Source organism: Rhodopseudomonas sp. BR0M22, from assembly GCF_010907035.1.
In the GTDB taxonomy this organism is placed as follows: Bacteria; Pseudomonadota; Alphaproteobacteria; order Rhizobiales; family Xanthobacteraceae; genus Rhodopseudomonas.
The window spans coordinates 56370-104753 of the sequence record NZ_QUMK01000005.1 but is presented as its reverse complement, the minus strand read 5'-3'; the positions used below and the strand labels follow the sequence as shown (position 1 = coordinate 104753).

At 64.4% G+C, this 48384-nt stretch carries 44 protein-coding genes (1 of these 44 cut by a window edge); 22 read left to right on the top strand and 22 right to left on the bottom strand.

Features of this window, described 5'->3' with window-relative positions; all coding sequences use genetic code 11:
• Nucleotides 1–253 precede the first annotated feature (253 nt).
• On the bottom strand, nucleotides 254–802 hold the full coding sequence (locus DY468_RS02935; RefSeq protein WP_205511845.1) for a CreA family protein: 549 nt from the start codon (nucleotides 800–802) through the stop codon (nucleotides 254–256).
• A 210-nt stretch (nucleotides 803–1012) separates the two neighbouring features.
• On the opposite strand from DY468_RS02935, the gene DY468_RS02930 reads away from it, so the two are divergent.
• The 3 genes from DY468_RS02930 to DY468_RS02920 all read left to right on the top strand — a co-directional run bounded on the left by DY468_RS02930 (nucleotide 1013) and on the right by DY468_RS02920 (nucleotide 4358).
• Nucleotides 1013–2662: a L,D-transpeptidase gene (locus DY468_RS02930; RefSeq protein WP_164602217.1), complete on the top strand. Its 1650-nt coding sequence runs from the start codon at nucleotides 1013–1015 to the stop codon at nucleotides 2660–2662.
• 161 nt (nucleotides 2663–2823) lie between these two features.
• Nucleotides 2824–3762: a polysaccharide deacetylase family protein gene (locus tag DY468_RS02925; RefSeq protein ID WP_164602215.1), complete on the top strand. Its 939-nt coding sequence runs from the start codon at nucleotides 2824–2826 to the stop codon at nucleotides 3760–3762.
• A gap of 32 nt (nucleotides 3763–3794) precedes the next feature.
• Nucleotides 3795–4358 (top strand): dihydrofolate reductase family protein, encoded by a 564-nt coding sequence (locus tag DY468_RS02920; RefSeq protein WP_164602213.1) that lies wholly within the window; start codon nucleotides 3795–3797, stop codon nucleotides 4356–4358.
• Between the two features lie 6 nt (nucleotides 4359–4364).
• On the opposite strand, the gene DY468_RS02915 is transcribed toward DY468_RS02920, so the two are convergent.
• The 3 genes from DY468_RS02915 to aspS form a co-directional block, all read right to left on the bottom strand.
• Nucleotides 4365–4802 (bottom strand): DoxX family protein, encoded by a 438-nt coding sequence (locus DY468_RS02915; RefSeq protein WP_164602211.1) that lies wholly within the window; start codon nucleotides 4800–4802, stop codon nucleotides 4365–4367.
• A gap of 104 nt (nucleotides 4803–4906) precedes the next feature.
• Nucleotides 4907–7216 carry an NADP-dependent malic enzyme gene (locus tag DY468_RS02910; RefSeq protein ID WP_164602209.1) on the bottom strand — a complete coding sequence of 770 codons (2310 nt, stop codon included), beginning with the start codon at nucleotides 7214–7216 and terminating at the stop codon, nucleotides 4907–4909.
• A 45-nt stretch (nucleotides 7217–7261) separates the two neighbouring features.
• Nucleotides 7262–9109, bottom strand: a complete 1848-nt coding sequence (gene aspS / locus DY468_RS02905; protein ID WP_164602207.1) for an aspartate--tRNA ligase — start codon at nucleotides 9107–9109, stop codon at nucleotides 7262–7264.
• Between the two features lie 259 nt (nucleotides 9110–9368).
• On the opposite strand from aspS, the gene DY468_RS02900 reads away from it, so the two are divergent.
• From DY468_RS02900 to DY468_RS02890, 3 genes are all read left to right on the top strand, one after another.
• Nucleotides 9369–10847: a protein adenylyltransferase SelO gene (locus tag DY468_RS02900; protein WP_164602205.1), complete on the top strand. Its 1479-nt coding sequence runs from the start codon at nucleotides 9369–9371 to the stop codon at nucleotides 10845–10847.
• Nucleotides 10848–10949: 102 nt separating this feature from the next.
• Nucleotides 10950–12113 carry a ribonuclease D gene (gene rnd, locus DY468_RS02895; RefSeq protein WP_164602203.1) on the top strand — a complete coding sequence of 388 codons (1164 nt, stop codon included), beginning with the start codon at nucleotides 10950–10952 and terminating at the stop codon, nucleotides 12111–12113.
• Between the two features lie 11 nt (nucleotides 12114–12124).
• Nucleotides 12125–13048: a bestrophin family protein gene (locus tag DY468_RS02890; RefSeq protein ID WP_164602201.1), complete on the top strand. Its 924-nt coding sequence runs from the start codon at nucleotides 12125–12127 to the stop codon at nucleotides 13046–13048.
• 21 nt (nucleotides 13049–13069) lie between these two features.
• Here DY468_RS02890 and ppx read toward each other — a convergent pair whose 3' ends face one another.
• The 4 genes from ppx to DY468_RS02870 form a co-directional block, all read right to left on the bottom strand.
• A complete protein-coding gene (ppx, locus tag DY468_RS02885; protein ID WP_164602200.1) occupies nucleotides 13070–14575 on the bottom strand; it encodes an exopolyphosphatase in 1506 nt (501 codons plus the stop codon).
• A 12-nt stretch (nucleotides 14576–14587) separates the two neighbouring features.
• The gene (locus DY468_RS02880) at nucleotides 14588–16798 is read right to left on the bottom strand and encodes an RNA degradosome polyphosphate kinase (protein ID WP_164602198.1); all 2211 of its coding nucleotides are present in this window, start codon (nucleotides 16796–16798) and stop codon (nucleotides 14588–14590) included.
• Nucleotides 16799–16948: 150 nt separating this feature from the next.
• Nucleotides 16949–17626: a P-loop NTPase family protein gene (locus DY468_RS02875; RefSeq protein WP_164602196.1), complete on the bottom strand. Its 678-nt coding sequence runs from the start codon at nucleotides 17624–17626 to the stop codon at nucleotides 16949–16951.
• Between the two features lie 44 nt (nucleotides 17627–17670).
• On the bottom strand, nucleotides 17671–18216 hold the full coding sequence (locus DY468_RS02870) for a CDP-alcohol phosphatidyltransferase family protein (RefSeq protein ID WP_164602229.1): 546 nt from the start codon (nucleotides 18214–18216) through the stop codon (nucleotides 17671–17673).
• A gap of 266 nt (nucleotides 18217–18482) precedes the next feature.
• Between DY468_RS02870 and purM the strand changes: the two genes are divergently transcribed.
• Both purM and purN read left to right on the top strand, forming a co-directional pair.
• On the top strand, nucleotides 18483–19556 hold the full coding sequence (gene purM, locus DY468_RS02865) for a phosphoribosylformylglycinamidine cyclo-ligase (protein WP_164602194.1): 1074 nt from the start codon (nucleotides 18483–18485) through the stop codon (nucleotides 19554–19556).
• A gap of 8 nt (nucleotides 19557–19564) precedes the next feature.
• Nucleotides 19565–20218 (top strand): phosphoribosylglycinamide formyltransferase, encoded by a 654-nt coding sequence (gene purN, locus DY468_RS02860; protein ID WP_164602192.1) that lies wholly within the window; start codon nucleotides 19565–19567, stop codon nucleotides 20216–20218.
• A 64-nt stretch (nucleotides 20219–20282) separates the two neighbouring features.
• Here purN and DY468_RS02855 read toward each other — a convergent pair whose 3' ends face one another.
• On the bottom strand, nucleotides 20283–20486 hold the full coding sequence (locus tag DY468_RS02855) for a cold-shock protein (protein ID WP_164602190.1): 204 nt from the start codon (nucleotides 20484–20486) through the stop codon (nucleotides 20283–20285).
• A 500-nt stretch (nucleotides 20487–20986) separates the two neighbouring features.
• Between DY468_RS02855 and DY468_RS02850 the strand changes: the two genes are divergently transcribed.
• Nucleotides 20987–21757 (top strand): Crp/Fnr family transcriptional regulator, encoded by a 771-nt coding sequence (locus DY468_RS02850; RefSeq protein WP_164602188.1) that lies wholly within the window; start codon nucleotides 20987–20989, stop codon nucleotides 21755–21757.
• 79 nt (nucleotides 21758–21836) lie between these two features.
• On the opposite strand, the gene DY468_RS02845 is transcribed toward DY468_RS02850, so the two are convergent.
• Both DY468_RS02845 and ndk read right to left on the bottom strand, forming a co-directional pair.
• Complete coding sequence (locus tag DY468_RS02845; RefSeq protein WP_164602186.1) at nucleotides 21837–22661, bottom strand: TerC family protein; 825 nt, start codon at nucleotides 22659–22661, stop codon at nucleotides 21837–21839.
• A gap of 73 nt (nucleotides 22662–22734) precedes the next feature.
• Nucleotides 22735–23157: a nucleoside-diphosphate kinase gene (ndk, locus tag DY468_RS02840; protein WP_164602184.1), complete on the bottom strand. Its 423-nt coding sequence runs from the start codon at nucleotides 23155–23157 to the stop codon at nucleotides 22735–22737.
• A gap of 146 nt (nucleotides 23158–23303) precedes the next feature.
• Here ndk and DY468_RS02835 point away from each other — a divergent pair, with 146 nt between their 5' ends.
• Nucleotides 23304–25181, top strand: a complete 1878-nt coding sequence (locus DY468_RS02835; RefSeq protein ID WP_164602183.1) for an ABC-F family ATP-binding cassette domain-containing protein — start codon at nucleotides 23304–23306, stop codon at nucleotides 25179–25181.
• Between the two features lie 6 nt (nucleotides 25182–25187).
• On the opposite strand, the gene DY468_RS02830 is transcribed toward DY468_RS02835, so the two are convergent.
• The 3 genes from DY468_RS02830 to DY468_RS02820 all read right to left on the bottom strand — a co-directional run bounded on the left by DY468_RS02830 (nucleotide 25188) and on the right by DY468_RS02820 (nucleotide 27801).
• Nucleotides 25188–25745, bottom strand: a complete 558-nt coding sequence (locus DY468_RS02830; RefSeq protein WP_205511840.1) for a hypothetical protein — start codon at nucleotides 25743–25745, stop codon at nucleotides 25188–25190.
• 90 nt (nucleotides 25746–25835) lie between these two features.
• A complete protein-coding gene (locus DY468_RS02825; RefSeq protein ID WP_164602181.1) occupies nucleotides 25836–26288 on the bottom strand; it encodes a DNA polymerase III subunit chi in 453 nt (150 codons plus the stop codon).
• 10 nt (nucleotides 26289–26298) lie between these two features.
• The gene (locus DY468_RS02820) at nucleotides 26299–27801 is read right to left on the bottom strand and encodes a leucyl aminopeptidase (RefSeq protein ID WP_164602179.1); all 1503 of its coding nucleotides are present in this window, start codon (nucleotides 27799–27801) and stop codon (nucleotides 26299–26301) included.
• Nucleotides 27802–28214: 413 nt separating this feature from the next.
• On the opposite strand from DY468_RS02820, the gene lptF reads away from it, so the two are divergent.
• The 7 genes from lptF (at nucleotide 28215) to DY468_RS02785 (ending at nucleotide 36998) form a co-directional block, all read left to right on the top strand.
• Complete coding sequence (lptF, locus tag DY468_RS02815; RefSeq protein ID WP_164602177.1) at nucleotides 28215–29381, top strand: LPS export ABC transporter permease LptF; 1167 nt, start codon at nucleotides 28215–28217, stop codon at nucleotides 29379–29381.
• A 13-nt stretch (nucleotides 29382–29394) separates the two neighbouring features.
• Nucleotides 29395–30480, top strand: a complete 1086-nt coding sequence (gene lptG, locus DY468_RS02810) for an LPS export ABC transporter permease LptG (RefSeq protein WP_164602175.1) — start codon at nucleotides 29395–29397, stop codon at nucleotides 30478–30480.
• 8 nt (nucleotides 30481–30488) lie between these two features.
• Nucleotides 30489–32987, top strand: coding sequence for an LPS-assembly protein LptD (locus DY468_RS02805; RefSeq protein ID WP_164602173.1), 2499 nt, complete (start codon nucleotides 30489–30491; stop codon nucleotides 32985–32987).
• A gap of 78 nt (nucleotides 32988–33065) precedes the next feature.
• Nucleotides 33066–33986, top strand: a complete 921-nt coding sequence (locus DY468_RS02800) for a peptidylprolyl isomerase (RefSeq protein WP_164602171.1) — start codon at nucleotides 33066–33068, stop codon at nucleotides 33984–33986.
• A 60-nt stretch (nucleotides 33987–34046) separates the two neighbouring features.
• Nucleotides 34047–35063, top strand: coding sequence for a 4-hydroxythreonine-4-phosphate dehydrogenase PdxA (gene pdxA / locus DY468_RS02795; RefSeq protein ID WP_164602170.1), 1017 nt, complete (start codon nucleotides 34047–34049; stop codon nucleotides 35061–35063).
• Nucleotides 35060–35923, top strand: a complete 864-nt coding sequence (rsmA, locus tag DY468_RS02790) for a 16S rRNA (adenine(1518)-N(6)/adenine(1519)-N(6))-dimethyltransferase RsmA (RefSeq protein WP_164602168.1) — start codon at nucleotides 35060–35062, stop codon at nucleotides 35921–35923. The genes pdxA and rsmA overlap by 4 nt, the downstream gene beginning before the upstream one ends.
• 16 nt (nucleotides 35924–35939) lie before the next feature.
• On the top strand, nucleotides 35940–36998 hold the full coding sequence (locus DY468_RS02785; RefSeq protein WP_164602166.1) for an alcohol dehydrogenase: 1059 nt from the start codon (nucleotides 35940–35942) through the stop codon (nucleotides 36996–36998).
• 318 nt (nucleotides 36999–37316) lie between these two features.
• On the opposite strand, the gene DY468_RS24725 is transcribed toward DY468_RS02785, so the two are convergent.
• On the bottom strand, nucleotides 37317–37820 hold the full coding sequence (locus DY468_RS24725; protein WP_246700865.1) for a hypothetical protein: 504 nt from the start codon (nucleotides 37818–37820) through the stop codon (nucleotides 37317–37319).
• Between DY468_RS24725 and DY468_RS24720 the strand changes: the two genes are divergently transcribed.
• Nucleotides 37807–38307: a hypothetical protein gene (locus DY468_RS24720; RefSeq protein ID WP_246700864.1), complete on the top strand. Its 501-nt coding sequence runs from the start codon at nucleotides 37807–37809 to the stop codon at nucleotides 38305–38307. The genes DY468_RS24725 and DY468_RS24720 overlap by 14 nt on opposite strands.
• 3 nt (nucleotides 38308–38310) lie before the next feature.
• Here the strand turns inward: DY468_RS24720 and gmk are convergent, their stop codons facing one another.
• The 7 genes from gmk to fabD all read right to left on the bottom strand — a co-directional run bounded on the left by gmk (nucleotide 38311) and on the right by fabD (nucleotide 45040).
• Nucleotides 38311–38973 carry a guanylate kinase gene (gene gmk, locus DY468_RS02775; protein WP_164602162.1) on the bottom strand — a complete coding sequence of 221 codons (663 nt, stop codon included), beginning with the start codon at nucleotides 38971–38973 and terminating at the stop codon, nucleotides 38311–38313.
• 2 nt (nucleotides 38974–38975) lie between these two features.
• Nucleotides 38976–39863: a YicC/YloC family endoribonuclease gene (locus DY468_RS02770; protein WP_164602160.1), complete on the bottom strand. Its 888-nt coding sequence runs from the start codon at nucleotides 39861–39863 to the stop codon at nucleotides 38976–38978.
• 101 nt (nucleotides 39864–39964) lie between these two features.
• Nucleotides 39965–41212 carry an endolytic transglycosylase MltG gene (mltG, locus tag DY468_RS02765; RefSeq protein WP_164602158.1) on the bottom strand — a complete coding sequence of 416 codons (1248 nt, stop codon included), beginning with the start codon at nucleotides 41210–41212 and terminating at the stop codon, nucleotides 39965–39967.
• A gap of 206 nt (nucleotides 41213–41418) precedes the next feature.
• Complete coding sequence (gene fabF / locus DY468_RS02760; RefSeq protein ID WP_164602156.1) at nucleotides 41419–42684, bottom strand: beta-ketoacyl-ACP synthase II; 1266 nt, start codon at nucleotides 42682–42684, stop codon at nucleotides 41419–41421.
• Nucleotides 42685–42780: 96 nt separating this feature from the next.
• The gene (locus tag DY468_RS02755) at nucleotides 42781–43020 is read right to left on the bottom strand and encodes an acyl carrier protein (RefSeq protein ID WP_009799564.1); all 240 of its coding nucleotides are present in this window, start codon (nucleotides 43018–43020) and stop codon (nucleotides 42781–42783) included.
• Between the two features lie 303 nt (nucleotides 43021–43323).
• Entirely contained in the window at nucleotides 43324–44061 is a 738-nt protein-coding gene (gene fabG / locus DY468_RS02750; RefSeq protein WP_164602155.1) for a 3-oxoacyl-[acyl-carrier-protein] reductase, read from the bottom strand.
• A gap of 19 nt (nucleotides 44062–44080) precedes the next feature.
• The gene (gene fabD / locus DY468_RS02745; RefSeq protein WP_164602153.1) at nucleotides 44081–45040 is read right to left on the bottom strand and encodes an ACP S-malonyltransferase; all 960 of its coding nucleotides are present in this window, start codon (nucleotides 45038–45040) and stop codon (nucleotides 44081–44083) included.
• Nucleotides 45041–45306: 266 nt separating this feature from the next.
• Between fabD and DY468_RS02740 the strand changes: the two genes are divergently transcribed.
• The 4 genes from DY468_RS02740 to DY468_RS02725 all read left to right on the top strand — a co-directional run.
• Nucleotides 45307–46593, top strand: coding sequence for a GGDEF domain-containing protein (locus DY468_RS02740; protein WP_164602151.1), 1287 nt, complete (start codon nucleotides 45307–45309; stop codon nucleotides 46591–46593).
• 307 nt (nucleotides 46594–46900) lie between these two features.
• Nucleotides 46901–47377: a 30S ribosomal protein S6 gene (gene rpsF, locus DY468_RS02735; protein WP_164602150.1), complete on the top strand. Its 477-nt coding sequence runs from the start codon at nucleotides 46901–46903 to the stop codon at nucleotides 47375–47377.
• Nucleotides 47378–47382: 5 nt separating this feature from the next.
• Nucleotides 47383–47622, top strand: coding sequence for a 30S ribosomal protein S18 (gene rpsR / locus DY468_RS02730; protein WP_011158623.1), 240 nt, complete (start codon nucleotides 47383–47385; stop codon nucleotides 47620–47622).
• Between the two features lie 126 nt (nucleotides 47623–47748).
• On the top strand, nucleotides 47749–48384 hold the 5' portion of the coding sequence (locus DY468_RS02725; protein WP_164602148.1) for a hypothetical protein. 315 nt of this gene lie beyond the right edge of the window; the window shows 636 of its 951 coding nt (coding positions 1–636); it begins with the start codon at nucleotides 47749–47751; its stop codon lies off the right edge, out of view.

The following is a 48384-nucleotide window of genomic DNA, read 5'->3' as shown; positions in this document are numbered from 1 at the left end:
GGTCACAGAAGCGCCGCGACGTCCGGAGAGATGGCCCTGCAGGGGCCGTTCGGGCATGCCGCCACACAGTGCATACCGCAGCGCCTGGTCCGTCTGGTCGGCTACCGCGCACCGGCGCGCGCCACGACTTTGCAACAGATGGCGAACGAGCGAGAGTCGGCCTGAAGCCGGATCGCTGCGGTTGCGACATCGGCGTTCGACTGCCGACCGCAGCCGAAGCGCCGACGCTCCCGATGGCTATTTGAAATGAAGGCTATTTGAAGAAGTCCCCGCATTTCTCGACTGTGGCATCCCCGCCCCAAGGCATCACCGGCACCGACGAGGTCGAATTCTTCGGCGAGCCCTCGATGAGCTTGTCCGAGTACACCATGTAGACCAGCACGTTCCGCTTCGGATCGCAGCCGCGCACGATCTGCATTTTCTTGAAGAACACCGACCGGCGCTTGCTGAACATGTCCTCGCCCTGATCCAGCTTGGCCTTGAAGTGGATCGGACCGATCTGACGGCACGCCAGCGAGATGTCCGAAACCTCCTCGGCGAGGCCCAGCCAGCCCTTGAAGCCACCGCGCTCCGGCACGGTGAAGTGGCAGGCGACACCCTGCACCTCCGGATCGTCGACGCCGTACACCGCCAGCTTGTCGTTGGGGCTGAGCAGCTTGAACACGGTCGAGCGCCGGAAGATCAGGTCCGGATCATCCGACGCGACGGCCGCAGTGGATGCGCCCGCCACGGTCAACGCCAACAGCGCAAGGACACCTGATTTGAAGCGGGAGAGACGAAACTGAGAGGCACGCCGGTTCATCGAATTCTCCATAGAAGCGGTTCTGTGCATTTGGTGAGCAGGGCACAGGTTTGGAAGGTGCAACTCCCGCCTGCCCACGCGTTTAACCTTCGGTGAAGCTTTTTTGTTACGGTCGGTCAGATTGCGCGGCGGTTCGCCACGAACGTGAACGTGTCTCGCGCGCGAATGACTAATCTACAATCCTGGTGGCAAGATTCGGGGAAGACCTGCGTGCGCGTATTTCACTGCGAAGCTGATTTCACCGACGAACGTTACCTGCGCACCGGCAAGCCCACGACGTCCGGGCGCTTGACGATATCTCAGGCGTCCTTCGCGGCCGGGATCATGGCCACCGCGATCGTCGCGGCACCGGTCGCACAAGCATCGCCGGCTTGGTTCTGGGCGGACGACGTGCCGGTCTACGACGCTCCCCTTTACGACGCGCCGCCGCCTGCGCCCAAGCGCCATCACCAACATCAGCGCAAGCGACTTCAGCTCGACCAAGAGGCCGAAAAGCAGATCCAGAAGCAGACCACCAAGCCGCAGGGCCCGGTGGTGATCGCCGTCTCGATCGAACAACAGAAACTTCGCGTGTACGACGCCAACGGCCTGTTCGCCGAAGCGCCGGTGTCGACGGGCATGCGCGGCCATTCGACGCCGATGGGCGTGTTCAGCGTCATCCAGAAGAGCAAGTATCACCGCTCCAACATCTACAGCGGCGCGCCGATGCCCTACATGCAGCGCATCACCTGGTCGGGCATCGCACTCCATGCTGGAGCCCTGCCCGGTTACCCGGCGTCGCACGGCTGCATCCGGATGCCGATGGCGTTCGCGGTCAAGATGTGGGGCTGGACCCGGATGGGCGCCCGCGTGATCGTTGCACCCGGCGAGATAACGCCGGCAAGCTTCACCCATCCATTGCTCGCCGCGAAGAAGCTCGTGCCGGATCCCGAGCCGATGGTGTCGGATTCGCCCAAGCCCGCGACCACGACCAAATCCGACAAGGCGGCCGACAACGGCAAACCGGCAGAGTCTGCGCTGCCGACCGATGAGCTGCGGCGCGGCATTGCATTGGGCAGCGACAAGCCGGCGACCGCTCCGGTCCGCACCGCGGATGCGGCAGCCGCGGCCGTGACGCTGACCGACGCCTCATCCAGCAAAGCCGACCAAGCCAGCGACACCGCTGGTCCGGCAACCACGGCGGCTGTCGGCGCAACCAAGGCGCAGGACAAGACCACCGAGCGCAAGCCGACCGACGGCAAGCCTGTGGACGACAAAGCCTCCACGACCGCCGACACCGCGCCGGCCGCAGAGCAGCCCAAAACCACCGCTGCGACAACGGACGATAAGGGGCTCTCGGGTTCCGAAAACAAGGACCAGTCGCACGCGCCGACTGCCGGTGATCAGACCGCCTCTGCCCCGGCTCTGCCATCTCCGAATCCGAAGCAGCAGATCGCCGCCTTCATCAGTGGCAAGGACGGCAGGCTGTACGTGCGGCAGAATCAGACGCCGCTGTTCGATGTACCCGTGACCATCGCGGCCAGCGACCGGCCGTTGGGCACGCACATCTTCACTGCCGAGCTCGACAAGGACCTGAGCGTGCGCTGGTCGGTCGTGTCGCTGCCGACGAAGCTGGCTAAAGCCGAACCTGAAGTGCAACGTAAATCCCGTCGCCATACCAGCAGCTTGGCCGAAGACTCCAAGACCTCGCATGAGACCAACAGCCCGGCAGAGGCGCTCGACCGGCTGACGATACCGCCGGAAGCAATGCAGCGGATTGCCGAGGCCATGACGAACGGCAGTTCCCTGATTGTGTCCGACCAGGGCATTGCGACCGGCGAGACTGGGAAAGGTACGGACTTCATCATTCCGCTGCGCTGACCTTCGCCTCCGCCGTCCTTCTAATCTGCGGGCAACTCCGCCGCCGTGGCAAAAAGCCGTTGGCACCTCTGGGTGCGAGCCTCTACCTTGGCGTAGCGATGCGCGCCGGCCCGACTCGGGCCGTGCTCGCTCGGACGACCAAACGGCGGAAGGACTTCGGCATGCGGATAGCAGCAGCTTTGATCGTTGCGGGTGTGGTGTCTGTCGGGACGACCGCGGCCTTCGCGCAGGCGCCGAAAGCTCCCGCTCCGGCGGCTGCTCAGGCCGCCCCTGCTCCAGCGCCCGCCCCGCAGCCGGCGGCTGCGGCCAAGCCGGTCTGTGCCAACCCGGATGCGCTGGGCGTCGGCCGCATCGTCGAGATCGATACCACCGGAGGCCCCGGCTTCGGCTTTGAGCACTTCAAACAGCTCGACTTCCTGCGCGACAAAGAGGTGGTGCTGACCTTCGACGATGGTCCCTGGCCGCACAACACCCCGGCGGTGTTGAAGGCTCTGGCTGACCAGTGCACCAAGGGGATCTTCTTCCCGATCGGCAAGCACGCCACCTATCATCCGGAGATCCTGAAGCAGGTCGTGGCCGCCGGTCACACCGTCGGCTCGCACACCTGGTCGCACGCCAATCTCGCCAACAAGAAGTTGACCGAGCAGCAGGCCAAGGACGAAATCGAAAAGGGTTTCGCCGCGGTGAAATGGGCGATCGGCACCGCACCGTCGCCGTTCTTCCGCTTCCCGGCGCTGCAGCACCCGCCGGCGCTGGTGACCTATCTCGGCACCCGCAACGTCGCGATGTTCTCCTGCGACATCGACTCATTCGACTTCAAGGCGCGCAAGCCGCAGCAGGTCGTCGACAACGTGATGAACAAGCTCGACAAGCTCGGCAAGGGCATCATCCTGATGCACGACTTCCAGAAGAGCACTGCCGAAGCTTTGCCGGAGCTGCTGCGGCGGCTGAAGGCCGGCGGCTACAAGGTGGTGCAGATGCGCGCCAAGGCGCCCGTGCAGACGATGCCGCAGTACGACGAGGAGCTCGCCAAGAGCAATCCGCTGCCGACCGTGAGCACGCGGCCGGTCAGCGCCGTCGTGCAAACGATCTCTGAATAAACCGCCTTGCTGATGCGGATCGCGAAGCGCCAATGACGGCGACGCCGGCGTTGACGATCGAGGGCTACGTCATCGTGTCGGCCGAGGGCAACCTCGCCGACGCCAACCGGCTGATGCCGGACGCCCTGAAGTACAAAGGTGATCAGGCATTCTTCGCCGCGGCGCTGGACCGGGCCGACCTGATCGTTCACGGCCGCAATTCGTTCGAGGATCAACCGAACTCGCCGCTGCGTCGCCGGCTGATCGTGACCCGGCAAGTTGCCGGGCTCGCACCCGACCCGTCGAACCCAAAAGCGCTGTTGTGGAATCCGGCAGGCGCTTCGTTCGCGGAGGCCTGCGCCCGCACCGGCGTGACCGCCGGCACGGCGGCAATCATCGGCGGGCCCGAGGTGTTCGCGCTCTTCTTCGATCGCTACGACACGTTCCATCTGTCGCAGGCGCCGCAGGCCCGGCTGCCCGGCGGCGAACCGTGTTTCCCCGGCGTGCCCGAGCGGACACCGGAGCAGATCCTGTCGGCGCATGGCCTGCACCCGGCCGACCGGCAGATCCTCGATGCCGACCACGACGTCAGCGTCACCGCCTGGCGCCGCCGCTGACGTCGATCACGCGGTGCCGGACGCCGCGCCGCCCCTGCCGATCCCGGCAATGATCAGCAATCCGCCGACCAGCGACAGGTTCTTCAGCGCGACCTGCAGATTGGCCTGCGCGTCTGGGCCGGTCTGGTTCCAGAAGTCGTGGAAGTAGTACGTCCCGACCGCGACGAACACGATCAGCACCAGCGCGCAGAACCGCGCGCCGAAGTTCAGGGCGATCAGCAGGCCGCACAACAGCTCGATCCCGCCGGCCGCGAGCGCCAGCATCTGGGCGAACGGCATTCCGGCAGCCTGCTCGAGCTGCGCCGTGTAGGTGGCCATCATCTCGGGGACGACGAACTTGCCGACCGCCTGGGTGGTCGCAGGCAGATCGAGCAGCTTGGATGCGCCGGAGTAGACGAACAGGATGGAGAACAGAAAGCGCCCGAGTACAATCAAGGCCGGCATGTGCATCCCCATGGACAGCGGCGAACGTGCCGCACCGCACCCTCAGTATGGCGCGGCGCCGGGGCTTTTCAAACGACCAAAAAATGACAGGTCTGGAGCGCGCCTCAGGCGAACAGCGTGCCCTGATGCCGCCCGGCCCGCTCCTGCGCCTCGACCACCGCCACCGCAGTCATGTTGAGGATGCCGCGCGCCGTCGCTGACGGCGTCAGGATGTGCGCCGGCAGCGCCGGGCCGATCAGGATCGGGCCGACCGGCAGCGCCTCGCCCACCACTTTGATCATCTGATAAGCGACATTGGCGGTGTCGAGATTGGGCATGATCAGCACGTTGGCGACGCCGGTCAGCCGCGAATGCGGCAGGATCATCTGCCGCGACGTCTCCGACAACGCGCTGTCGCCCTGCATCTCGCCGTCGGCTTCAATTTCCGGATGCTTCTCGGCGAGGATCGCGGTGGCGCGGCGCATCTTCAGCGACGAGTCGGTCGGGAAGCTGCCGAAGTCCGAATGCGATAGGAACGCGATCTTCGGCTTGATGTTGAAGCGCTGGACGTGGACTGCGGCGAGCGCCGCCAGTTCCGCCAGCTCTTCGGCGGTCGGATTGGGCCGCACCTGGGTGTCGGCGATGAAGATCGGGCCCTTCTTGGTGATCAGCAGCGCCAGCGCAGCATAGTCCGACACGCCTTGGCGACGACCGATCACATCACGGACATGACGCAGGTGGTTCATGTAGCGGCCGTCGAGGCCGCAGATCATCGCGTCCGCCTCGCCGCGCGCCACCGCGAGCGCTGCGATCACCGTCGAGTTGGTGCGCACCACCGTGCGCGCCGCAGCGGGCGTCACGCCGGCACGGCCGGCGATGTCGATGTAAGATTGGACGTAGGAGCGGTAGCGAGGATCGTCCTGCGGGTTGATGAGGTCGAAATCCTCGCCGGGACGGATCGACAGGCCGGAGCGCTTGATCCGCGCCTCGACCACCGAGGGACGCCCGACCAGGATCGGTCGCGCCAGCTTCTCCTCGAGAATGGTCTGCACCGCGTGCAGCACTTTCTCGTCTTCGCCTTCGGCATAGATGACGCGGACGGGCTGGCCCTTCGCCTTGGCGAACACCGGTTTCATCACGAGGCCCGAGCGGAACGCGAAGCGCTCGAGCTGTGCGTAGTAATCGTCGAACGAGGTGATCGGACGAGTTGCGACGCCGGAGTCCATCGCGGCCATCGCCACTGCAGGCGCGATCCGCAGGATCAGGCGCGGATCGAACGGACTCGGGATCAGCGAGCCCGGACCGAATCCGAATGCTTCGTCATTATCGAGACCGACCGACACCGGGTCCGCCGGCGCCTCGCGCGCGAGCTGCGCGATCGCATCGACGGCGGCGTGCTTCATCGCCTCGTTGATCGCGGTGGCTCCGACATCGAGCGCGCCGCGGAAAATGTAGGGGAAGCACAGGACGTTGTTGACCTGGTTCGGGAAGTCGGACCGCCCGGTGCAGATCATCGCGTCGGGCCGCACCTTGCGCACGTCCTCCGGCATGATCTCGGGAGTCGGGTTGGCGAGCGCCATCACCAGCGGCCGCTCCGCCATCTCCTTGACCATGTCCTGCGACAGCACGTTCGGCCCGGACAGGCCCAGGAAGATGTCGGCGCCGGGGATCACTTCAGCCAGCGTCCGCTTGTCGGTTTTCTGCGCGTAGACCTCTTTCCAGCGGTCCATCAGCACGTTGCGGCCTTCGTACACCAGGCCTTCGAGGTCACAGACGAAGATGTTCTTGCGCTGAGCGCCGAGCGACACCAGCAGATTGAGGCAGGCGAGCGCCGCCGCGCCTGCGCCGGCCGCGACGATCTTGACCTTCGAGATATCCTTGCCGGTCAGCGCCAGCGCATTCTTCACAGCCGCGCCGACGATGATCGCGGTGCCGTGCTGATCGTCGTGAAACACCGGGATCTTCATCCGGTCCTTCAGCATCGCCTCGATCTCGAAGCACTCCGGCCCCTTGATGTCTTCGAGGTTGATGCCGCCGAAGGTCGGCTCCAGCGCCGCCACGGTGTCGACCACGCGGTCGACGGTGTCGGCCGCGATCTCGATGTCGAACACGTCGATGCCGGCGAATTTCTTGAACAGAACCGCCTTGCCTTCCATCACCGGCTTGGCGGCGAGCGGCCCGATATTGCCGAGACCGAGCACCGCCGTGCCGTTGGTGACGACCGCGACCAGGTTGGATCGCACGGTCAGTTCGGCGGCCTGCGCCGGATCGGCGGCGATCGCGTTACAGGCTGCGGCCACGCCGGGGGAATAAGCCAGCGCGAGGTCGCGCTGGTTGGCGAGTGGCTTCGATGCCTGAATCTCCAGCTTTCCGGGCTTCGGCTTGCGATGATAGCCGAGCGCTGCCGCCTGAAGATCTTCGGAATACGACGCCATACGTTCCCCCGCCAGTGTGGTTAGTTTCGACCTGTCGTCCGACGCCTATTTGGCGTCGGGCAAGTTCAGCCGGATGTGCAGTTCGCGAAGTTGCTTCGGCGACACCTCCGACGGCGCCCCCATCAGCAGATCTTCGGCCCGCTGATTCATCGGGAACAGCGAGATCTCGCGCAGGTTCGTGGTGCCGCACAGCAGCATCACGATGCGGTCGACGCCGGCCGCCATGCCGCCATGCGGCGGAGCGCCATATTGGAAGGCGCGGTACATGCCGCCGAACCGGTCGACCACTTCCTGCTCGCCATAGCCGGCGATCTCGAACGCCTTCACCATCGCCTCGGGACGATGGTTACGGATGCCGCCCGAGGCGATCTCGTAGCCGTTGCAGGTGATGTCGTACTGGAACGCCTTGATGGTCAGCGGATCCTGCGACGTCAGCGCCTCCATGCCGCCCTGCGGCATCGAGAACGGGTTGTGCGAGAAATCGACCTTCTTGTCGTCCTCGTTGTACTCGTACATCGGGAAGTCGACGACCCAGGCGAGCGCGAACTGATCCTTATCGATCAGGTTCAACTCCTCGCCGACCCGGGTGCGCGCGAGCCCGGCGAACTTGACGAACTTGGACGGATCGCCGGCCACGAAGAACGCGGCGTCACCGGCCTTCAGGCCGAGCGCGGCGCGGATCGCTTCGGTGCGCTCCGGCCCGATGTTGTTCGCCAAAGGACCAGCGCCAACGGGATGAGTAACAGGATCGTGCGGTGTAGCCCCCGGACGTTTGTCGACTTCCGACTGCACGATGTTCAGCGTGTCCGGCTCGCGCCACATGATGTAGCCGAGGCCGGGCTGACCTTCACCCTGCGCCCACGAATTCATGCGATCGCAGAACGCTCTGGAGCCGCCGCCCGGACCGGGGATCGCCCAGACCTGGTTGCGCTCTTCTTCGAGCATGCGCGCGAATACCTTGAAGCCGGAGCCCCGGAAGTGCTCGGAGACATCCTGCATCTCGATCGGGTTGCGCAGGTCCGGCTTGTCGGTGCCGTATTTGCGCATCGAGTCCGCGAACGCGATGCGGGGCCAGCCCTTGGTGACGCGCTTGCCCTTGGCGAACTCCTCGAACACGCCGGTGATCACCGGCTCCATCGCGGCGAAGATGTCGTCCTGGGTGACGAAGCTCATCTCGACGTCGAGCTGATAGAATTCACCCGGCAGGCGGTCGGCGCGCGGGTCTTCGTCGCGGAAGCACGGCGCGATCTGGAAGTAACGGTCGAAGCCCGACATCATCAGCAGCTGCTTGTACTGCTGCGGCGCCTGCGGCAGCGCGTAGAACTTGCCGGGATGGATGCGGCTCGGCACCAGGAAGTCGCGCGCGCCTTCCGGCGACGACGCGGTCAGGATCGGGGTCTGGAACTCGAAGAAGCCCTGCTCCTTCATCCGCCGGCGCATCGAGTCGACGATCGCACCACGGGTCATGATGTTCTGGTGCAGCTTGTCGCGGCGCAGGTCGAGGAAGCGATAACGCAGGCGCACGTCTTCCGGATATTCCTGCTCGCCGAACACCGGCAGCGGCAGCTCACCGGCCGGGCCGAGCACTTCGATCTCGGTCACGAACACTTCGACCGCACCGGTCGGAAGGTCAGGATTGTCGGTGCCCTCGGGGCGGCGGCGGACGCGGCCGTCCATCCGCACCACCCATTCGGCGCGCAGCTTTTCGGCGTCCTTGAACGCCGGAGAATCCGGATCGGCCACGCACTGGGTGATGCCGTAATGGTCGCGCAAATCGATGAACAGCACGCCGCCATGGTCGCGGATGCGATGGCACCAGCCGGACAGGCGCACGGTCTGGTCGATATCGCTGTCGCGGAGCGCGCCGCAAGTATGGGTTCGATAACGGTGCATGGAAATCCCGGAAAAGCCGTCTTTAGGCAGAATCGCGTGTCCGCAAGCCGTTGCGGAGAGCGTCAGGGTTTACCCGAGCGAACCCACCGCGGCAACCAGATGCGGAACGGGGGACCACCGCGTTCAGAGCAGGCCGCAAGTCCCCGTCACAACCTTTCGCTCGCTTGTCTCCGGATTGCAGCTTTTCCGCGGAAGCTGTTGAAACCGGCCTGTTTCCGGCGGATTGTCGAAATGGCGAAGCGTTCTTAACTGGTGACCGATGACAGCGCATTTTCCGTTCGACAACAGCTACGTGGCGCTCCCGCCGAACTTCTTCGCACGGGTTGCGCCCACACCGGTTGCCGCCCCCCGGTTGATCAAGCTGAACCGCGCCCTTGCCGTGCAGCTCGGGCTTGATCCGGATCTGCTCGAGACACCCGAGGGCGCGGAGATCCTTTCCGGTAACCAAATGCCGGAATCCGCGGCCTCGATCGCGATGGCCTATGCCGGGCACCAGTTCGGCAACTTCGTGCCGCAGCTCGGCGACGGCCGGGCAATCCTGCTCGGTGAGGTGGTCGATCGGGACGGCGTCCGTCGCGACATCCAGCTCAAGGGCGCCGGTCGGACGCCGTTTTCCCGGATGGGCGACGGCCGCGCCGCGCTCGGTCCCGTATTGCGCGAATACATCGTCAGCGAAGCGATGGCCGCGCTCGGCATCCCGACCACCCGCTCGCTCGCAGCGGTGCTGACCGGCGAGACCGTGCTGCGCGATCCGATTCAGCCCGGCGCGGTGCTGACGCGGGTGGCCTCCAGCCATATCCGGGTCGGCACGTTCCAGTATTTCGCCGCCCGCGGCGATCTCGACAGCGTCCGGGCACTCGCAGACCATGCGATCACCCGCCACTACCCGGAGGCGGCGCAGGCGCCCTCGCCCTATCTGGCGCTGCTCGAAGGCGTGATCGGCCGGCAGGCGGAACTGGTGGCGAGCTGGATGATGATCGGCTTCATCCACGGGGTGATGAACACCGACAACTGCTCGATTGCCGGCGAGACCATCGACTACGGCCCCTGTGCGTTCATGGACACCTTCGATCCGAAGACCGTCTACTCCTCGATCGACCAGTTCGGCCGCTATGCCTACGGCAACCAGCCGCCGATCGCGCTGTGGAACCTGACGCGGCTGGCCGAATGCCTGGTCCGGCTGCTGGCCGATGATGAAGACAAAGGCGTCGAGATCGCCCAAGACGCGCTTGGCGGCTTTGCGGAGCGATTCAATGCCGCCTATCTGGCCAAGCTGGCGGCCAAGCTCGGCCTGTTCACCAGCCAGCCGGACGATCCGCAGCTTTCTCAGGACTTCCTTGCGGCCCTGGCCAAGGGCGAAGCCGACTTGACCCTCGCGTTCCGCCGGCTGAGCGACGCCGCAGCCGACCCGTCGGACCTTGGCGAGGTTCGCCCCCTGTTCAGCGATCCGTCTGCGTTCGACGACTGGGCGCCGCGGTGGCGCGCCCGGATCGCAACCGAGCCGCAGGACGGCCCGACCCGCCAGGCCGCGATGCGCCAGGTCAACCCTGCCTATATCCCGCGAAATCACCGGGTCGAAGCCGTGATCCGGGCGGCGGTCGACCGGGACGATTTCGCCCCCTTCGAAGAAATCCTGGCGGTGCTCACCAACCCCTTCGAGGAACAGGCGGAATTCGCCCGCTATGCGGAGCCGCCACAGCTCCATGAACGGGTGCTGGAAACTTTCTGCGGAACTTGATCGTCGAAGGGTGAGCGTGTCTAGTGAACAGGATTCGACGGCTTTGGGCAGCCGGTGCAGCCGATTGTCGCCAGACCCGTTCCCCAAACGCGACAGAGTTTAATGGACCTGATTTCAACTTCCGAGCAGCTTGCCGACGCCTGCGCCCGTCTCGCCCGCCATCCCGTCATTACGGTCGACACCGAGTTTTTGCGCGAGACCACATTCTATCCACTGCTGTGCGTGGTGCAGATGGCGAGCGCCGAGGAAGCGCTGGTGATCGACGCGCTGGCCGACGGCATCGACCTGAAGCCGTTCTTCGACCTGATGGCGAATGAGCAGGTGCTCAAGGTCTTCCATGCCGCGCGGCAGGACATTGAAATCGTCTGGCACCGTGCCGGCATCGTGCCCCACCCGATCTTCGACACTCAGGTCGCCGCGATGGTCCTGGGCTATGGCGACAGCATCGCCTACGACCAGCTCGTCGAGCGCATCACCGGCCACCGTCCCGACAAGACCCACCGCTTCACCGACTGGTCGCGCCGCCCCCTCACCGAGGAGCAGGTGCACTACGCGGTCTCCGATGTCACCCATTTGCGCGATGTGTTCGCGGCACTCGATGCCGACCTGAAGAAACGCGGCCGCAGCGATTGGGTCAGCGAGGAGATGGAAGTTCTGAGCTCGCCGAGCACCTACGACGTCCATCCCGAGCGGGCCTGGGAGCGGCTGAAGACCCGCGTCCGCAAGCCGAAAGAGCTCGCGGTGCTGATGGAGATCGCCGCCTGGCGCGAGCAGGAAGCACAGAGTCGCGACGTCCCGCGCTCGCGCGTCCTCAAAGACGACGCTCTGGGCGACATCGCCACCCATGCGCCGACCTCGCTGGAAAGGCTCGCCACCCTGCGCTCGCTGCCCAAGGGCTTCGATCGATCCAAATGGGGCACCGAGATCGTCGCAGCGGTGCAGCGCGGGCTGGCACGCGATATGGCGGCGCTACCGAAGATCGACAAGCCGCGCAACAACTCCAACGGCACCGCGATCGTCGAGCTGCTCAAGGTGCTGCTGCGGATGACCTCCGAACGCCACGCGGTCGCCGCCAAAGTCATCGCCACGGTCGACGACCTTGAACAGATCGCCGCCGACGACAACGCCGATGTCGGCGCGCTGCGCGGCTGGCGCCGCGAATTGTTCGGCGAGGCTGCGCTCGCCTTGAAGCACGGCCGGCTTTCGCTCGCGATCGAGCGCGGCAAGGTCATTCAGGTCGAACGCAGCGCCGCTGCTCGGAGCTGAAGCGCCGGACAATGATCGTTCGACCGCAGCCTAATCTGTTTCAGCTGTTCTTTCTGGTTCAAGGCTCGGTGGTGCAGCGGATCTTTCCGCAGGCGCTGCTGATCGCGGCCTTGTCGGTGGCGGTGGTGTGGGCACATCACGCCTATCCGGGCCTCGTCTCCGATTTCAACAGCGCGCCGTTCACGGTGCTCGGCATCGCGCTGTCAATCTTCATGGGCTTCCGCAACAACGCCTGCTACGACCGCTGGTGGGAAGCTCGGCGGCATTGGGGCGAACTGATCTGCCTCAGCCGCAATCTGGCGCGACAGACACAGATCCTGCCCTGTTCCGGCGACGATCCGGAGCGCAGCCGGCGGACGCTTCTGACGCTGGCTATGGCCTTCGCCCAGGCGCTGGTGCTGCATCTTCGTCCGGGAAGCGACACCATCAAGGTGACGCGCCATCTCGGCGCCGACACCCGCGCGCGCTATGAGGCCAGCCGCAACGCGCCCGAAGTCATCCTCTCGGCGATGCAGGCCGAGCTTGCGGCGCTGCATCGTAGCGGCGAATTGCGCGACATTCCGTTCCAGATCATCGATCGCACTATCGGACAGATGGCGATGGTGCAGGCCGCGTGCGAACGCATCCGCTCGACGCCGGTGCCGTTCGGCTATTCGCTGCTGCTGCACCGAACCGCTTACGTGTTCTGCTTTCTGCTGCCGTTCGGCTTCGCCAACACGCTCGGCTGGTTGACGCCGTTCGCCACCGCGCTGGCGGCCTACACCTTCTTCGGCCTCGACGCGCTCGGCTCCGAGCTGGAAGAACCGTTCGGCCAATTGCCCAACGATCTGCCGATCGCAGCGCTGGCTGATACCATCGAGATCAATTTGCGCGAAGCACTCGGCGAAACCGATCTGCCGCCGTTGCCGGCGCCGGTCGACCACATCCTTGTGTGAGCTGCGGTTAGCTGCGCCGCTTCAGCGCAGCACAATCGTTCCTGAGCGCCCGACCATCTTGGCGAGCTGCTTGAACCGGCTGCCGACGCGATCGGCGACCAGATCGACCAGCCTGTGCTCGAACACCAGCATCAACTTGCGGCCTTCGGTGCGGAAATGCGTGGCGGGCAGAACGCCGGGCCTCGCCGCACTGATCAGATGCGCGACCCGAAACGCGGCGCCGAGCAATCGCGCACGATCGTTGAGCGCGTCGGTGACCAATTCGCGCGCCGACAACGGCGGCTCATTCTGTTCGCTGAAGCCCGCGTAGCGGTAGTACACGGACAATCCCATGAAGGCGCGGTCGCGATGCGTGACGTCACCGAAATTAGCGTTGGCGATCAGCGACAAAGTCTGTTCCCCGCGATGATCCGGATGCACCCGCCAGCCGACATCCGACATCAGGCAGGCCGCGCGTCGCAGCCGGCGATCCTCTTCGGTTTCCTTGACCTTGGCGACACGGAACAGCCGGTCGGTCCACTCGATCAGCTCCTCGGCGTGACGCGACGAACGCGACAGCAGCCGGTTCAAGTTCTGCGCGGCGCACAGCAGCCCGTCCTTGGTGCGTTCGGCAGGCGGCAGTTGCTCGTACAACAGACCTTCGCGCACCCCATAGGTCGAGAACACGATCATCTTCGGCTTGGCGATCCGAATGACGTATTCGAGCACGAGCGCCGCATAGGCCAAAAGCGGCCGCCGCGCATCGGCGATGACTTCGATATCGGCGAGCTGATTGGCGGCGGCCAGGACGCGAAGCCGCTTGGCGAACCGCAGCGCTTCGGCCGCAGGAATCGAATAGCCGTGCATGACCTGCAGCGAGTAACCGCTTTGGATGATGTGGATGCGGGCCAGCGCGCGCCAGGTCCCACCGACCGCATAGAAATTCCGGCCCCGCCCGGTTTTCAGCGGGCCGGACTCGGAAAGCAATTGCTGGGCGATCCGTTCGGCGCGCTTGAGTGATTTCTGCGAAGCGTCCTGCAAAGCCAGGCTGCCCAGCGGCAACGTCACGCCCTTGCGCACGGCGCTGCCACGAACCTCGATCAGTTCGAGCGAACCGCCGCCGAGATCGCCGACGATTCCGTTCGGCTTGTGCACCCCCGAGATGACGCCGAGCGCCGAGAGTTTGGCCTCCCGCGGCCCCGACAGAATCTCGATGGTGACACCGCAGATCCGTTCGGCCTCGGCGATGAAATCTGGACCGTTCTTGGCGTCACGACAGGCGGCGGTCGCGATCGCGAACACCTTGCCGACCTTCATCACCCGGATCAGCGCACGAAAACGCCTCAGCGCGACCAACGCCTTGTTGACCGCATCCGTGGTCAGAAGCCCCGTGGTCTGGACCTCACGGCCGAGGCCGCACAGCGCCTTCTCGTTGAAGACGGTGACCAGGCTGCGCGCCAGCGCCTCGTAGACCACGAGGCGCACGGAGTTCGAGCCGATGTCGATAACGGCGACGCTGGGTTCGCGCCTGTGCGGCTGCTTGCTCAACGTCGTCGTCCCTTAGGAAGATTGCTGGGACTGCTGGCGCTCGGCCCGCCGGGTGAGCCGGCGGGGCGAGGATTCCTGGAGCGACTTCCCACGGCCGGACAGACTCGGATTGGTCATGAAGTAGTTGTGCACGTTGAAGGGCTCCTCGCCCTTGGCGGCCTTCATACGCGTCGACGATCCATCCGGCAACAACCGCCAGCTCTGCTCGGTATCTTTCAGGTTGGCGACCATGATCTGTTCGAGCACCTGCTGATGCACGGTCGGGTTGAGCATCGGGCACAACACCTCGACACGGCGATCGAGATTGCGCGGCATCATGTCGGCGGACGAGATGTACACCGCAGCCTTGGCGCTCGGCAGGCCGTAGCCGTTGCCGAAGCAGTAGATGCGGCCGTGCTCGAGGAACCGGCCGATGATCGACTTCACCCGGATGTTGTCGGACAGACCCGGCACGCCCGGCCGCAGGCAGCAGATGCCGCGAACGACCAACTCGACCGAGACCCCTGCCCGGGACGCCTCGTACAGCGCGTCGATGATCTCCGGGTCGACCAGCGCATTCATCTTCAGCCAGATCGCCGCCGGCTTGCCGTGCTTGGCGAACGTCGTCTCGCCGCGGATATGCTCCAGCATGGTCTTGCGCAACGTGATCGGCGAGACCGCCATCTTCTCGATGTCGCTCGGCTCGGCGTAGCCGGTGATGTAGTTGAACACGCGCGCGGCATCGCGGCCGAGGATCGGATCGGACGTGAAGTACGACAGGTCGGTATAAATACGCGCCGTCACCGGATGGTAGTTGCCGGTGCCCGTGTGAATGTACGTCGTCAGAGTCCCGCCCTCGCGCCGCACCACCAGCGACAGCTTGGCGTGGGTCTTGAGCTGCAGGAAGCCATACACAACCTGCACGCCGGCGCGCTCGAGGTCGCGTGCCCAGCGGATGTTGGCTTCCTCGTCGAACCGCGCTTTGAGTTCGACCAGCGCGGTGACCGACTTGCCGGCCTCGGCGGCTTCTGCGAGAGCCCGCACGATCGGCGAGTTGTTGGAGGTACGGTACAGCGTCTGCTTGATCGCGACGACGTCGGGATCGCGCGCCGCCTGCTGCAGGAACTGGACGACCACGTCGAACGATTCATACGGGTGGTGGACGATCAGGTCCTTCTGCCGGATCGCCGCGAAGATGTCGCCGCCATGGTCGCGAACCCGCTCCGGGTGCCGCGGCACGTAGGGCACGAATTCGAGGTCGGGACGATCGACCCGGGTGAGCTGCGACAGCTCGTTCATCGCCAGCACGCCGTCGACCAGGAACACCTCATCGTCGGCCGCGGTGAGCGCGCGCTGCACGAACACACGCAGTTCCTCCGGCATGGAGGAGTCGACCTCCATCCGGATCACCGACCCCCGCCGCCGCCGCTTCAGCGCGGTCTCGAACAGCCGGACCAGATCCTCGGCCTCTTCTTCGATTTCCAGCTCGCTGTCGCGAATGATCCGGAACGAACCCTGCCCCTTGACGTGGTAGCCGGGGAACAGCCGTCCGATGAACAGCGAGGTCGCCTGCTCCAGCGTCATCAGACGCACGGTCTGATCCTTGCCGTTCGCGGGCAGCCGGATGAAGCGGTCGATCCGCGCCGGCATACGGATCAGGGCGTTCATTGGCTTGCCGTCGGAGACCCGCGCCAATTGCAGGCCGATGGTGAAGCCGAGGCTCGGGATGAACGGGAACGGGTGCGCCGGGTCGATCGCCAGCGGCGTCAGCAGCGGGAAGATGTTGTGGAGGAAGTGGTCCTCGATCCAGGTCCGTTCGGCCTTGGTCGCATCCTTGCCATCCAGCAAAACGATACCGGAATCGGCCAACACGCCGCGAAGGTCACGCCAGATCGACTGCTGGTCGCTGGCGAGCCTCGAAACCGCTTCATTGACCAGTCCGAGCTGTTCGGACGGCGTCAGACCGTCGGGACTGCGCTCGGTGATGCCCTCCCGGATCTGCGCCTTGATGCCGGCCACGCGGACCATGAAAAATTCGTCGAGATTGTTCGCCGAGATCGACAGGAACCGCACCCGTTCCAGCACCGGGTGGTGCGGATTGACCGATTCTTCGAGCACGCGCCGATTGAAATGCAGCCAGGACAACTCGCGATTGATGAATCGCTCGGGGCCCGCGGCGATCACCGATGCCGGCTCGGTCTCGCCTTTTTTCTCTTCGATCGCAATCACTTGCTCGGAGTCCATGAGAAACTGATCCAGACTAGGATGGGGCGCACCGCGGCTGCGGCGCCGCGAGACAATGCTGACGCTGCATGACGTTTCCATGACATTGAGGAGCGAGGCGCAGAATCCGTCAAGCGGCGCGCCTTCCCGCCACGTATCGGCTGACGCGGATCAGTCGTCGCGCAGCACTTCGGAGGCCAGCGCCCTCGTTACGGGGCGGCCAAGGCGCAGCGCCATGGTGTCGAGCTTTTCCACCACCTGACGGGCGGCCACGAACGACCGGTCGATGCGGTTGGCGAGGTAGCCGACCAGCGCGGCATCGATGCACATCTGGCGGTCGGCGCAGAATTTGACGATCAGGGCCCGAAACAGCGCGTCGTCCGGCGGCAGCAGCGACACCACCGGCACTGTCCGCAGCCGCGACCTCAAGTCGCGCAATTCCACCGGAAACGCCGACGGCGCGGTCCGGCCTGTGAACAGCACGTAGGCCTCGTCTTCCCGCGCCATATTCATCAGGTGAAACAGCGCACGCTCGTCGAAGCTGCCGGGGACGAGATCCTCCACGACCAGCGCGCCGGTCGCCAGCGCACCCGGCACAGCCGCCGCATGCAGCGCTTGCGCCGCGGTCGATCGGGCCCCGGACAGCTCCGCCCAGATCGCGGCCAGATGGCTCTTGCCGCTGCCCTCGGGGCCGACCAGCATCATGATACGGTTGGGCCAGTCCGGCCAACTCTCGATCAGCGACAACGCAGCCGTGTTGGCGGAACCTTCCAGAAAATCCTCGCGCGACAGGCTTTCGGCGTGCGGCAGGTCGAGGGCTAGTTGTCGAGGTTCAACGCGAACTGCCACGGGGCGCTCCATGCCGGGCCCGCACTTGCGGCCGGCCGACGCGGTCAACGGCTGGGCTCGATCGTGCTCATGTGCCGCATCCACTCGACGAGATAGAAGGAGACGGAAAGCAAGGTCAAGACGGTCACCGCGCCCATCAGAAACAGGTCGTAAGGCATCGGCTCGAAGCCGAAGGCGAGCGCCCCGAGCACCATCGCCGCGAACGCGACCTGCGCGACCGTGTTCAGCTTCGACACCATCAGCGGCTTCATCGGGATCGGCTTGCCGAATACCCAGGAGATCATCACCGCGCCGACAATCATGATATCGCGCGACACCACGAGGATCACCAGCCAGCGCGGAATCGCGCCCCAGATCCCCAGCGAGACGTAAATCGAGACCAATAGAGCCTTGTCGGCAAGCGGGTCGAGCAGCGCACCGAGTTCGCTCGCCATGTTGAACCGCTTCGCCAGGAATCCGTCGACCGCGTCGCTGACCCCGGCCACCACGAACACCGCAAAGGCGATCGCCATCTCGTTGGACGCAATCGCCCAGACCACGACCGGCACCAACAAGATGCGGCAGAGCGTAATGATGTTGGGTATGCTCACACGACGTTCCCGGCTCCCGACCCAAATCCGTCGAAAAAGCTCGACTTTCGACGGTTGAGCGGGCTGGTTTTCTACATAGACCATGCTGGAGCCCCTTGCGAGCCATTGCACGCTGGCGGAATCCGACGTAACCACCCCAAAACATCGGCTGGGCGCGGACAAGCGGGACTTAGGTCTAGCGTCGTCGCGCCGGCGAAATCGACGGCGGGCTCCGCCCTGGCGACGGATGCCCGGGTGCCGCACAGCTTGAATTGGGAAAACCGGGCATGACCGAGCGGAAGCACGGCCTCACCTACGCCGACTCCGGCGTCGACATCGATGCGGGCAACAGGCTCGTCGATTTGATCAAGCCGATGGTCCGCGCCACGGCACGGGCCGGCGCGGACTCCGAGATCGGCGGCTTCGGCGGCCTGTTCGATCTGAAGGCGGCCGGCTTCAAGGATCCGGTACTGGTCGCGGCCACCGACGGCGTCGGCACCAAGATCAAGGTCGCGATCGACGCCGGCCTGCATGCCGGAATCGGCATCGACCTGGTGGCGATGTCGGTCAACGACCTCGTGGTGCAAGGCGCCGAGCCGCTGTTCTTTCTCGATTACTTCGCCTGCGGCAAGCTCGATCCCGAGGCCGCCGCCGAGATCGTCGCCGGCGTGGCCGAAGCCTGCCGCGAGTCCGGCTGCGCGCTGATCGGCGGCGAGACCGCGGAGATGCCGGGCCTGTACAAGGACGGCGACTACGACCTTGCCGGTTTCTCGGTCGGCGCCGCCGAGCGCGGCACGCTGCTGCCGTCGAAAGACATTGCCGAAGGCGACGCGGTGATCGGGCTGGCGTCCTCCGGCGTGCACTCCAACGGCTTCTCGCTGGTCCGCAAGATCGTCGAAAAATCCGGCCTGCCCTATGACGCGCCGGCACCGTTCTCGCCGGTGATGACGCTCGGCGGTGCGCTGCTGGCGCCGACCAAGCTCTATGTGAAGTCCTGCCTGCAGGCGATCCGTGACACCGGCGCCGTCAAAGGCCTCGCCCACATCACCGGCGGCGGATTTACCGAGAACATCCCGCGGGTGCTGCCGAAGCATCTCGGCGTCGGCATCGACCTGCCGCGGCTTCCGGTCCTGCCGGTGTTCAAATGGCTCGCCGAGCAAGGCGAGATCGCCGAACTCGAACTGCTGCGTACCTTCAACTGCGGCATCGGCATGGTCATGATCGTCAAGGCCGACGCCGTCGATCAGGTCACCGAAAGCCTCACCGCCAGCGGCGAAAGCGTGCATCTGCTCGGTCAGGTCATTGCCGCCAAGGGCGAGCAGCGCGTGGTCTATGACGGCCACCTCGACCTCGCCCTGTGAGCGCGCCGATGAAGCCTCGCGTTGCTATCCTGATTTCCGGGCGCGGCTCCAACATGGCCGCGCTGATCGAAGCCGCGGCTGAGGACGGCTTTCCCGCCGAGATCGCTGTGGTGATTTCCAACGTGGCGACGGCGGGCGGTCTTGCGATCGCGGAGCGCAGCGGCATTGCCACCGTGGTGATCGAAAGCAAGCCGTTCGGCAAGGACCGCGCCGGCTTCGAAGCCAAACTGCAAGCCGAACTCGACGCACGCGGCATCGAGCTGATCTGCCTCGGCGGCTTTATGCGGCTGTTCACGGCCGAGTTCGCGCAGCGCTGGTACGGCCGGATGCTGAACATCCACCCGTCTCTGCTGCCGTCGTTTCCCGGCCTCGATCCGCACGGTCAGGCCTTGCGCGCCGGCGTCAAGATTTCGGGCGCAACGGTGCACTTCGTGACACCTGATACAGATGCCGGTCCGATCATCGTTCAAGGCGCCGTGCCCGTGCAGGACGACGACACCTCCGAGACGCTGGCTGCGCGCGTCCTCGGCATCGAGCTCCGGATCTATCCCGCTGCGCTACGAATGCTGGCGGCAGGTCTGCTGCGGCTCGACGGCGATCTCTGCAAATCGTCTTCGCCAACTGCGCCTAGCGAAGCACTGATCGTGCCTACGGCGAAGTAATCGACCAATCGAAGCTCCCCCGGCTTTCCACCGGGGGCAGTCGAGAACCAATCGGCCGGCGAAATCAGGAGATCTTCAGGTTTTCTGCCGACGACCGACCGCGGTTTTCGACCAGGTCATACTCGATCGCCTGGTTCTCATTGAGCGTGCTCAGCCCAGCGCGCTCGACCGCTGAAATGTGGACGAAGACGTCCTTGTCGCCCGTGGTCGGACGGATGAAACCATACCCCTTGGTGGGGTTGAACCATTTGACGGTGCCCTTTTGCATCGCCTGCCTCCCGATCTAGATACAAAAAAGACGTGGCACGTTATCAACGTGTCACGCCACAAGCGGCGAACCCGATGCTTTGTTGTCGATTTCCCAGTCGCAAAACATGAAGCCGATGGGCCAGATCCGATTGCGCATTAATTGCAACACGATTTTTCTGGTATAGCAAGTCTTCCGCGCCGACCCGACCACCGCGTGGTAGTTGAAGCTGCTGATCAGTTCGAATGCAGCAACAGCCTGTGCTTACAGCACGTCTTGCTATTTCCGCCCTGAGAGCGCGCTGCGCCGCTGTATTCGGCATTGCGTTGCTCTCAGTTTGCGCAAATGAGGCTGTGCAATATTGCTGCAGCGCCGAACGCCGCCACAGTTGCGGCCAGGATGCGACAATTTAGGACACTTTCGACCGTGGTCACCTCGGTCGCACTTCGGTAAGCTACCGTCTGAATCGGCAGCGCCGGTTCCAAGGCAGAAGCAACAATCACCAAGGAGCCATTTCGATTTTGGCGAATGATCTGCAAGCAAGCTCATCTCCGGTGCGAAACCGGGTTCTGGCCCAACTCGCGCCCGACGATCTCGAAGCGCTCAAGCCGCTGCTGCGGCCTGTGGAGTTCCGCGGCCGTGCCGTGCTGCAGGAAGCCAATCGGCGGGTCGAGTGCGTGCACTTCATTGAAGATGGCCTTGTGTCGCATCTATCCGGAACTCGCACCGACTTCGTCGAGACGGCCATGGTCGGTTACTTCGGCTATGTCGGCGTTCCGCTGGTGCTGGGAGCCGAAGTGTCGTCGCAAAGATCGGTGGTGTGCATGCCTGGCACCGCACTGCGGATCGAAGCCGACGATCTGACGCGAGTGATGGCCGATCGCCCGCAAATTCGCGAAGAGATGCTCCGCTACGTGCCGGCGTTGATCGCTCAGAACACCCAAAGCGTGCTGTGCGCAGCCAAGCATGAAATCAATCAGCGGCTGGCGCGCTGGCTGTTGTTGGCGAACGACCGCATCCAGAGCGACGTGTTGTACATCACGCACGAACTGCTTGCGGCCAGCATGGGCGTTCGCCGCGCCAGCATCACCAACGCGCTGTTGCAGCTCGAGGCAGACGGCGTCGTGGAGAAACGTCGCGGCGCTGTACGTATCGTCGATCGTCCGGCGCTCGAAAGTCGCACTTGCGACTGCTACCATGTAGTGCGTGATGCGTATGATCGGTCCTGCGTCGCGGACAGCGACGAACACCGACATGATTCTGGTGAAGGCATCGTCGCCGGGACCGCCTGACGAACAGCATCATCATCCCATCGGTGCAGCGGGCCACGACCGTCGCGGCCTGCTGCACCGAACGTTCACTTGCGGAACGTCACGTCGCAGGCGGCCCTGCAGAAACCTGCCTCCGCCAAATCGATCCTGCGACCAGCACCAAGATCGCACCAACGATCGCGAACAGATACTCGCCGACGTTGCCGTTGCCGGACAGATCGAGGGACATCCCCATCGCGCCGAACAGCTTATCGAGCTGACTGCCGATCGGCGCGTCGAGCCGATGGACCAACGGCAACGCCGCCGGATCCGTGGCGATCACCTGCCCGGCGATCCAGCCGAGCAGTGCCGCACCGGCCCACACCAGGATCGGCAGTTTCTCCAGCACCATCAGGATCAGTGCCGCGCCCGCCACGATCAGCGGAACGCTGATTGCGAGCCCAAGAATCAGCAGCGGCACGCTGCCGTCGGCAGCCGCGGCGACCGCGATGACGTTGTCGAGACTCATAATGATGTCGGCGACGACCACAATCTGAACGGCGTGCAACAGATGCGAGGCCGCTTGAACGCTGTCTTCGTCTTCGGTCTCGGGAACCACCAGCTTGGCGGCGATCACCAGCAGCGCCAGTCCGCCGACCAGCTTCAGGTAGGGCCACTCCATCAGCGTGGCGACGATGCCGGTGAAGACGATCCGCAGCAGGACCGCGGCGCCGGCGCCGAGCACCATGCCCCACAATCTGTGGTTCGGCTTGAGCCCGCGGCATGCGAGCGCGATCACCAGCGCGTTGTCACCCGACAACAGCACGTTGATCCAGATGATCTTGCCGACGGAGATCCAGAATTCGGGTTGCTGAATGCCGCTCTTGAATTGGGCGACAACCGACCAGAAGGTCGCGGGGTCAAAGACGTGCAGCACCCAGTCCACGATCTTTCCCCGACTACGCCGGCATCCCGCGGCCGCCGAGGATCAGCGGCCGGGGACGTCCGACGGGTAATGCTTATCCGACGATTTCGTTGCCGGAGAAGAACTGCGCGATCTCGATCTTGGCGGTTTCCGCCGCGTCCGAACCGTGCACCGAATTCTCGCCGATCGACTTGGCGTGCGCCTTGCGGATGGTGCCGTCAGCCGCCTTCGACGGATCGGTCGCGCCCATCACGTCGCGGTACTTGGCGATCGCGCCCTCGCCTTCGAGCACCTGAACCACCACCGGGCCGGAGATCATGAAGTCGACCAGTTCGCCGAAGAACGGGCGTTCCTTGTGAACCGCATAGAAGGTCTCGGCCTGGTCGCGGGTCATACGGATGCGCTTCTGGGCGACGATCCGCAGACCGGCCTTTTCGATCAGCGCGTTGATCGCGCCGGTGATGTTGCGCTCGGTCGCATCGGGCTTGAGAATCGAGAAAGTCCGTTCGATCGCCATGGAATGTCCTTGAAAGCTAAGGGCGGGAGGGAGTTGCCGGGCTTATATCCACGCCGCCGCGCTCCGGCAAGCTGCGGGGCGCGATTCATCGGGCACCGCCTGCTCGAGCCGGTTGCCTTTGTGGTCCGACCCGGCCAAAACGCGCCATGCTCACGCTTACCGACATTTCGATCCGGCTCGCCGGACGGCTGTTGATCGACCAGAGTTCGGTCCAGATCGCCCCCGGCGCTCGCGTCGGCTTCATCGGCCGCAACGGCGCCGGTAAATCCACCCTGTTTCGCGCGATCCGCGGCGAGCTCGCAACCGAGACCGGCCGGATCACCCTGCCGCCACGATGGCGGATCGGCAGCCTCGCCCAGGAAGCACCGAACGGTCCCGAAGCGCTGCTGGATGTCGTGCTGGCCGCCGATGTCGAACGGGCGGCGCTGCTGCACGAGGCCGAGACCGCTCAGGACCCGCATCGCATCGCCGACATTCAGACCCGGCTGGTCGACATCGACGCCCACTCGGCCCCGGCGCGCGCAAGTGCCATTCTCAGTGGCCTCGGCTTCTCCGCAACGGACCAGGCTCGCTCCTGCTCGGAATTCTCCGGCGGCTGGCGGATGCGCGTGGCGCTGGCCGCGACGCTGTTTGCCGCGCCCGACCTGTTGCTGCTCGACGAGCCGACCAACTATCTCGACCTCGAAGGCACGATGTGGCTTGAGGACCATCTCGCCAACTATCCGCGCACAGTGATTGTGATCAGCCACGATCGCGACCTGCTCGATACGTCGGTCAACGAGATCCTGCACCTCGACCGCGGCCGGCTGGTTCACTTCCGCGGAAGTTACTCGGCCTACGCGGATTTCCGCGCCAACAAACTGGCGCTGGACGCCAAGAATGCGAAGCGTGACGAAGCGCGGCGCAAGCATCTTCAGGACTTCGTCGATCGCTTCAAGGCCAAGGCCACCAAGGCACGGCAGGCGCAATCGCGCGTCAAGATGCTGGAGAAGATGAAGCCGATCGCGCCGCTGGTGGCGGACGATACTCCGGAGATCAACTTCCCGGCCCCTGAGAAAACACTGTCACCGCCGATCATCGCGGTCGACAACGCCGCGGTCGGCTACGACCCCAAACATCCGGTGCTGCGCCACGCCACCCTGCGGATCGATCCGGACGATCGCATCGCGCTGCTCGGCGCCAACGGCAACGGCAAGTCGACCCTGGTGAAGCTGCTGGCGAACCGGCTGCCGCCGTTCTCCGGATCGGTGACCCGCGCCGACAAGCTTTCGATCGCTTATTTCGCGCAGCATCAGCTCGACGAACTCAATGAAGACGGCTCGACCTACGACCACGTTCGCAAGCTGATGCCGGATGCGCCCGAGAGCAAGATCCGGGCGCGCGCCGGTGCCATGGGCTTCTCCGGCAAGGCGGCCGACACCCTGGTCAAGAGCCTGTCGGGCGGCGAGAAGGCGCGTCTGCTGCTCGGGCTGGCGACCTTCTACGGCCCCAACATGATCATCCTCGACGAGCCGACCAACCACCTCGACATCGACAGTCGGGCGGCACTGGCGGAAGCGATCAACGACTTCCCCGGCGCGGTGATCATGGTGTCGCACGACCGCTATCTGATCGAGGCCTGCGCCGATCGCCTCTGGGTGGTGGCCGATCACAAGGTCAAGTCATTCGAGGGCGATCTCGACGAGTATCGTCGTGCCGTGCTGTCATCCCGCGGCGCGCGGAGTGCTGCTTCGGAAGCCAAGGAGCGCAAGCCCGACGAAGGCGCCGGGAAGCCGTCGGCACCGCGGCCGAAGAAGACGGTGTCGCTGAAGCAGCAGATCGCCGATGCGGAAGCCGAAATCGACCGCATCAATGCGATCATCGCGAAGATCGATGCCGCGTTGGCGATTCCCGACTTGTTCACCCGCGACCCGAAGCAAGCGGCGCAGCTCGGCACCGCGCGCGCGAACGCACAAGCCGCGCTGCAGGCCGCAGAAGAAAAATGGCTGGAAGCAAGCGCGGCGCAGGACGCCGCGCAGAGTTGAGCGCGACTACCCCGAATGCCCGCGCCGCTTGGCCCGGGTCGGCCTGCGCTCTGGGGCGGCCTCTTGAACACGCTCGATCGAGGTGAGACGCCCCGCGGTGAAGGTGTAGATGCCGGGACGTGGCCCGCGGTTGTAGGTCAGAACCGTCGAACGATCGCCGCGCTCGTTGTTCGAGAGGCTGACGTGATCCGGCGCCCCGATCCCGCGTGCGACGTCACACTCGGTATGGCCGAGGGCGACGGTTCCGCCTTGAGACAGCGGCGCGACCTGACCGTCCTGCGGTGCATTGGGGTCACCCGGCGCCGGCGCCATGCCCGAGCAGCGGCCGTCGGCACTAATGAGATCGTCAGGCGTGATCGGCTTATCCGGCGTCAAAGGCGGCGTCTCGATCGAGATGTTCTTGATGAACACCCGCCCCGGCCGTGAAAACCAATCCGCGTCACGCGACAGGAATTCCGGCGTGCCGGAGCAGCCCGCGAGCACGGGCGTCGCAACTGCGAGCGCAACGAACAATGGCCGGACGGAAAACTTCTGATACACGGTCGAACGCGCCCCAACAGACATCTTAAGCTCTTGTCCAATCATCGATTTACGGCACCACCGTGACGAGCCCCACATCGCCTCGACAATCTGGTGGCGCGATCCACACCCGTTTTAGTCGCGACGCTGCCAACGGCCGGACTCGTCGGCCTGCCAATAGGTGACGTCGAACGCGCGCGCCTTGCACTGTTTCCAGGCGTCGCGGGCCAGCGCCACCGCCTCGTCATCCTCGCCGTTGAACAGCAGAACGATTCTCTCGTAGCTGTCCGAATCCGCTGGAAGCGCTGCGTTGTCGACCAGGAACCGAACATTGGCTTCGTTCGGCCTCCCCTCGCCCGCCGTCAGCAGGATCGGCTGATGCGCCGCATCCGCCACACGCCAGGTGGCATGCGGCAGAAACGAATCCTCACGATAGGTCCACAAGTGAGAATCGAGCGCATCGGCCCTTTCCTCAGAGGTCGACTGCACCACCACCCGCCAGCCGCGCGCGAGTGATTTCTCGAGCAGCGGCGGCAGCACCTGTTCGATGGTCCTGCCTTGCAGGTGGTAGAACAGCACTTCGGTCATCGCGGTGCGATTACTTCTTGGATTCGTAGTACTCCGCCACGAGCTGATTGAGCAGCCGGACGCCGTAGCCCGAGCCCCAGCTCTGATTGATGTCGTTCTTCGGCGCGCCCATCGCAGTGCCGGCGATATCGAGATGTGCCCACGGCGTGCCGTCGACGAACCGCTGCAGGAATTGCGCCGCGGTGATCGAACCGCCGTTGCGCGATCCGGTGTTCTTCATGTCGGCGAACTGGGAATCGATCTGCTTGTCGTATTCCGGTCCGAGCGGCATGCGCCACACCTTCTCCCCGGTCGACTGACCGACCGCGGTGAGGTGCTCTGCAAGCTGATCATTGTTGGAGAACAGGCCTGCATAGTCGGTGCCGAGCGCAACCATGATGGCGCCGGTCAGCGTCGCCAGATCCACCATGAATTTCGGCTTGTGCTTCTGGGCCACGTACCAAAGCACGTCGGCCAGCACCAAACGGCCTTCCGCGTCGGTGTTGATGATTTCGATGGTCTGCCCGGACATCGAAGTGACGATGTCGCCGGGGCGCTGGGCATTGCCGTCCGGCATGTTCTCGACGAGACCGATCGCACCGACGACATTGACCTTGGCCTTGCGTGCGGCGAGCGCGTGCATCAGGCCGACGACGCAGGCGGCACCGCCCATGTCGCCCTTCATGTCTTCCATGCTGGCCGACGGCTTGATCGAGATGCCGCCGGTGTCGAAGCAGACGCCCTTGCCGACGAAGGCGAGCGGCTGCTCGCCCTTCTTGCCGCCGTTCCAGCGCATGATCACCGTGCGTCCGGGATGCGCCGAGCCCTGCGAGACGCCGAGCAGCGCGCCCATCTTCAGCTGGGTCATCGCCTTGACGTCGAGGATCTGCACCTCGACGCCGAGTTTCTTGAGTTGCGCGGCGCGCTTGGCGAACTCTTCCGGATACAGCACGTTCGGCGGCTCGTTGACGAGTTCGCGCGCCAGGATGACGCCATCGACAACATGGCTGCCGGGCGTGAAGGCCTTTTTCGCCGCCGCCGGATCCGCCACCGCGATCGAGACGCTGGCATTCACCGCGCCCGAATCGTCGTCCTTCTTCTTGGTCTTGTAGCGGTCGAACTTGTAGGCCCGCAGCCGGATGCCCGACGCGATTGCAGCAGCCTGTTCGGGCTGCATGGCGGCACCGGGCAGATCCGCGATCACCGTCACGGCCGTATCGGCAGCGCCGATCTTGCCGGCAACCGCGCCGCCGAGCTTGAGCAGATCATAGTCTTTGATCGCCGCGACCTTGCCTGCGCCAATGACGATCAACCGCCCGACCTTCAGCCCCTCCGGTGCAAGCAGATCCAATGCAGAACCGGCCTTCCCCTTGAACTGGCTGCTCGCGACAGCGCGCTTGACGGTTGCAACTGCAACGCCCAAGGCCTTGGTCGCGGCCGTACCGAACTTCAAAGCGTCGTCGCAGAACACGATCAGAGTGCCGCGCGCAGGCGCAGAAAACGGGACGAAACCGACCTTGACGGCGTCGGACATTGGCATTCCTCCTGAAGCAGGCTGTCGGCGACAAATGATCCCGGCAGTCGCGGGTCCAAAGTTGTTGTTTTGGAGCGTTGAGGCGTCAAGTCAAGACAACATCTGAAGCCTTGCTCTCGTCACGGGAAAGTGGAATGCGCTCAGGCCCTCGAGACGGATGGAAGCCCACTATGAGAGAGCCGGCGAGCGGTGATCGCTGCATCTGCGCCGCGACGGTCGGACCTGTGTCCTTTGGGCGACGGTCGCGCACCATTAACCATATCCCCGACACGCCGCGGCGCGGCCATTTTGTTGACAGATCAGACAGATGGTAATGACAGGCTGGGACAAGGCCGGGCTTTCCGCCCTGGGGAGGATTCATGATGAATCCGGGCGGCCGTTAGATCCGGATCCGAGGGGATCGTACTGAGACGATGGGCTCCATCGACAGCTATATCTTCCGCACGACTCTGATTTCGTTTGCGGTGGTGATGGGCAGCCTGACGGGTGTGATCTGGATCACCCAGGCGCTGCGCGGCATCGACTTGATGACGAGTCAGGGCCAGACCATTGTGACGTTCCTTGGCCTCACTGGCCTTGCCGTCCCGGTGCTGGTGCTCGTGATCGCGCCGATCGCGTTGATGATCGCGGTCGCCCACACGCTGAACAGGCTGGCGACCGATTCGGAAATCATCGTCATGAACGCCGCTGGACTGTCGCCCATCCGGCTGTTCCGGCCGTTCTTTTACGCGACGCTGGTGGTGGCCGCCCTAGTGATCGTGATCGGCGCCTATATCGCGCCGGACGGGCTGCGCCGGATTGCGCGCTGGGACAGCGAGATCACCGCCGACGTGCTCGCCAATGTGCTCCAGCCCGGCCGTTTCGCGCAGCTCGAACCTGGCCTGACGATCCGCGTGCGTGAAAGACAGCCAGGCGGAATGCTGGTCGGCGTCTTTATCGACGACTCCCGCGACCCGAACGAACGGGTCAGCATCATTGCCGATCACGGCACTGTCTTGAAGAACGAGCAAGGCTCGTTCCTGGTCTTGGAAGACGGCCACCTCGAGCGATTCCAGGCAGGCAAACAGGAACCGGCGCTGGTGGCGTTCAGCCGTTATGCCTTCGACATGTCCAAGTTCTCCCGCGCCCGGGACGTCTCCTACGGAATCCGCGAACGGTATCTCTGGGAGCTGCTGTGGCCGCCGGCGAACGATCCGCTGCTGGCGCGCCTGCCGACCGAATTCCGATCGGAAATGCACGACCGGCTGCTCGCCCCGATCTACCCCTTCTTCTTCGCCACCGTGGCGTTTGCCTTCCTCGGCTTGGCTCGGACGACGCGCCAGAGTCGCACCTTCTCGATGGTCGGCGCGGTATTGGTGGCCTTCTTGGTGCGGCTTGCGGGGTTTGCGTTGTCGGTGATCGCAAACAAAACGCCCTATGTCGCGGGGCTGCAATACTTGCTGCTGGCGGTCGCGATCGCGACGTGCCTGTGGCTGATCAAGCGCAACGTCGTGCTCGAGCCACCGGCGCGGCTGACCGAGGCGCTGAACAGCTTCAACGCCTCGCTGGTCCGGTTGATCCGGCGACCGGCGGCCGCCTGACGCGAGGCACGCCATGGTCGTCAACACGCTTGGACGCTATTTCGCCCGCCGCTTCGTGATCGCTTCGCTCGGCGTGTTTTTCGGCTTGTTCGTGCTGCTGGTGTTCGTCGACTATATCGACCTGCTGCGCCGCGCCGGCGGGCTTGCAGTGTCGGCATTCTACGTCGCACAGGCGTCATTCTGCCGGGTGCCGCAATTGCTGGAGCGGCTGCTGCCGTTCTGCATCCTGATCGGCGGCATGACCTGTTATCTGGCGCTGTCGCGCAGCCTCGAATTGGTCGTCGCGCGGGCCGCGGGGCTATCGGCCTGGGAGTTCATCTCACCCGCTCTATGGAGCGCGATCGCGATCGGGATTTTCGCCACCGCAGTGTTCAATCCGCTGTCGGCGCATATGCAGGAGCGGGCCAAGCAGATGGAAGCCGAAATGTTCGGTGAAAACACCGGCGGGCTGCAAGACGCCAACGGCTTCTGGATGAATCAGGTCAGCGCCGACGGACAAGCCATCATCAACGCTGCACGCAGCCAGCAGCAGGGGGCGGTTCTGACCGGGATCACGGTGTTTCGCTTCGAGCCAGATTTCCAGTTCAAGGACCGAATCGAGGCGCGCGAAGCAGTGCTGGAGCCGGGTCATTGGCTGCTGAAAAATGTACGCCTTTATACCTTGGATAGCGCTCCGGTGGATCAGGATACCCTCTTGCTGCCCACGTCGCTGACCTTGGCGCAGGTCCGGAACAGCTTTGCCACGCCGGAAAGTGTGTCTTTTTGGCAACTTCCGTCCTACATCAAATCCTCGGAGAACTCCGGATTCGCGACGGCGGGCTATCGCCTGCAGTACCACAAGCTGCTGGCAAAGCCGTTTTTGTTGGCCGCAATGGTCATGCTAGCTGCTTCTGTCAGCTTGCGATTCTTCCGTTTCGGCGGCGTGCAAAAGATGGTTTTGAGTGGCGTGGCGGCAGGCTTTCTGCTCTATATCCTCTCGAAAGTGACTGAGGACTTGAGTAAGGCTGAACTGATGCATCCGCTTGCTGCAGCGTGGTTGCCCGTTTGTGTGGGCGGTCTCGCTGGATTTTTAGCCTTGCTCTATCAGGAGGACGGATAGTGGCTCCGATGGCCGCCCTCCGTGGAAAACTGTCGACCAAGCGTCGGCGTACCAAGGTGCGCCGTGAACGTGCGGTGACGGCCGTATTGCTGACGCCTTTTGCCGTGCTCGCGCTCGCGGGCGGGATGCAGGCGGTCGCGATCGATTCTGCGTCGGCCCAGGGCTATAGCTACAATCCGCGCCCTGCCCGGCCGAAGCCGCCGCCGGCTGCCAATAACGGCCAGATGCTGGTTCAGGCCACCGAGGTCAATTACGACTACAATAACAAGCGCGTCGCCGCGGTCGGCAACGTGCAGATGTATTACAACGGCACGACCGTCGAGGCCGATCGGCTGGTCTACGACCAGGACACCAAGCGGTTGCGCGCCGAGGGCAACGTCCGCATGACCGATGCGGACGGCAAGATCACCTACGCCAACTTCCTCGATCTGTCGGATGATTATCGCGACGGCTTCGTCGATTCGCTCCGCGTCGACACCGCGCAGGACACCCGGATCGCCGCCTCGCGCGCAGACCGCACCGGCGGCAACTACAACGTGTTTCAGAACGGCGTCTACACGGCCTGTGCGCCGTGTAAGGACGATCCGAAGAAGCCGCCGCTGTGGCAGGTCAAAGGCGCGCGGATCATCCACGACCAGACCGACAAGATGCTCTATTTCGAGGATGCCCGGATCGAGTTCTTCGGTGTCCCGCTGGCGTATCTTCCGTATCTGTCGACACCCGACCCGACGGTGACGCGTAAAACCGGCTTCCTGATGCCGTTCTATACGAGCAACTCTACGTTCGGCTCAGGCTTCGAAATTCCGTTCTACTGGGCGCTGGCGCCCGACTACGACGTGACGCTCACCCCGCGCGTGACCACCAAGCAGGGCGTCCTGATGCAGGGCGAGTTCCGGCAACGATTGCTGGACGGCTCCTATCAGATCCGCGCCTACGGCATTAATCAGTCCGACCCAGCCGCTTTCGGCAGCAATCCCGGCAATCGCGACCTTCGCGGCGCCGTCGACACCCAGGGCCAGTTCGCCCTCAACGATAAGTGGGTGTGGGGCTGGGAAGGCGTGCTGATGTCCGATCGCGCGTTCTTCCTCGACTATCGGCTGGCGCAGTATCGCGATAGCTGGGGCACGTTCCTCAATCAGTCGACCGAGGCGACCTCGCAGATCTATCTGACCGGCGTCGGCAACCGGTCGTATTTCGATATTCGCGCGATCTATTATCTCGGCTGGGCGTCGGCGGACATTCAGGGCCAGATCCCGGTCGTGCACCCGGTGCTCGACTATTCGAAGACGCTCGATCAGAACATCTTCGGTGGCGAGTTCAGCTACAAGACGAACCTCACCAGCCTGAGCCGGCAGACCGCACAGTTCGATCCGGTCACGACGATCGCGAACACAACCGGGCTGTGCCTCAACACCTCTGCCGATCCGGCGGCCCGACTGCCGTCGAGCTGTCTGCTGCGCGGCGTTCCCGGCACCTACACCCGGCTGACGGCGCAGGCCGACTGGCGGCGCTCGTTCACCGATCCCTACGGCCAGATCTGGACGCCGTTCGCATCGTTGCGCGCCGACGCGATCGACGCCTCGATCTCGAACCAGCCGGGCGTGTCGAACTACCTGACCCCTGGCGATACGCAGACGATGCGGCTGATGCCGACCGTCGGTCTCGAATATCGCTACCCGTTCATCAACGTGCAGCCGTGGGGCACGACCACGATCGAACCGATCGCGCAGGTCATCATCCGCCCGAACGAATCCTACGCCGGCAAGCTGCCGAACGAAGACGCTCAGACCATGGTGTTCGACACCAGTAATCTGTTCAGCGTCGACAAGTTCTCCGGCTACGACCGCGTCGAAGGTGGCGGTCGCGCAAACGTCGGCGTCCAGGCGACGACGCAGTTCGATCAGGGCGGTTCGATCAATGTGCTGTTCGGCCAGTCCTATCAGCTGTTCGGCCTGAATTCGTTCGCTGTCGCCGACGCCACCAATACGGGCCTCGACTCGGGTCTGGCCAAGCCGAAATCCGACTATGTCGGCCGGGTGTCTTACTCACCGAACTCGACCTACAAGTTCACCACCCGTGCCCGCCTCAACGAAGCGACGTTCAATGTCGAACGGTTCGAGGCCGAGGCCAGCGCCAGCTTCAATCGCTGGTCGGTGAGCATGATTTACGGCAATTATGCTGCGCAACCGGATCTCGGCTTCCTGACTCGTCGTCAGGGCATTCTCGGAACCGGCTCGCTCAAGCTCGCCTCGAATTGGGTGGTCTCCGGCGGGGCCCGCTGGGATCTTGAGGCGAACAGGATCAATCAATATATCGTCGGCGCGGGTTACGTGGACGACTGCTTCGTCCTGGCTGTGAACTACGTGACCGGATATTCGTATGCCAACTATGGAACGACGCCGACGCTCACCCACTCCGTGATGCTGCAGCTCGGACTACGGACGATCGGCATGACGTCCATGCAGCAGAGCCTGTCTGCGGCATCGAGCGGCCTGTTCGGCCAATAACGCGCGCTGCGCGGGCCTGAACCGTTTCCGGCTCGCGGCGACCCAACATCCCTTTTGGCTGTGAGGCAAACGCGACCTATGACGAGCAAGCTCTCTCTTCGCATCCTCGGCTTGGCGCTGTGCTGCACAGTAGCGATCCCGGGCCTTGGAACGGTTGCGGCAAAGGCCCAGTCGGTGGTCGTGATGGTGAATGGAGAGCCGATCACCAATTTCGACATCGAACAGCGCTCGAAACTGAATCGGCTGTCTCACAAGAACGACACCCGGCAGCAGGTGCTGGACGATCTGATCGACGAGAAGGTCAAGATCAAGGAAGGCAAGAAGTACGGCGTCAATCCCACCGATTCCGACATCGACTCGTCTTTCGCAACGATGGCGTCGCGGATGCGGATGACGCCGGCGCAAATGACGAAAATGCTCGAGTCTCAAGGCATTCGGCCGGACACATTGAAGTCGCGCATCAAGGCCGAGATGGTGTGGGGCAGCCTGGTTCGCGGGCGCTTCAAGGACAGCCTTCAGATCAGCGAGCGCGAGATTCAGTCGCAGCTCAAGGGCGGCGACGACTCCAAGGCGGTCGAAAGCTACGAATATCAACTCCGCCCGATCGTGATGATCGTGTCGCGCGGCTCCGGGTCGATCGATGCCCGCCGCAAGGAAGCCGAGCAGCTTCGCGGCCGGGTTTCGACGTGCGCGGAGGCCGATCGCTTGTTCAAAGCGCTGCCGAATGCTGCGATCCGGGGAACCGTCATCAAGACCTCGGCGGATCTTCCTCCGGCGCTGCGCGAAATCCTCGACAAGACTCCGGTCGGCCACCTCACCGCGCCGGAGGTCACCAAGCAAGGAATCGAGATGGTGGCGCTGTGCGGACGCAAGGAATCGACCGCAGACACCCCTCGGAAGCGCGAGATCCGCGACAAGATGTTCGGCGAGAAGTTCACGGCGAAGTCGAAGGAATATCTGCAGGAAGTCCGCAAGTCTGCGATGATCGAGTATCGCTGATCGCAAAGGCGCCTCTGCTTCTCGCAGCCTGCAGTGTCGGCGGCGCGGACCGCGGACCAGATGTGGACCGAAATGGCAAAACCACTGGTGCTGACGCTCGGTGAGCCCGCGGGAATCGGCCCCGACATCACGCTCGCGACTTGGCTACTGCGGACGCAACGCGGCATCCCTCCATTTTATGTCAGGGGGGACGCCGGCAGTCTCGCCCGCCGCGCCGCCCTGCTAGGTCTCGATGTCGCCATTGCCGAGATTCGAGCAGAAGATGCGGCAGCTAGCTTCGCGGACGCGCTCCCGGTGGTCTCGACCGGGCTGAAGGCGACGGCCGCTCCCGGCAAACCGGACGCCTCCAGCGCGGCAGCGGCGATCGGTTCGATCGAACAGGCCGTTGCCGATGTGAACGGAGGCCGTGCAGCGGCGGTCGTCACCAACCCGATCGCGAAGAGCGTGCTGTACCAGGCCGGCTTCCGCCACCCGGGTCACACCGAGTTTCTGGCCGAACTGGCCAAGCGCGACGGCATCGTGCCACAGCCGGTGATGATGTTGTGGTGCCCATCCCTCGCCGTGGCGCCGGTGACGATCCACGTTTCGCTGCGCGATGCCATCAGCCAGCTCACAACCGAGTTGATCGTTTCGACAGCCCGGATCGTGGTCGAGGACATGCGCAACCGGCTAGGTCTCGCTCGGCCCCGATTGGCCCTCGCAGGCCTCAACCCCCATGCCGGCGAAGACGGGGCGTTGGGCCACGAGGACCGCGCCGTGGTCGCACCTGCGGTCGAGATGCTGCGCGGCGAAGGCATCGACGCGCGTGGACCGCTGCCGGCCGACACGATGTTTCATGCCGCCGCACGCAAGACCTACGACTGCGCGATCTGCATGTATCACGATCAGGCGCTGATCCCGATCAAGACGATCGCCTTCGACGAAGGCGTCAACGTTACGCTCGGCCTCCCCTTCATCCGCACCTCGCCGGACCATGGCACAGCGTTCGACATTGCCGGCAGTGGACAAGCGAACCCGTCGAGCCTGATCGCCGCGCTGAAGCTGGCCGCACACATGGCATCGGCCAAGACCGCATGAGCGCAATCGACGATCTGCCACCGCTGCGTGAGGTGATCCGGCGGCACGACCTCGCCGCTCGGAAATCACTCGGCCAGAACTTCCTGCTCGACCTCAATCTGACGGCTCGTATCGCACGGGCGGCCGGACCGCTCGACGGCGTTACCGTCGTCGAGATCGGTCCAGGCCCGGGCGGCCTGACCCGCGCTCTGCTGGCGACAGGCGCCAAGCGCGTGATCGCCATCGAGCGCGACGAACGTGCGCTCGGCGCGCTGGAAGAAATCGCCGCTCACTACCCCGGCCGGCTGGAGATCGTCAGCGGCGACGCGATGGAATTCGATCCGCGTCCGATGCTGAATGGCGAACGCGCGCGGATCGTCGCCAACCTGCCCTACAACATCGCCACCCCGTTGCTGATCGGCTGGCTCTGTGCCGAGCCGTGGCCGCCGTGGTACGAGATGATGGTGCTGATGTTTCAGCGCGAAGTGGCGCAGCGCATCGTCGCGCATCATGACGACGACGCCTATGGCCGGCTTGCGGTGCTGGCGAACTGGCGCGCGGAGACGCAGATGCTGTTCGACATTTCGCCGTCCGCCTTCGTGCCACCGCCAAAGGTGACCTCCTCTGTGGTGCGCCTGGTGCCTCGCCAGCAACCGGAGCCGTGCGATCGCGCAGCGCTCGAACAAGTCGCCGCCGCCGCCTTCGGCCAACGCCGCAAGATGCTGCGTCAGAGCCTCAAATCGCTCGGCGTCGATCCGGCGCAGCTCACAGCAGCCGCCGGGATCGATCCGGCGCGTCGTGCCGAAACCGTGCCGGTCTCCGGTTTTGTTGCCATGGCGAATGAATTGGCCAATAGTCGCGCGATAAGAACACAAGCCTGAAAGGGAGAAACCCGACATGACGCAAATGCGTCGCCAGTCTCTGGTGAAATTCGACGCCCCGCTGTGCGAGACCATCATCGATGCGCCGAAGCCGCAGGGGCGCGAAGTGCTGGTGAAGATCGAGCGCTGCGGCCTGTGCCACTCCGACCTGCACATTCAGGACGGCTACGCCGATCTCGGCGGCGGCAAGAAGCTCGACACCACGCGCGGCATGACGCTGCCGTTCACGCTGGGCCATGAGATCGCCGGCGTCGTTGCCGAAGTCGGGCCCGACGCGCCGCAGGATCTGATCGGCACCAAGAAGGCGGTGTTTCCCTGGATCGGCTGCGGCAAGTGCCGCGACTGCCTCGCCGGCGACGAGAACCTGTGCGCCAAGAACCGCTTCCTCGGCGTCTCGATCGACGGCGGTTTCGCGACCCACGTACTGATCCCGGACGCCAAGTATCTGCTCGACTACGATCCGCTGCCGACCAACGTCGCGGCGACGTTGATGTGCTCTGGTATCACCGCCTATGGCGCCTTGAAGCGTCTGGTGGACCGGCCTCGTCAGCGCAATCTGCTGCTGATCGGTCTGGGCGGCGTCGGCATGATGGGTCTTTCGCTGGCTCAGGCGATGTTCAAGCAGCCGATCGCGGTGGCCGATCTCAGCCCCGCGGCGCGCGAAGCCGCGCTGAAGAATGGTGCGGCCTCGGCCTATGATCCATCGGAGCCAGATGTTGCCAAGCGCATCTTCAAGGAGACCGATGGCGGCTTCGACGGCGTGGTGGATTTCGCCGGTAACGACAAGTCGATGAACTTCGCCGTGAGCACGGTTGCGCGTGGCGGCAAGATCGTGGTGTCGGGCCTGATGGGCGGCCAGTTCAGCTTGCCGATGGTGCAGTGGATCTACAAGCGCATGACCGTCGAAGGCTTCATGGTCGGCACCCTCGAAGAGACCAAAGAACTGCTGGCGCTCGCGCGTGCCGGCAAGATCAAGCCGACGCCGATGAAGGAAGAGCCGATGCAGGACGTCCAGAAATGGATCGATCAGCTGCGCGCCGGCAAGGTCGTCGGCCGCATCATGCTCGCGAACTAATCATCGCCTTCTTCCTGGCATTGCGGGTTCCCAGAGCCGCAATGCCAGGCTCCGAATTGTCTCACCCTCACCGGATTGTCGGCATATTGCGACCCCATTTCTCGCGGAAAACAAGGACAAATAGACCTTCGTTGTCCGTGTCGAATTGGGGAAAGCCATGCACAACCGATCCGCGAAGTTGCTGTTCGTTGCAGGCGCGGGTGCCATCGCGAGCTTTGCGGTTGCTGCAACGGTGCCGAGCCCGGCCCATGCGGACACCTGCCTCGCGGCCCCAAACGCACCGACACCGGCCGGCAGTCATTGGTTTTACCGGCTCGATCACAGCGCCAACCGCAAGTGCTGGTACTTGCGAAAGGTGGACGCCGCGCCGATAGCGTCCGCTCCATCCGACACCAGCCCGGCGGGCAGCAGCGACGCCCCCGCATCGGAAGTCGCGGTCACTCCTTCCCCATCCAAGCCGACGACGACGGCCGAATCCTCGCAATCGGCCCCCAGCACGCTGCGCTCCTCAGTCGCGGACGCCCGCGCGGAATATGCTGCACCGTCGCAACGACGCGATCCGGCCCCCGCCGCAGCCAGTTCGCCATTCCCCGATCCGGCCATGTCGACGCCTGCGGAAGCCACACAGCAGGTCGCAGCGCCCTCTGCGCAGGGCGCACCAGTGCCCCCGACGCCGACGATGAACGAGCGATGGTCTGACCCAACGACCGCCACGGCTGCGCCGGCCTCCGCCGAGACCGCCGACAAGCTGCGGAAAGCCGCAAAGGTCGCAGCCAAATCGACGCCGGCCGCCTCGTCCGCCACATCGATGAGTGCAAGCACGATCGCGACGCTGATCGGCGCACTTCTGGCGGCTCTGGCCGTCGCTGGCGGCATCGTCGCGGCGCTGGTCAAATTCGGCCGCTCCGAGCCGATCGTCCGCCGCGATCCCACCGAGCGCCCGGATCTTTGGGCTGGCCGCACCGAACAGGCCGTCGCCGACATGTACGCTGACGATTTTAGATCGAGCCCGATCGATCTCGATGCGTCGGCTGCCGCGGCGACGGTGAATCCTCAGCAACGCCAGAATGCAACGTGGCAGGAAGAGAACGATCCGCCGGCCTGGATCAAAGTGGCCCGCGAGCGCCACGTCGCCAACGACAGCATTCGCACGGACGATGTACCTGCGCGTCAGCCGGCGCGCGGCGAGCCTCAGGCGAACCGCGTCGGCGAGAAAACCCGCGACAGCGAGACAGCCCGTGAACCGGCACCGGCGGCCGACGAAATCGAGCAATTGTTGGCGCTGGCGCAGAAGCGCTCCGCGGCCTGAGCGTCAGCCCTCGAGCTGCTGACGCATATCTCGAACGAATGCGTCGATGCCGATCTGACGCTCGCGCTTGAGCTGCTCGGCACGCAGGATCGCCTTCACCGACTCGAATGCGATACCGACATTGTCGTTGACGACGATGTAGTCGTAAGCGTCGTAGTGGCTCATCTCGTCGCCGGCCTTCTTCATCCGGCCCTGGATGACCTCGTGGCTGTCCTGCGCGCGCGTGTGCAGGCGATGCTCGAGCGCCTGCACCGAGGGCGGCAGCACGAACACGCTGACGACGTCGTTGGGTGCATGGCTGCGCAATTGCTGGGTGCCCTGCCAATCGATGTCGAACAGAACGTCACGTCCCGCGGCGAGCGCCGCCTCGACCGGCGCGCGCGGCGTGCCGTAACAATTGTCGAAGACGTTTGCCCATTCGAGAAACTCTCCCGCGGCGACCATCGCGTCGAACTTCGGACGATCCACGAAGAAGTAATCGCGCCCATCCACCTCGCCCGGGCGCATCGGCCTAGTGGTTGCGGAGACCGACATCTGCAGGCCGGCCGCTTCTTTCACCAGCATCCGCGACAGTGTCGTCTTGCCGGCGCCCGATGGCGACGACAGGACGAACATCACGCCCCGCCGCTCGACACCATTGTGCCCGACTGCCGCTCCGTCGCTCATGGTCACTCCAGATTCTGAACCTGTTCGCGGAACTGCTCGACAACGTTCTTCATCGCCAATCCCGCGTTGGTGAGCTCCAGATCAATCGACTTGGAGCAACAGGTGTTGACCTCCCGGTTGAACTCCTGCGCGAGAAAATCGAGCCGACGGCCGACGGCGCCGCCCTTGGCCAGAATCTCCCGGCTTTGCGCGATATGGGAGGCGATGCGGTCGAGTTCTTCGCGGATGTCCGCCTTGGTCGCCATCATGATCGCTTCCTGATGCAGCCGATCCGCGTCGAAGCGATCCGAGGTGTCGAGCAGTGCCGCGATCTGCTCGGCGAGCCTCGCCTTGATCGCTTCCGGCTTGCGCCCCGGCGCGGCCTCGGCCTGCTTGGCGAGGGCTTCGAGCTCTTGCAGACGCTGAGCCAGGATCGTCCCGAGGCTGTCGCCTTCGCGCTTCCGCATCTCGACGAGGCTGTTCAGCGCTTCGGCGAAGGCGGCCTCGACAGCAGCGCGTGCGGCCTTGTCCTCGGCCTCGTCAGCCTCCGGTTCGACCACTTCGATGACACCCTTGATGCCCAGCAAACCGTCGATGCTGGGTGCCACCGCGTCGACCTTGCCGGCGATCTCACTCGCAACTTTCAGAACCGAAGCCAGCACGTCTTGATTGATCTGAATGGTCGATGCCGCGTTGGCCCGCTTCACGGTCAGATTGGCGTACACCGTTCCACGAACTAACACTTCCGCTGCGCGCTTGCGTACCGTTGGCTCGATGTCGTCCCACCCGGTCGGCAGCCGCATCCGAAAATCGAAGCCCTTGGCGTTCACAGACTTCAATTCCCACTCGAACACGTAGGGGCCGCTGGAGCCGTGGCTGCGTGCAAACCCGGTCATGCTCGATAACGACATGGCGTCACTGTCTCCGGATTTGGGCTTGAGAATCGCCTCGTAAAGGTTCGCGGAACTTAGCGCAAACGCCGCCGCAATGTGAACCTTCGTCCGCGTGTAAACTACTCGGTCGTCGCCTCGGGCGCCGCATGGCGCGGACGACGCTTCTGCGAGCCAGCCTTCGCCTTCGGGGCGCCAGCGGGCGCTGCGGCGGCACCGGATTCGCTTTCGGCTGCCGGCGCGACAGAACTCGATGTCGCGTCGTCTGCAGGCTCGACAGCATCGTTCTGAGTCTGCTTCTCTTGCGCGCGCAGCTTGGCGACGTTCTTCTGGTGCAGCTCGTAGTTGTCGCTGAACGCGTGGCCGCCGCTGCCATCGGCGACGAAATACAGATCGCGGGTGCGCGCCGGATTGGCCGCAGCCTCCAGCGAGGCCCGTCCGGGGTTAGCGATCGGCCCAGGAGGCAGACCGTCGATCACATAGGTGTTGTAAGGCGACGGCTGAGTGATCTCGCTGCGCTTGATCGGGCGACCGAGCGTGCCCTTGCCCCCGACCAGACCGTAGATGATGGTCGGATCGGACTGCAGTCGCATCTTCTTCTGCAGGCGATTGACGAACACGGCCGCGACGCGAGTCCGCTCTTCCGGCTTGCCTGTCTCCTTCTCCACCAGCGAAGCCAAGGTGACTAATTGCTCCGGAGTCTTGATCGGCAAGTCGGGATTGCGGCGCTCCCAGATCTCAGCGAGGACACGCTTCTGCGCGCTCTGCAGACGATGCAACACCTGCTCGCGGGGGGTGCCTCGTGGAAACTTGTAGGTCTCGGGCAGCAATGTTCCTTCACGCGGAATTTCGCGAATACTTCCGGTCAGGATCGGGTTGTCGGAGAGCCGCTCGACGATCTGTTCCGAGGTCAGCCCTTCCGGAATCGTGATCGCATGCTGCACCACTTTGCCCTCGACGATGGTGCCGATCACATCGCGGAGGCTGGCGTTCTTCTGAAACAGATACTCGCCGGGCTTGAGCTCGGTGCGCGCCCTGAGCGCCATCACACCGCCGGCGAAAACCAGCCAGCCGTCCTCGATCACGCCTTCGCGTTTCAGAATCTGGGCGATGTCGTCGAGACCAGCGCGCTGCGGAATGTTGACCGTCTTGTCCTGGGCAAGCGGACCCGGCGCTTCGAGCTTGTTCTTGCCGTAGACGTACAAGCCGCCGGCACCGATCATCACCACCACGATGAACGTAATGATCGCATTGCCGACGATCACAAGCGGATTGCGGGCGTGGTCCGACCGCTTCGGCGGAGGCGGAAGCTGCTCCGGTTCAAGTGCCGCGCGTGGGCTTCTCGGTGAAATCGGCGGCCTGTCACTCATCGGTGCAACCTGAATCCTGTCGGCTCGGATTGGGGCCCGCGCAATCTGCGCCGGCGACATTCGGGATCACGACGTCGATGCAATGTCCGGTCTGGAGTCTATCCAGCCCGATGAGGGCAGCAACCGATCATACTCCGAAACTGGCGGACCACAGTAGCGTTTAGCAGCGATTGCGGCGAAACGGTGGATGACGAGGCGCGCCGCGTCTAGTTCGGCACGCGCTGCAACAGCAACGACGCGTTGGTGCCACCGAACCCGAAAGAGTTCGACAACGCAACGTTGATCTCGCGGGGCCGAGGTTTCCAAGGCACCAGATCGATCGCGGTCTCGACCGACGGGTTATCGAGATTGATCGTCGGCGGCGCGACGTTGTCGCGAATCGCAAGCACGCTGAAGATCGCCTCGACGGCGCCGGCCGCACCGAGCAGATGGCCGACCGAGGATTTGGTGGAAGACATCGACACCCGCGATGCAGCATTGCCGAGCAGGCGCTGAGCCGCGCCGAGTTCGATCTCGTCGCCGAGCGGCGTCGAGGTGCCGTGCGCGTTGATGTAGTCGATGTCCGACACAGCGATGCCGCCGCGCTTGATCGCGGCGCTCATGCAACGGAACGCGCCGTCGCCATCCGAGCTCGGCGCGGTGATGTGATAGGCATCGCCCGACAGGCCGTAGCCGATCACTTCGGCATAGATCTTGGCGCCGCGCGCCTTGGCGTGCTCGTACTCTTCGAGAACGACGACGCCGGCCCCCTCGCCCATCACGAAGCCGTCGCGATCCTTGTCGTAAGGTCGCGAAGCCTTGGTCGGCGTGTCGTTGAAGCCGGTCGACAGCGCGCGCGCCGCCGCGAACCCGGCCATCGCCAGACGGCTGATCGGGGATTCGGTGCCACCGGCGACCATCACATCGGCATCGCCGAGTGCGATCAACCGCGACGCATCGCCGATCGCATGCGCGCCGGTCGAGCACGCGGTGACAACCGAATGGTTCGGACCCTTGAGGCCGAACTCGATCGAAACGTAGCCGGATGCGAGGTTGATCAGGCGACCGGGAATGAAGAACGGAGAAATCCGGCGCGGTCCGCGTTGCTCGAGCAGCAGCGCAGTCTCGGCGATACCCTGCAGGCCGCCGATGCCGGAACCGATCAGTACGCCGGACGCGCAGCGCTCTTCCTCGGTCGACGGATGCCAGCCGGCATCGTCGAGCGCCTGGCGAGCAGCCGCCATCGCGTAGACGATGAAGTCGTCGACCTTGCGCTGGTCTTTCGGCTCCATCCACTGGTCGGGATTGAAAGTGCCGTTGGTGCCGTCGCCGCGCGGAATAACGCAGGCGATCTGGCTGGCGATGTCGGAGACGTCGAACGTGTCGATCTTGCGCGCGCCGCTCTCGCCGGCCAGCACGCGACTCCAGGTTGGCTCGACGCCGCAGCCCAGCGGCGACACCATGCCAAGGCCCGTGACGACAACCCGTCTCATCTCCACTACTCCGGAATTAGATGCGCGACGCAAAACAAGAAGCCGGTGGACCGCGGTCATGCGGCCCGTCCGGCTTCCGTTGCATCACGCGGAGCGTCAGCTCTTGGCGTTCTTCTCGAGAAACTTGGTGGCGTCGCCGACGGTGAGAATCGTCTCGGCGGCATCGTCCGGAATTTCGCAGCCGAACTCTTCTTCGAAGGCCATCACGAGTTCGACGGTATCGAGGCTGTCCGCGCCGAGATCGTCGATGAAGCTGGCGCTCTCGACCACTTTCTCGGGCTCGACACCAAGGTGCTCGACCACGATCTTCTTAACCCGCTCGCCAATCTCACTCATCTATTTAACCCCGTGCTGTTCCGTTTCGACCCGACCGACAGACGATACGAGCCATCGTGGTGCGTCAACTCGCTAAGTTCCCGTCGCATCGCGAAGTGTGTTGATTTTGCCCCCGTCCCCGGGTCGAAGCCGACCACTAGGCGTCAGGCTCCCCATCGGCAATATACAGGGTTTGGACATCCTGCAATGGCCTTCTTTTGCCTGTCCGCCGGTGCTTCGGTTATCATACTTCCGATGCATTGACCACAAGGCCGGGGCGGCGGGAGCAGGATCGCACACGCCGCCACAGCCTCGCAGATCGCCTCAGATCATCGCCATCCCGCCGTTGACGTGAATGGTCTGTCCGGTGACGTAGGCGGCCTCGTTCGAACTGAGATAAACCGCCGCAGCGGCGATGTCCTCGGGCGTACCGAGCCGCCCGGCCGGGACTTTGCCCAGAATCGCTTCGCGCTGTTTGTCGTTGAGAACGTCGGTCATCGGCGTGGCGATGAAGCCCGGCGCGATGCAGTTCGCCGTGACGTTACGTTTGGCATATTCGGCGCCGAGCGTCTTGATCATGCCGATCAAGCCGGCCTTCGACGCCGTGTAGTTGCCCTGCCCCGGATTGCCGGTAACACCGACCACCGAAGTGATCGCAATGATGCGACCGAACTTCTTGCGCATCATCAGCTTGGTGGCGGCGCGTGTCAGCCGGAAGGTGGCGGTGAGGTTTACCTGGATCACCTCGTCCCAGTCCTCGTCCCGCAGCTGCACAAACAGATTATCGCGGGTGATACCTGCGTTACATACGAGGATATCGAGCCCGCCCATCGCCTCGGCGGCAGCCGGGACCAGTGCCTCAACGTCGGCCGCATCCGACAGATTGCACGGCAGCACATGCACGCGCTCGCCGAGCTTGGCAGCCAGCGTATCGAGCGCCTCCCGGCGCGTACCGGAAATGCCGACGGTCGCGCCCTGGCCGTGCAGCGCCTGAGCGATCGCGCCGCCGATACCACCGGTTGCGCCAGTGACCAGCGCGGTTCTGCCTGTCAGATCGAACATCTTGCCTCCTTGTGCCGGCTTAAGCCGACCGGCCCGCCGCCAACGCGTCTTTCGCAGACGCGATGTCGTTGGGGCCACCTACGGAAATACCAGTCGCACCGTCGGCGATGCGCTTGACCAGGCCGCTCAGCACCTTGCCGGCGCCGATCTCCAGGAAGCGGGTGACCCCCTGCGACGCCATGAAGGCGACCGACTCGCGCCAACGCACGGTGCCGGTGACCTGCTCGACCAGCCGGCGGCGGATCTCGTCCGGATCGGTGATCGGCGACGCCAGAACGTTGGCGACCAGCGGTGCCGCCGGCGCGTTGATGGTGACGCCCGCCAGCGCTTCGGCCATCGCCTCGGCGGCCGGCTGCATCAGTGAACAATGGAAGGGAGCGGACACCGGCAGCAGCATCGCGCGCTTGGCGCCTTTGCCTTTGGCGATTTCGACCGCGCGCTCCACGGCGTCCTTATGACCGGAGACGACGACCTGACCGCCGCCATTATCATTCGCGGCCTGGCAGACCTGACCCTGCGCGGCTTCGGCCGCTACCGCGACCGCCGTGTCGTAGTCGAGCCCGAGCAGCGCCGCCATGGCGCCAACGCCGACCGGCACCGCCTTTTGCATCGCCTGACCGCGGATCCGCAGCAGCCGCGCGGTATCGCTGACGCTCAAGCTCCCGGCGGCGGCCAGCGCGGAATATTCCCCGAGTGAATGGCCGGCGACGAAGGCGGCGTCACGCGCGACCGATACGCCGGCTTCGGCCTCGAGCACTCGAAGTGCAGCAATGGACACCGCCATCAACGCCGGCTGCGCATTCTCGGTGAGCTGCAGCGTTTCCGCCGGACCTTCCCAGATGATCGACGTCAGCTTTTCGCCGAGTGCAGCGTCGACCTCGTCGAACACCGCGCGCGCCGCCGGGAAGGCTTCGGCCAGAGCCTTGCCCATGCCAACAGCCTGCGAGCCCTGCCCCGGAAAGGTAAATGCTGCGTTCATCTGCGCCCCTGAATGTCATCAAAGTGCGCCGAAAGACACCGCCCAGCCCGACAATGTCAAGCTGGACGGAAGCCGGAAACCGCGGCCGGCAAAGCTGGGCGGTGGGCCATGCGTGCGGCAGCAAGCACAATTGGCCGGCCGCCGACAGGCGGTCAGCCGCCCGCCTGCCAGAGAAAATTCACCCTGACCGGCGATCGCGAATGGGTCTTAAAACGGATTCAACCTTCGCACGCGCTAGTGCAGGACATCCGTCAATTGGCGTCCTGATGACCTTGTCGAACACCACCAGCGACCAGCAGCATTCCGCTCCGGCAGCAAAGCGGCAGCGTTTGTCTGAGCGCTTGACCGACTGGTTGACCGGTGGCCCGCGGCCGCAGCCAGCGCCGATCGTCAGAAAACTGGTCCTGCAGAGCCAGACCAAACTGCGGACGCTTGTGATCGCGATGGTGGGAACCATCCTGACCGTCGCCGTCACCGCTTATCTCTCAGGCGCAGTCTGGGCCTATGCTTGGCTGGGCACCGAAATCGCGCTGAGCGTTGCCCGGTTCGCCGCCGTGGTCGCCCTGCAAAGGGCGACGGCATCGGGTCGCAAGGGCAATGCGACCGCGACGATGATTCTCGATTTAACCCGATCGACGACCTATTCGATCGGCTGCGTCCTGTGCGTGTTGTCGGGCGATCCGACATTGACCTTGCTGGCCGGCATGGTGATCGCCGGGCTGACAGGTGGGATCTCCTCGCGCAGCGCGGGCACGCCACATTTCGGAATCACCCAGATTGGCATTTTGGTGTTGCCGTTCTCCCTGGCCACGATCGGCTCGGCCATTCCGCACATCAACGTCATGACCTTCCTGTTTCCGATCTACGGAATTGGGGTGGTGGTGGTCCTGCTGGAGAACTACCAGATCCTTCTCGAATTGGTTCTCTCCGAGAGCCAGAATCTCCGGCTGGCGACCTATGATTCCCTCACGGGCCTGCCCAACCGCGTCATGAAGCGCGCTCGTCTCGCGCAATTGCTGAGCAGCAACGTGGCAGAATCGCGGACCGACCGTCAGCCGTTCACGGTGTTCGGCCTCGACCTCGATGGCTTCAAGACGATCAATGACAGGCTTGGCCATTCGGCTGGCGATGCCGCTTTGGTTGCCGTGGCCGACCGGCTGCGCGACGCCGTTGGTGGCGAAGAGGTGATCTTCCGGGTCGGCGGCGACGAATTTGTAATGCTGATTCCCACGATCACACCTGCTGAAGCCGACGAAATTGCCAGCCGCATCATCACGAGCGTCTCGGAACCTTACGACATCGGCCTCGGAACTCCCCTCGATATCGGAATCAGCATCGGCAGCGCCAGTTTCCCGCAGGACGGGGATACCGCCGATGATCTGTTGAGTGCGGCCGACATCGCCATGTACGCTGCAAAGCGTCGTGGCAAAGGCATCCATGTCGCTTACGGCACCCGGTCAGTCGAGACCGTAGACCTTGTCCCCGAACCCGATGCCGACGCCAGAATGGCCCGCCGCGCCGAGCGGATGCCAGCCCCCGGCGATCATATCTGATCGACCGCGGTCACTGGCTGGCGACGGAACCGCGCCGGGCGGCGCCCAGCTGGCCGTGATCACCCGCGTCCAACGCTTGTAGGCACAACACTTGCCAATTCGCCAAAACCCCCTATAACCCCGGCATCCGCAGATCCTGGCCGGGAGCTGAACGGACGGCTGTACCATTTTCACCCTCGGGCGATTGTGATGCGGCAGAGCCAGTCGGCTCGTCGTCCCGTGCTTCCGCCTTCTGAGCAGTCGAGTCCTTTCCGAAGGGTTCGAAGGGCTTGCCGCCGGGTTTGCGCTCACACGAGAAAGGACAGTCATGCCTCTTTATGAGCATGTATTTTTGGCGCGTCAGGATGCCAGCGCCCAGCAGGTTGAAGAGCTCACCACCCAGATCACCGGCGTGATCGAAGGTCTCGGCGGCAAGGTCGCCAAGACCGAGTCGTGGGGTCTGCGCTCCCTCACCTACCGCATGAACAAGAACCGCAAAGCGCATTTCGTGCTGCTGAACATCGACGGCCCCGCCGCGGTGGTGGCCGAAGTCGAACGCCAGGAGCGGATCAACGAAGACGTCATCCGTTATCTGACGGTGCGCGTCGACGAGCACGAGGAAGGCCCCTCGGCGATGATGCGCAAGGCTGATCGCGACCGCGAGCGCGACGACCGTGGCCCCCGCGAGGGTGGCTTCCGCGGTGATCGCGAAGGCCGTGGCGACCGCGACGGTTTCCGTGGCGATCGTGGTCCGCGCCGTCCGCGTGAAGACGCCGACGCCCCCGCAGCAGCAGTCGAGGAGTAAGCATCATGGCTGAAGCAGGTGCACGCCGTCCGTTCTTCCGCCGCCGCAAGACCTGCCCGTTCACGGGAGCGAATGCGCCGAAGATCGATTACAAGGACTCCAAGCTACTGATGCGTTACGTCTCGGAGCGCGGCAAGATCGTGCCGAGCCGCATCACCGCCGTGTCCGCCAAGAAGCAGCGCGAGCTCGCGCGCGCCATCAAGCGCGCCCGTTTCCTCGGTCTGCTGCCCTACGTGATCCGCTAATCGAAGTCGCCCCGCGGCGTTCACGCCGCGGGGCTCTCCTCTTTTTCTCATAAGGCTTCCGGACCGTCCGGTCGCCGATGGTTGGGGCAAAGCGCCTCTAACCGCTCGAAGGGAGCGGGACAGCTGATGATGATCAACATTCTGATTGCGCTCGCCGCCGGCTGTGCTTCGGCGCTGATGTTCGTCTCGATCGTCTCGGGCGCGCTGATCTCATTACTTCTGTTCTATCTGGCTCCGTTGCCGCTGATGGTGGCTGCGCTCGGCTGGGGCGTGCTCGCCGCCGCGATCGGCGGGATTATGGCCGCTCTCGGTCTCGCTGCGCTGGTCAGCGTCCCCTACGCCATCGCCTTCGTCGTCACCATTGCCGTCCCTGCCTGCTGGCTCGGTCACCTTGCGCTGCTGGCCCGGCCGGCGGACGTGCCGCAAGGCGAGCCGGCTGATCTCGAGTGGTACCCGGTCGGCCGCCTGATCGTCTGGATGGCTGGGTTCGCCGCGACCTCGACGATGGCAGCCCTGTTCACGCTCGGCACCGACGGCGCAACGATTACCGATGGACTGCGCAGCGGATTGCAGCGCGCGCTCGGCCCCCGTAGCGTACCAGGAAGCGACGCGGCGCTGATCGATGCGCTGGTGGCGATCGCTCCGCCCGCTGCCGCGACCGTCGCGATGCTCACGGTGACGCTCAACCTCTGGCTGGCCGCCCGCATCACGTCCGCCTCCAACCGCCTGGGGCGGCCATGGCCGGACCTGCGGACCATCGAA

What these genes read in the sequence shown, in the direction of transcription:
- DY468_RS02935 (WP_205511845.1), bottom strand. Translation starts at nt 802, where the DNA reads ATGAACCGGCGTGCCTCTCAGTTTCGTCTCTCCCGCTTCAAATCAGGT.
- DY468_RS02925 (WP_164602215.1), top strand. Translation starts at nt 2,824, where the DNA reads ATGCGGATAGCAGCAGCTTTGATCGTTGCGGGTGTGGTGTCTGTCGGG.
- DY468_RS02920 (WP_164602213.1), top strand. Translation starts at nt 3,795, where the DNA reads ATGACGGCGACGCCGGCGTTGACGATCGAGGGCTACGTCATCGTGTCG.
- DY468_RS02915 (WP_164602211.1), bottom strand. Translation starts at nt 4,802, where the DNA reads ATGCCGGCCTTGATTGTACTCGGGCGCTTTCTGTTCTCCATCCTGTTC.
- DY468_RS02910 (WP_164602209.1), bottom strand. Translation starts at nt 7,216, where the DNA reads ATGGCGTCGTATTCCGAAGATCTTCAGGCGGCAGCGCTCGGCTATCAT.
- aspS (WP_164602207.1), bottom strand. Translation starts at nt 9,109, where the DNA reads ATGCACCGTTATCGAACCCATACTTGCGGCGCGCTCCGCGACAGCGAT.
- DY468_RS02900 (WP_164602205.1), top strand. Translation starts at nt 9,369, where the DNA reads ATGACAGCGCATTTTCCGTTCGACAACAGCTACGTGGCGCTCCCGCCG.
- rnd (WP_164602203.1), top strand. Translation starts at nt 10,950, where the DNA reads ATGGACCTGATTTCAACTTCCGAGCAGCTTGCCGACGCCTGCGCCCGT.
- DY468_RS02890 (WP_164602201.1), top strand. Translation starts at nt 12,125, where the DNA reads ATGATCGTTCGACCGCAGCCTAATCTGTTTCAGCTGTTCTTTCTGGTT.
- DY468_RS02880 (WP_164602198.1), bottom strand. Translation starts at nt 16,798, where the DNA reads ATGGACTCCGAGCAAGTGATTGCGATCGAAGAGAAAAAAGGCGAGACC.
- purM (WP_164602194.1), top strand. Translation starts at nt 18,483, where the DNA reads ATGACCGAGCGGAAGCACGGCCTCACCTACGCCGACTCCGGCGTCGAC.
- purN (WP_164602192.1), top strand. Translation starts at nt 19,565, where the DNA reads ATGAAGCCTCGCGTTGCTATCCTGATTTCCGGGCGCGGCTCCAACATG.
- DY468_RS02855 (WP_164602190.1), bottom strand. Translation starts at nt 20,486, where the DNA reads ATGCAAAAGGGCACCGTCAAATGGTTCAACCCCACCAAGGGGTATGGT.
- ndk (WP_164602184.1), bottom strand. Translation starts at nt 23,157, where the DNA reads ATGGCGATCGAACGGACTTTCTCGATTCTCAAGCCCGATGCGACCGAG.
- DY468_RS02835 (WP_164602183.1), top strand. Translation starts at nt 23,304, where the DNA reads ATGCTCACGCTTACCGACATTTCGATCCGGCTCGCCGGACGGCTGTTG.
- DY468_RS02830 (WP_205511840.1), bottom strand. Translation starts at nt 25,745, where the DNA reads ATGTCTGTTGGGGCGCGTTCGACCGTGTATCAGAAGTTTTCCGTCCGG.
- DY468_RS02825 (WP_164602181.1), bottom strand. Translation starts at nt 26,288, where the DNA reads ATGACCGAAGTGCTGTTCTACCACCTGCAAGGCAGGACCATCGAACAG.
- DY468_RS02820 (WP_164602179.1), bottom strand. Translation starts at nt 27,801, where the DNA reads ATGTCCGACGCCGTCAAGGTCGGTTTCGTCCCGTTTTCTGCGCCTGCG.
- lptF (WP_164602177.1), top strand. Translation starts at nt 28,215, where the DNA reads ATGGGCTCCATCGACAGCTATATCTTCCGCACGACTCTGATTTCGTTT.
- lptG (WP_164602175.1), top strand. Translation starts at nt 29,395, where the DNA reads ATGGTCGTCAACACGCTTGGACGCTATTTCGCCCGCCGCTTCGTGATC.
- DY468_RS02805 (WP_164602173.1), top strand. Translation starts at nt 30,489, where the DNA reads ATGGCCGCCCTCCGTGGAAAACTGTCGACCAAGCGTCGGCGTACCAAG.
- DY468_RS02800 (WP_164602171.1), top strand. Translation starts at nt 33,066, where the DNA reads ATGACGAGCAAGCTCTCTCTTCGCATCCTCGGCTTGGCGCTGTGCTGC.
- pdxA (WP_164602170.1), top strand. Translation starts at nt 34,047, where the DNA reads ATGTGGACCGAAATGGCAAAACCACTGGTGCTGACGCTCGGTGAGCCC.
- rsmA (WP_164602168.1), top strand. Translation starts at nt 35,060, where the DNA reads ATGAGCGCAATCGACGATCTGCCACCGCTGCGTGAGGTGATCCGGCGG.
- DY468_RS02785 (WP_164602166.1), top strand. Translation starts at nt 35,940, where the DNA reads ATGACGCAAATGCGTCGCCAGTCTCTGGTGAAATTCGACGCCCCGCTG.
- DY468_RS24720 (WP_246700864.1), top strand. Translation starts at nt 37,807, where the DNA reads ATGAGTGCAAGCACGATCGCGACGCTGATCGGCGCACTTCTGGCGGCT.
- gmk (WP_164602162.1), bottom strand. Translation starts at nt 38,973, where the DNA reads ATGAGCGACGGAGCGGCAGTCGGGCACAATGGTGTCGAGCGGCGGGGC.
- DY468_RS02770 (WP_164602160.1), bottom strand. Translation starts at nt 39,863, where the DNA reads ATGTCGTTATCGAGCATGACCGGGTTTGCACGCAGCCACGGCTCCAGC.
- mltG (WP_164602158.1), bottom strand. Translation starts at nt 41,212, where the DNA reads ATGAGTGACAGGCCGCCGATTTCACCGAGAAGCCCACGCGCGGCACTT.
- fabF (WP_164602156.1), bottom strand. Translation starts at nt 42,684, where the DNA reads ATGAGACGGGTTGTCGTCACGGGCCTTGGCATGGTGTCGCCGCTGGGC.
- DY468_RS02755 (WP_009799564.1), bottom strand. Translation starts at nt 43,020, where the DNA reads ATGAGTGAGATTGGCGAGCGGGTTAAGAAGATCGTGGTCGAGCACCTT.
- fabG (WP_164602155.1), bottom strand. Translation starts at nt 44,061, where the DNA reads ATGTTCGATCTGACAGGCAGAACCGCGCTGGTCACTGGCGCAACCGGT.
- fabD (WP_164602153.1), bottom strand. Translation starts at nt 45,040, where the DNA reads ATGAACGCAGCATTTACCTTTCCGGGGCAGGGCTCGCAGGCTGTTGGC.
- DY468_RS02740 (WP_164602151.1), top strand. Translation starts at nt 45,307, where the DNA reads ATGACCTTGTCGAACACCACCAGCGACCAGCAGCATTCCGCTCCGGCA.
- rpsF (WP_164602150.1), top strand. Translation starts at nt 46,901, where the DNA reads ATGCCTCTTTATGAGCATGTATTTTTGGCGCGTCAGGATGCCAGCGCC.
- rpsR (WP_011158623.1), top strand. Translation starts at nt 47,383, where the DNA reads ATGGCTGAAGCAGGTGCACGCCGTCCGTTCTTCCGCCGCCGCAAGACC.